We start from the raw sequence: 55,848 nt of genomic DNA, 5'->3' as shown, positions 1-55,848 counted from the left end.
TCGGTCGCCTGGCATGCCTTCGAATTGAACCCGGACCATGAAGGCCAGGGTGAACCCATTCTCCCGGCACTGGCCCGGAAGTATGGCCGCAGCGAGGAGGACATGCGGGCCAACCAGGATCAGATGATGACCATCGCCCGGGATCTGGGCCTGAACTTTGAGCAAATGCAGCAGCGATTTACCTGCAATACCTTCGACGCCCATCGGCTGGTGAAATGGGCTGACGAGCAGGGCCGGGCAACGGAAATGAAACAGGCGCTGTTCGAGGCGTATTTCGGCCGGGCGGAGGACGTGTCTGAGCACTCGGTGCTGCTGCGCTGTGTCGAACAAGTTGGCCTGGATACGGACCGGGCTGGCGAGATTCTCCGGGGTGATGAATACGCCGATGTGGTCCGCAAGGACGAAGCCACCTATCAGCAGGCTGGTGTCTCGGCGGTGCCCGCGTTCATCGTAAACGGGAAATATCTGATTTCCGGAGCCCAGGAGCCCGAGACGCTGGTGCAGGCGTTTGAGGAAATTGTCACCAACTCGTAATCGCGTTTGGCTGGGCATTTGGCGGCATAACGGTGACAATCACTGCACGGACGCCCCCGCATTGATAAGGAGCCGAGTCGAACATGCCACCGCACAGCCACACAGCCCCGGAAAACAAGCGCGCGCTCTGGTCCTGGGCAGTGTATGACTGGGCCAACAGCGCCTTCTTCACGATCATCCTCACGTTCGTGTTTGCCCAGTACTTCAGCACGTCGGTGGTACAGGACGAGGTGGCAGGCACCAACGCCTGGGGCAATATTGTTGGTATCTCCGGCGTGTTCATCGCCATTCTGGCGCCGATTCTCGGGGCCATTGCCGATCAGTCCGGGCGCCGCAAGCCCTGGCTGATCAGTTTTACACTGCTGTGTGTGCTGTCCTCGGCCATGCTCTGGACGGTAATGCCGGAGACCAACCAGTTCTGGAAGGCCGCATTCTGGGTGGGGCTTGGCACCCTGGGCGCCGAGTTCGCGTTTATCTTCTACAACGCCATGCTGCCGGATCTGGCCAGGCCGGAGCGCACCGGGCGCTGGTCCGGTTGGGCCTGGGGACTAGGCTACGTGGGCGGGATCGCCAGCCTGGTGATTGCCCTGTACGGCTTTATAGAAGCCGATACCGCGCTTTTTGGGCTGGATCGTGACACCGCGGAACACGTTCGTGCCACCTTTGTGCTGGTGGCCATCTGGTACCTGGTGTTCTCACTGCCCGCCTTCCTGTTCATACCGGACCGCCCGAAAACGGGACTGGGCCTGGCGGCTGCCACTCGTGCCGGTTTTGCCCAGCTCAAAGAGTCCATCGCCCACGTACGCCAGTACCGCGATATTGTGCGATTCCTGATTGCCCGAATGCTGTACACCGACGGGTTGGCGACCATTTTTACTTTTGGTGGCGTCTACGCGGCCGGCACCTTCAACATGAGCCCGACCGAGGTGCTGCAGTTCGCCATTGCCCTGAACGTTACGGCGGGCCTCGGGGCCCTGGGCTTCGCTTGGATTGATGACGCCCTGGGTGGACGCAACACCATCCTGCTAGCGCTGGTTGGCCTCGGCAGCAGTGCCCTGGCCATTCTCGTGGTAGAGAGCTCAACCGCCTTCTGGGTGTGGGGCATGATCCTGGGTATTTTCGTGGGTCCGCTGCAATCGGCCAGTCGTTCCCATCTGGCGCGCGTGGCGCCACCGCATCTGCAAACCCAGATGTTCGGCCTGTTTGCCTTCTCCGGCAAGGCCACGGCGTTTGCCGGTCCCTTGCTGGTGGGTTGGGTGACCGCAATGACCGACAGCCAGCGCTGGGGCATGAGCACCATTCTGGTGTTCCTGCTGATCGGCTTTGTGCTGATGCTCAAGGTGCCAGCAACGGAAGAGAAGACCCCGGATTAAGCACGTTCAGGGGATGGATTCAAACAGTCGCCCCATCCTGGCTTGTGGCGTGAGCTTGCCGCAGAAGCGCAGGGCTTCCCAGAAACTGACCTGATTGGCCGTCAACACCGGCATTCCGCACGCACGCTCGAGATCTTCAAGCCAGGCGGCCGAATGCAGGGCAGTATCCGGAATCAGCAGTGCCTCGGCCTCCGCCCTGGTATTGGCTACCGCAAAGTCGATCACGTCGGCCTTCCCCAGGTGACCGACCTCGGCCGCGGTTACAATACCCCGGCTTGCCATGTGCTCCACCTCAATATCGAAGTGCCGCAGAAAATCCCGGAATCGCTGGGCAACGTCCTCCGGGTAGGTGGTGGCAATGGCCACCCGGGTGGCGTCAAGCGACTTGGTAGCCCGGGCGAAGGCCATGGCCGTGGTCGATGCCGGCACGCCCAGGGTTTTCTCCAGGGTATCGATCTGCTGTCGAATGCCTTCAAGGCCGAGCACGAAACTGGCGCTGGTGGACGTCCACATCACCGATTCAATCCCGGAGCCTGCCAAGGCCGCCGCGCCTTCAGCCAGGCGACAGACGCTGCCCATCTCGCTCAGCGCCTCGACGGTATGGGCGTCTTCAACAAACTGCGTATGAACGAGGTTAATCTCGGCGGGCGGCTCTATCATGTTGGCCATCAGCGGATAGTCGTCCTCGGCCGCGTGGCCGGGATAGAGAAAGCCGAGTCTGGCGGGAGGTGCCGTGCGGTTCATCGTTCGCGCCCTCGCTGACATGGGTTGACCTGTCCCCACAATAGACAAAAACTGGGGGCAATGCAGTCTCTGGAGACCGCCGATGGATAACCAGTGGTTCCTGATTTTTGCCGATGCCCTGCTGGTACTTCACACCTTGCTGGTCGCGTTTGTCATTCTCGGTCTGGTAGCCACGTTCGTGGGTTATTTTCTAGGGTGGCACTGGGTGCGCAACGTCTGGTTCCGGTTGGCGCACCTCCTGGTGATTGGCGTGGTTGTTCTGCAATCCTGGCTCGGGGTGATCTGCCCGCTTACCTCCTGGGAAATGGCGCTGCGGGCAAAGGCCGGCCAGGCCGGCCAGGCCGGCTACGAGGGCTCGTTCATCCAGCACTGGCTGCAATCCATTCTGTATTACAGCGCGCCGGACTGGGTGTTTATCCTTGCCTACACCGTTTTCGGGGCCCTGGTGCTGGCCAGCTGGTTTGTGGTCAGGCCGGGGCGTCAAGATTAGTAAGGCGAGGGTAGTGCTCAGTAGGCTCGCACGCCGGAGAGGAAGAAGCCGCCGGATTTATCCGCGTTGGGCACCGCGAGGAAAATCTGATTCTGTTCTTCATCGTGGTATGCGATTCCCGCCAGTACTTCATTTCCCAGGAAGCAGCCTTCATTCGGGAAGTCGATGGTAACGTTGAACAGAGGGTCGTCAGTTCGTGTAGCGAGGGTGCCGGTAAAACCGCAGTTCGCTATAACGCTTCTGGTGCCCACGAACGAATTGTCGTTCCCGATGCTGATGTACGTGTACTCGGATTCTGCAGCAGCGTCCAATATCCCTTTGAAAAAGCCGCCGTAATAGTCGCCCGAGAGTTGCTCCAGGTCGGGCCGGACTTTACCGGAGATCCGGGAGGTGGCAGTGAATCCCACCGCTTCACCGGTGGCGTCGTCTGTGATGGTGCCGGTCAGGTATTCATCAGCAACGTAGGATGCTGACACACTGCGCGGTTGCCCCTGGCCGCCGTCCAGGTTCCTGAGCACCGCATCATCCGAGGTAAAGGTACCTTCATCGACGCTAGCCGTGCCGAAAATCACCGCCGACAAATCGTCTTTTGGACCTTCATTTTCCAGCGATTGGACCAGGATATAGAACTCGCCATCACTTTGAACCATGGCGGTCACACTCTCCCCTGTGTCCATCAGTCCCTGGTAGACGCCACGAGCGCCATTCAGCTCTGTCCCTGGATCCGTGGGTTCCACCGGGCCTGACGGCTTCGTAGGTTCGCTTGGCTTGGTGGGTTGTTGGCTGTTGGAGCCGCCGCCACAGGCGGAAAGCGCCAGAGCGGCCATCAGAAGCATAGCTTTTTTCATGGATTTTTCTCTTTTGGCTGGTTATTACGCGGGTTTGGTGGCAATAAGGAAGTAGACGCTTTTGGAGGTCTCGGGCGTCCAGCGATACTCGATCCTGAATCCGGCGCGCTCTAGAAAGGCGTCCAGGTCCCGGCGGGACAGAAAGTTCACATAGGGCGCCAGGCGAAGCATTCGGGCAGCGTGGGCGACCGGTTTGAGAACGGAGCAGGTGTCCTGCAGGCAGGCGGTGTTACTGATGAAAACGCCTCCTGGTTTCAGAAGGCTGTGGACCTGGAGGACGGTGTTTTCCGGATTGGTGAGTAGATGTAGAACGTTCAGCCCCAGAACGGCATCGAACTCGAGTTGCCGGCCGCTCAGGTCCTCAAGCGTTGCCACCGCCAGTTGCAGGTTGTTGGTCGGTTGTTTGGCAACCCGTTCCCTGGCGATGTCGATCATTTGCAGTGAGGCATCGGTTGCAAGGTAGCTTTTGACGCGCGGTGCGTGGATCAGCGCGGTCGAACCGGTACCGCAACCGAATTCCAGTACATCCATATCCGGGCGGAAGTATTCCTGAGTCAGCGCAATCTTCCTCTGGTAGGCGTCCTGATCGGCGATCGGGCGCCGAGCGTATCGCGCGGCACTCCGGTTCCAGAAGCTGACAGACGGGTCCATGGCATCCACTCTTTGTATGATTCGGGCTAGTTCAGTGGCAGCCATTCTATATCTGCATTTTCGTTGGTAATATTGCCAAAAATGAAACTCAGGTATGCATAAACGTATGAATTGGCAGTCGGTCAATTTTGATTGGAACCGGGCGAGGGCTTTCCTGGTGACCGCTGAGGAGGGCTCTTTGTCCGCTGCAGCCAAAGCCCTGGGTGTTTCGCAGCCGACCCTGGGCAGGCAGGTGGCAGCGTTGGAGGTGGAACTCTCCACGGCGCTCTTTGAGCGCAGTGGCCGTGGGCTCGAATTGACTCAAGCTGGTTTGGATCTGCTGGACTATGTGCGGGCCATGGGTGAGGCAGCAAGCAGCCTCTCGCTGGCCGCAACCGGTCGGTCGACGTCCATCGAGGGTGACATCGCCATTACGGCATCAGAGATCACGGCGGCCTGGATATTGCCGCCGATTCTGGTGAAACTTCGAACCCGGTACCCGGGCATTCGTATCAGCCTGGTAGCCTCCAACGAGGCCAGTGACCTCAGGCGTCAGGCAGCTGACATCGCTATCCGGAATTTCCGGCCCACCGAGCCTGATCTGATTGCCCGCAAAGTGGGTGAGTTCTCAGCGACTCATTACGCCACGCCCGATGTTGTCGCCACACTGCCATCGCCCATTCCCGACGCGCTTTCCGAGGGCCCTTTTATCGGTTTTCTGTCGAATAACCAGGCCTACGTTGCCGCGTTGGCGCACCGGGGAATTACGCTCAGTGACCACAACTTTGTCGCCCGCACCGACAGTCATCTGGTGCACTGGCAACTTGTGAAGGCAGGAATCGGCATCGGGATGATGCCGGTGGAGCTGGGCGATGCTGAACCTGGGGTACAGCGGCTATATGCGGATCGGGTTTTCGGGGGTGATGTCTGGCTGGTCGCCCACCGGGAACTCAGGATGAACCTGCGGCTTCGGCTTGTGTTCGATTTCCTGGCTACGGAGCTTGGTGATTATTTTCAGCCACGAATATGATCGATTGGGGGGATTCGCCCTGGGCTGACGGTTCCCTGATTTCAGTCAGTTTCATACCACCTGCGGTGAATGCTTTGATCCAGCCAGCCAGTGTCCGGAAATACCAGGGTGCTGGCGCTTCGAATTCGCCGGGCAGGCCTGCCCAGGTTCCAGGTTTCCAACCGTCACGGTAGTCCCCGCCTGTAAAGCAGGCCACGGGATGGAGCGTCTGGATCAGGCATCGACCCTCCTGCATCAGCAGCGCGGGCAGAGCGTCGAAAAAGTCGGAAACAGAGGTGTCGCCGAGCAGGGCAAAGTTGCTGACCACACAGTCGAAACGGCCTAGGCCTGCGGAGGCGAGCTGATCGTAGCTGAGGGTGTGAAACTGGCCGCTTCCCATTTTCCGGGCGTGATCGACCAGGGCCCGCACGGCATCGGTACCGGTTGCCCGGTAACCCTGCCGATCCAGTTCCCGGACCAGCCACCCTTCGCCACAGCCGGCGTCGAGAATGGCGCCGCCCGCCGGCGCGTGGTCCCTGATGGCAGCCAGAATTGCCTGGCTGGTGAGGCTGTTGGCGCCGCGAATGCCCGCCTGTTCCACCGCATGAATCCAGGGCTTGGCGTTGGTACGCCAGGCGGCCAGGATGTCTGCTTCTTTATCGGTGCTCATGGTGCGGCCAGTCTCCTGTGCAAGGCGTCCACGCAGGCGGTTATCTCTCGCTCGCTGGCGCTGGCAAACCCCATCACCAGACCGGTTCGGGCGTTCTCTCCAATAAAATGGGCGCTGAGGGGCGTGCTGCCGAATCCCTGTTTCCGAAGCCACTGGCTCAGAGCCATGTCGTCAAAATCTCCTTCCAGTACCAGATGCATGCCCGCGCTTTCGGCAATTGGTCGCACGCTGTCGCCAAGCCGGCCGGTAATGGCTTGCTGGAAGTGTTGCCACTTGCCCCGGTACAGCTGCCGCATCCGCCTCAGGTGGCGGGTGAACTGGCCACTGTCGATAAACTCGGCAATGGCGGCCTGCACAAGCAGGGGCGATTCGCCGCCGCTGATCTGCTTCGCCCAGAGCATCGGCTCAACCACTTCCTCCGGCACCACAAGATAACCTACGCGCAGGGCTGGCAGTAAGGTTTTGCTGAAGCTGCCCATGTACAGTACCGGGGCGTTTTCGAACAGGCCCTGAATCGCAGCGAAGGGTTTGTTGAAGAAGTGGAACTCGCTGTCGTAATCGTCCTCGATGATCCAGCAGTCGTTTTGCTGCGCCCACTGGACCAGCGCCATACGCTGGGAAAGATCGAGAATCCCGCCCATGGGGTACTGGTGCGTGGGCGTGCAGAACAGCAGCCGGGCGGCACCGAGGCCGGGTAGGGCGTCGACATCCAGCACCTGGTTCTTGAGGGGGATGGGACGCAGGGGATGGCCGAAGCGACCCAGCGCGTTGCGGGCCCCCCGGTAACCGGGGTTTTCACACAGGATATGGTCGCCGGGCCGCAGGAACACCTCGGCGATGAGCGACAGCGCCTGCTGGGCGCCCTGGGTGATCATCACCTGGTGCTCCTCGCAGCGCACGCCCCGGGAGGTACGCAGGTAGCTGGCAATGGCCCGCCTCAGGGGCTGGTAGCCCTGGATACTGTCGTAGCCGCGCAGTGAACGACGGCTTTCCTGATGGTGCAGGATGCGGTTCCAGCTGCGGATGGGGAAGGCATCAAGATCTGGCAGGCCCGGCTGGAAGGGCAGGTTGGCGTCTTCCTCCCGGGTCGAGCGCGCACGGGGTAGCTCCGGCAGTGAGGGCAGGGCCATACCCCGGTTCAGTGGTTGCGCAAGACCATCGCCGGCGGGTTTGATGGCGGCCCGTATGTCCCGGTGAACGAAAACTCCTTTGCCAGGCCGGCTCTGCAGGAAGCCTTCGGCTTTGAGCTGTTCGTACACCGCGTTCACGGTGTTGCGGCTGATCCCCAGATCCGCTGCCATCTGCCGGCTGGAGGGCAGTTGCCGCCCCGGCGGGTAACGCCGGTCGAGGATGCGCTCGGACAGCCTCTGGTAAAGCTGGTGCTGGAGTGGCTGTGAGCTGTCGAGCCGGAGGTCATCAATCACGGCAACTGGTCCTATTAAAAGTCAGAATCTGGATCTTTTGATGGTATCAGAAGTCGCCTTCAATAAGCAGGAGTTTTCTGTTTTCAGAAGAGTGTAGGAGTTGACGATGACCACGACGGATACCCCCAGGATGACTGATTCACCGCTAAGAACCTGCCCTCGCAGCCTGGTGCAGCGCGCCGCAAAACGGGCCCGCTACGACCGGCAAAGTGCCTACGCCCTGATTGACCGGTTGAAAACCGCCCACGTTGGTTTCGTGGAGGATGGCGAGCCACGAATTATCCCGATTACCGTGTGGCGTCTTGATGATGACCTCTATCTGCACACGCTGAATGGTGGGCGACTGTCCAGGCAACTGGCCTCTGGCGCGCTGCTGTGCATTTCGTTTGCGGTGACCAACGAGTGGGTGCTGACCAAGTCGGCCTTCCATCACAGTGCCAACTATGAATCGCTGGTGCTGTTTGGCCGGGCCTTCCCGGTAGCGGATGACGCCAGTTTCGACACCGCGTTCCGGGCCATCATCAATCAGATTGAACCGGGGCGGTGGGAGCAGGTACGGGCACCCAACGAGAAAGAGCGCAAGGCGACGGCTCTGTTTCGGGTGCCCATTGAGGAAGGGGCCTTCAAAAGCCGGACCGGTGGGCCCAACGACGATCCGGAGGATCTGGCGCTGCCGGTCTGGCATGGGACCGTGCCGGCAGCGCGCGAGACCTCAGTTTGAAGTCAGCTTGCTGTAGCTGTTCATCAGGTTCCGGTAATCCGGGATGTGGTTGGAGAACAGCTGGCCCAGGCCCTCGATGTCATTTCTCCAGTCTCGGTGCAGTTCGCAGGCAACGCCGAACCAGGTCATGAGCTGGGCGCCGGCCGCAGACATACGGTCCCAGGCGGAGTCCCGGGTGAGTTCGTTAAAGGTGCCGGAGGCGTCGGTCACAACGAACACATCGAAGTCTTCGGCGAGCGCCGAGAGAGTCGGAAAGGCAACGCAGACTTCGGTGACCACACCGGCCACGATCAGTTGCTTCTTGCCGGTGGCTTTGACGGCCTTCACGAAATCTTCATTGTCCCAGGCGTTGATCTGGCCGGGGCGGGCGATATAGGGGGCATCCGGGAAGGTTTCCTTCAGTTCAGGCACCAGGGGGCCGTTGGGGCCATCTTCAAAGCTGGTGGTGAGGATCGTCGGCAACTGGAAATACTTCGCCAGGTCAGCCAGGGCCAGCACGTTGTTCTTGAACCGGTCCGGATCAATATCGCGCACCAGTGACAGCAGGCCGGTCTGGTGGTCTACCAGCAGCACAGCGGCGTCGTTCTTGTCGAGGCGAATATAGGGTTTGCTCATATCAGTCTCCTTTTGAGTGGTCATGGCGGTCCACTGACGCGCTTGTCAGCGGGGGACAACCTGAGACTAAACCAGCGCCTGGTGGGCGATAAGACTGCTAAACTGACTCGCAGTGTTCCATTTTTAGAACAGTGGCTAGCCCATGCAGGATCTGAACGATCTGTTGTATTTCGTCAAGGTCGTCGAGGCTGGCGGCTTTGCGCCGGCGGAGCGGGCCATTGGCGTCGCCAAATCCAAACTGAGCCGGCGGATCGCCGGGCTGGAGGAGCGGCTTGGGGTAAGGCTGCTGCACCGCTCAACCCGGCGTTTCTCGGTGACCGACATTGGCCAGCGGTACTATGAACACTGCCGGGCCATGCTGATTGAGGCGGAAGCCGCCCAGGAGGCCGTGGACCAGGTGCGAGGAGAGCCCTGCGGGACCATCCGGGTGACCTGTCCGGTCGGTTTGCTGAACTTCCACGTGGGCGAAATGGTGGGTGAGTTCCTGAATCGGTATCCGAGGGTTTCAATGGAGCTGGAAGCCACCAACCGGCGGGTGGACCTGATGGCAGAGGGCGTGGATGTGGCTCTGCGCGTTCGGCCGCTGCCTCTCGAGAACAGCGATCTGGTATTGCGGGTGCTGTCTGATCGTGGCCAGTGCCTGGTGGCAAGCCCAGGGCTCGTGGAACGCATGGGTGGAGAGCCAAAGACGCCGGAGAGCCTGTCGCAGTGGCCGGCCATGACGCGTTCCCAGTCGCTCGCGGATCAGGTTTGGGTTCTTAACCATACGGACGGGGAGCGGAAAGACATCGCTTACAGCCCTCGATACGCCACCACCGATATGGAAGCCCTGAAAAAGGCGGCCCTGGCGGGCGCCGGCGTTGTGCAGCTACCCCTGCTCATGCTGGGCGATGAGCTGGCGAACGGTGCGCTCGTGTGGCTGTTACCGGACTGGGAGCCCAGGCGGGAAGTGATCCACCTGGTGTTCCCCTCCCGTCGCGGAATGTTGCCCGCGGTTCGGGCGTTTATTGATTTCCTCGCCGAGTGCTACGCTCAAATCCAAGAAAATTAGGATATTTATGCGTTTATCCCTCAGGTTGGTTGTTCTTCTGTTTTTGTGTGTTGCCGTAGCCGGGTGCAACCCCGGTGCCGATTCCTCGGGCGCCAATCCCGCCGGGCACAGTGCGCCAACGGCAAGCACTCGTGAGGCTAACCGGCAGGTGCTGCAAGAGCGACCATTTGGTAACCGGGAGGATTTCGAGAACGCCAGGCGTGGCCTGGTTGCCCAGGACCCGGATCTGGTGATTGCGCATCTCGGGGGCGGGGAGGTCTGGAACATGCCAGCCTACGACTTCATCGCCAGCGAGGGCGAGGATGCGCCGGGCTCGGTCAATCCCAGCCTCTGGCGGCAAGCCGCGCTGAACAATATCCACGGTCTGTTCAAGGTGACTAACGGCCTCTACCAGATCCGTGGCTATGATCTGGCCAATATGTCCATTATCGAGGGTGAGACCGGCTGGATTCTGGTGGACCCCCTCACCGCCCGCGAAACCGCCAGCGAAGCCTTCCTGTTCGCCCGGGAGCACCTGGGCGAAAAGCCAGTGCGGGCGATTGTGTTCACTCACAGCCACATTGACCATTTTGGAGGCGTGCAGGGCGTTCTCCAGCATCTGTCTGAAGACGAGAAAGCCAATCTGCGGATCATCGCACCGGCCGGGTTTGAGGAGGAGGCGACCAGCGAGAACATCATTGCCGGCCCGGCCATGACCCGCCGGGCCATGTTCATGTATGGCAAGCGTCTGGCACGGGATGAGCGCGGCCACGTTGGCACCGGCCTGGGCAAGGGGCCGGCCTTCGGGACCTTCGGATTTGCCCCGGCCACAGACCTGATTGGCGAGACTGGTACCGAGCTGGTGGTGGATGGCGTGCCCATGGTGTTTCAAGTGGTCTCCGGTTCCGAGGCGCCCGCCGAGTTCACCTTTTACCTGCCAGAGCACAGGGCGTTTTGCGGCGCCGAACTGGTGAGCCGAAACCTGCACAACCTCTATACTCTGAGGGGCGCCAAAGTGCGAGATGCCAGGCTCTGGAGCGGCTATATCGATGAGGCCAGGACCCTGTTTGCCGACGCCGAGGTCTATTTCGGCAGCCATCACTGGCCGCTGTGGGGGCAGGCCAACGTCCAGGATTTCCTGGCTGTGCAGCGGGACACCTACAAGTTCATTCACGACCAGACCGTGCGGCTGATGAACCAGGGCGCCACGCCCCGGGAAATCGCGAATCAGCTCACGCTGCCGCCGGCGTTGAGCCAAACCTTTCACAACCAGGGCTACTACGGCACTGTCTCCCACAACGCCAAGGCGGTGTACCAGTATTACCTGGGCTGGTTTAGTGGCAATCCGGCCCAGCTCAACCCGCTGCCGGAACCCGAGTCCGCCCGTCGCTACGTTGACATGATGGGCGGTGCGGACAAGGTGTTGGAGAGAGCCAGGGAGGACTATCAGGCCGCGGCCGAAATGGAGCCGGCCGAAGCCCATGACACCTACCGCTGGCTTGCCGAGTTGCTCAATCACGTGGTGTTCGCAGATCCAGAGAATGACCAGGGGAAGGCCCTGTTGGCGCACGTGTATGACCAGCTTGGCTACCAGGCCGAATCCGCACCCTGGCGGGATTTTTACCTGACCGGCGCCTACGAACTGCGCCATGGTGCACCGGAGCAGGGCATTCAGCCGGCGGTGATGCGGGAGGTGCTGCTCAATACGCCGGTGTCACGGTTCTTTGACAGCATGGCGGTGCGCCTGAAGGCCGAGGACGCGGAAGGTGAACACACCACCGTCAGGATTACCTTTACCGACCTTGGGGAAAGCTATCTGCTGACCTTGCAGAATTCGGTGTTGCATCATCGCCTGGCCAGTGCCGATACCCCGGCGGATGCCTCTCTCAGCGTTACTCGACCGCTTTTCGTGGACCTGCTGATTGGCCGCGCCGGCCTGAAGGAGCTGCTGTTCAGTGATGAGATCCAGTTTGGTGGCAGCAGACTGGATCTGATCGGATTCTTCAGTCTGCTGGATAAGCCCGAAGGCCGGTTTAATCTTGTCAGCCCCTGAGGGTTAACCCGTTGTTGCCCGGCGCCGCTGGCGGCGGGCTTCCTCGGCGTGCTTCGAGCGCTGCATCTCAATGTATTGCATGGCATCCGTGCTGATCGGCAGACGCAGGGCGCCTTCCAGGTCATGGCGGTCGTAGCCCAGATCCGACAGCGTGTCGTCCTTTTCCCTGAGCAGGTGCCTCGCCATGCGGCGGAACTGCTGGCGTCTCGAGTACCGCTCCCACATCGCTGCAAGGGGATGCATGGAAGCCGTTGCACGCTGTTCCGTGGTCTTGAGCATGGTAACGCCCCAACAGTTGGTGAATGGTTCGCGGTGCTGGCCGCGAAGCAGCCAGGCTCGACAGTGGCTGACTGCATCCTCCATTCTGGAAGTGACGTTACTTTCAATCAAACGAAAAGAATTTAAAGTCTCGTTCAACTATGCTTAAGGCACAGTATAGGGATACGTGGATACGGGGAGCGCTCGCGTGAAAATTCCATTGCTGGACAGCGATGTACTCAGAAGCTTCGTGGCTATCGCCGAGTGTGGCACCTTCACCAGCGCCGCGAAGGCGGTACACCGGACACCCTCTGCCCTGAGCATGCAGATCAAACAGCTTGAGAAAAACCTCGGAAAAACGCTGTTTATCCGGGAGCCCAGGCAGGTCACGTTGACAGCCGAGGGAGAGGTCCTGCTCGATTACGGGCGCCGCCTGTTGCGTTTGAACGAGGAGGCCGTCCAGCATTTCATCGCGCCAACCCTTGAGGGCAAGGTTGGCATCGGCACCTCCGATGACATCGGCACCCGCATATTGCCGGAAGTACTGGCGGAGTTTGCCAGGAGCTACCCCGCCGTTCAGGTGGACGTGGTTGTAGGCTCAAGTAAGCAGAATCTGGCACGGCTGGATGCCGGCGAACTGGATATGACTCTGGTAACGGTGGCGGACGAAGCCGGCATCAGCCGCGGCGAGATTGTGCATCAGGAACCACTGGTTTGGGCTGGTCGGGAGGGAGCTTCTGCGTTCCAGCGCTCGCCCTTGCCCCTGGCCATGGCCCACGAGGGCTGCGCCTGGCGCCGGATGACGCTGCGCGCTCTGGATCGTGCCGGCATAGCCTATCGGATCGCCTACACCTGTGAACACTGTTCTGGCCAGGAGGCGGCCATGCTGGCCGATCTTGCCATCGCCCCGTTCCCGAAGAGCCTGGTGAAACCGCCGCTTCGTGAGATTACAGGCGAGGCGCTGCCGTCGATTGGCTCCTATCAGCTGGCCTTGGTACGTCGCGGATCCGATCCGTTGAACGACGCTCTCGCCTCGCATGTAAAAGAGGCCCTGCAGAGTCTACGCTGAACTGAACTGTCCCCGGCCCGTCTTTGCTGCCAATTCCGGGCCCATTGCGAACCAGGATAACCCCTCATGACCGAGTATTTTGTTCACGCTTTTATTTACCTGATTGCCGCCGTGATCGCGGTGCCTCTGGCACAACGCTTCGGCCTGGGCTCGGTGCTGGGCTACCTGGTGGCCGGGGTGCTGATTGGACCCGTGGCGGGGCTGGTGGGGCAGGAGGCCACCACCATCCAGCATTTTGCCGAATTCGGGGTGGTGATGATGCTGTTTCTGGTGGGCATGGAGCTGGACCCCAAGGCACTCTGGGCCATGCGGGTTCGCCTGGTGGGTCTCGGTGGCCTGCAGGTGATACTGACCACCGGCGCCGGAATGGCGGTAGCTTCCTGGCTGGGCCTGCAGTGGCAAACGGCATTGGCGGTCGGGCTGATTTTTGCGCTGTCGTCCACCGCGATCGTGCTGCAAACCCTGAATGAGAAGGGCCTGGTGAAAACCGAAGGTGGCCGCAGCGCCTTCTCGGTTCTCCTGTTCCAGGATATTGCGGTCATTCCCATGCTGGCCCTGATTCCCCTTCTGGCCATCCCGGAACTGATGGACTCGACCGCCGCGTCTGCCAACCACGGCGGTCACATGAGCTTGGTCGCGTCATTGCCGGGTTGGGCCCATGGTCTTGTTGTCGTCGCAGCGATTGGTGCGGTGATCGTCGGGGGCCATTACCTGAGCCGCCCGTTGTTTCGTTATGTGGTCCAGTCAGGCTTGCGAGAGGTGTTCACCGCCACCGCCCTCATGCTGGTAATCGGTATTGCCGCCCTGATGAGCCTGGTGAACCTGTCGCCGGCCCTGGGTGCGTTTCTGGCCGGTGTGGTGCTGGCTAATAGTGAATTCCGGCACGAGCTGGAAGCCAACATCGAGCCGTTCAAGGGGCTCCTGCTGGGGCTGTTTTTCATTACCGTGGGTGCCGGGATCGACTTCGCGGTGCTGGGTGAACGGTGGGGCACGGTGGTTTCCCTGGCTATTGCCGTTATCCTGGTCAAGGCGGCCATCCTGCTGGTTCTGGCGCTGGTCTTCCGGGTGCGCGGCAGCAACGGTTGGCTGTTCACCCTTGGCCTGGCGCAGGCTGGTGAATTTGGCTTTGTGTTGCTCACCTACAGCGTTCAGAACCATGTGATTTCCACCGAGATCTCCCAACTCCTCTCACTGGTGGTGGCGCTGTCGATGTTCCTTACGCCTCTGTTGTTCATTGCCTACGACCGGGTGGTATTGCCCCGTTACCGGCGTTCCAAGAACGATGATCGTGATGCCGATGACATTAATGAGCAGGCGCCAGTGATTGTGGCCGGGGTAGGTCGGTTCGGCCAGATCGTCTGCCGCCTGTTGCGGGCCAACAACATTCCGATTGTGGCGCTGGACCACGAGATTGAGCAGATCGAGAACCTCAGGCAAATCAACATCAAGAGTTTCTTTGGTGATGCCAGCCGCCCGGACCTTCTGGAGACCGCCGGCATTGAACAGGCCCGGCTGCTGGTGGTGGCCATTGACGATCGCGACCGGTCTGTGCAGATGGTGGAGCATGTAAAACAGTTCTTCCCGGGCGTCTGGGTGCTGGCCCGGGCCTTCGACCGGGGCCACGGTTACCGGCTGCGCCAGGCCGGGGCGGACGATGTGGTGAGTGAAACCTATCATTCCGCCCTGGAACTGGGCGGCCACGCCCTGACCGCCATGGGCGTGCACCCCATGCGGGCCCGACAGATGACCTGGGCCTTCCTGGACAATGAAAAGGCCCATGAAGATGAGCTGTTTGAGGCGTGGAAAGACATTGAGGAAGGCATTCGTTTCAGTCCACGTTACGGTGAGCTGTTCATGAAGCTGGAGGAAGCTCTGAGCAGCGCCATGCAGCAGGACTGGGAAGAACCGAAGCAGGAGGACGTGCCGGTATGGCGGCCGCCCTCCCGTTGATGCTTGGCGTTGGGGGCGATGTGGTCAATTCGGCTTGAGAGGTCTGTATGGTATTCGGCAAAACCCTTGTTGTTTCCGGGTTGGCCCTGGCGGCCCTGGCGGTCCTGGCGGAGAGTTGTCTGGCCGCAGAGCCCGAGACCAATCGCGATAACTGCGTTGCCAGCGAGGTACAGCCAAAAGCCATTGATCTGGACAAACCCAGGGATCAACTCGCCCGCCAGAGCGATCTGGTGATACCCGAGGGCGCCCGTATCGGCGAGATCCGGATACTCCGGCGCCCGATCTTTGATACCAGCGATCCGGACCAGGACAACTTTCTGTACCGGACCCTGAATACACTGAATACGCCCACCTGGACATCGGCCTTGCGTTCGCAGCTGGTGTTTGAGGAAGGCGATCTTTACCAACCCGGGCTGATTTCCGAATCCGAGCGTGTGCTCCGGCAGCGGGAGTATCTGACGGCGGCCTGGGTGGGCGTTACCCGGGTCTGTGGTGACGAAGTGGAGGTTAGCGTACTTACCCGGGACACCTGGACCCTGCTGCCCAGTGTTGGACTATCCCGCTCGGGCGGTGAGAATACGTCCAATATCGGTCTCTCGGATCCGAATTTCATCGGGTCTGGCAAGAACGTCGGCATCTCCTACGAGAAGGATCCGGATCGTACCGAAACCAGCGTGTTTTTCGACGACCCAAACGTATTGGGCTCGCACTGGCAGTCCGGCTTCTCGTTTGAAGAGCGCAGCGATGGGCGGGGCCGGAGCCTTTACCTCGAGCGCCCGTTTTTCAGTGAGGCAACGCCCTGGCGCTTCGGCATCAGCGGCCTGGACGATACCCGGGAGGAATCCCGTTATGTCGGTGCCGAGGCCATTGCGGATTATCGCCGTAAGCAGGAGCACTTCAGTATCGACGGTGGCTGGCGCCTGGCGGAGCGTGGCAGCCGCCAACTCCGGCTGCTGGCCGGTTACCGGTACGATGCCCTGGAGTTCGAACGTCTGCCGGAGGAACCCAACCTGGATGTACTTCCGGAAGACCGCACCCTGAGCTACCCCTGGGTGGGGTTTGACTATCGCCAGAACCGGTTTCGGGAAATGACCAACCTGACCCGGTTACAACGGGTGGAAGACGTTCGGGACGGTTTTGTGTGGCGCACGGAACTGGGGTATTCCGGCTCCGGCCTGGGTGCTACCGAAGACCGGGTGGTGCTCAATATGGACTTCCAGGATGCCCTGCTGGCGACCGAAACCAATTACGCCCGTTATTCCCTTGCCCAGAGTGGCACCTACCGGATGGACGAGGATCGCGTGGAGAACTTGTCCGGAACCCTTGGGCTTGAGTATTTTCACGGGGGCTCCGAGCAATGGAACAGCTGGTACACCAATCTCACCTTCACCGCGGCCCACAACCTGACCGCCGATCAACAGTTGCTGATCGGCGGTGACAACGGCCTGCGCGGGTACCCGAGCGATTACCAGCAGGGCAATCGGCGCGTGCTCTGGACCCTGGAGCGGCGCTATTTTCCAGATTGGCACCCGTTCAAGCTGTTCCGGCTTGGTGGCCTGATCTTCACCGATGTCGGCCGCGCCTGGTTTACAGATGGCCGAAACAGCGGCCCGGACGAGGGCATACTCCGTGACGTGGGCTTCGGGTTAAGACTGGCCTCCAGCCGCATCGAGGTGCAACGGATGCTGCACCTGGATTTCGCCTTTCCACTCGATGGCGACGACAGCATTGATGAGGTGCAGATTCTGGTGCGCGGTCGTAGCCAGTTTTGAGTGGCGCGGCCGCGCCGGTTTGTTCAGGCCGGCGCCACACCAAACAACCACTGGTGCGCCCACATCACCATGACAACATAAACCGCAAGGCCCCCGGCAACGGCGATTATGTCGTTGGCCTTGCTGCTTGGCAGGGTGGGGATGTTGCGCTGGGTTCGGCGCTTCATGGAAATACGGTCGGCAACGGCCCAGGCCAGAAAGGAACCGAACAGCAGAAGATCGTGGAGCATGCCGTTCGCCAGCAGGTGTGCCAGTGCCCAGAGTTTCACCGCAGCCAGCATCGGGTGGCCCAGTTTTGCCTTGATCCTGCCCGGAAAGTAGGTGGCAAAGAGCAGAGGGAAGACAGGGAGCAGAAGCAGGAAGGCCAGATGCTTGAGCCAGCCCGGTGGCGTGTAGATCACGGTCGGATCCATGCGGGCGGCCCCATAGCCCCAGACGATCAGCACAAGGCCTGCCAGGGAGACGAGAGAATAGAGGCCCTTGAAGGGGCCTTCGCCCATGGCCACGCTGAGTCGGTTTCTGAAAGGTTCGTTGATAATCGACAGTGAGTGAACGCCAACAAACAGGATCAGACCGACAATCAATGTGGTCATGGGCAGAACTCCTTTGCCTGTGGGCCAGTATCAGTGAGCCCGGAACCCCGGGCTGTGTGAACGAAGGATAGTACAGGAAACCGGGACAGACGATGCCTGAACGTTTATGATCGGCGTCCTACTCATTGTATTCACAGGGCGCCATGAAGTTTCCGAAGGTCACCGTTGTACTGGTTACTGCCGCACTGCTGTATGTTCTTTGGGATCAGAGCGGTGAACAACCCGAACCGGTTGATGCCAGCCGCCTGGCTAACCTGCACGCCAACCCGGTTGAATTGGCGCAGGCGGTGGACTGGATTTTCAACCAAATTCCGGAGTTTTGCCGGGACGCGGGAGGCGCGGGTGAGCAGGCGAAACATCACCAGGCGTGTGTCAGCGCCGCTAAGGCCCGAACCTCCTCCTGCCGGCGGATGCTCTACGAACGTTTTCCGGACCCTGTTGCCACGGGAGCGGTATTGCGTGATATCACCCTGACGGCCATGGAATGCCTGGTGCCCCGTTCAGGCCTTGTTCAGTAACCACTGTCCTTCCTGCCCGCCGTGTCTGCTCCAACGTTAATAGCCGTCGTTAGCTTCTCTTCTGTAGGCTGATGGCGTGAGCCCGAACCTTGCTCGGAACGCCCGACTGAACTGGCTGGAATCATTGAATCCACAGGTGAGCGCGACAGCAGTGATTTTGAGTCGGCTGGTACGCAGCAAGTCACGGCTGCGCAGTAATCGCTGCTCCTGAACGTATTGGTACGGTGCACAACCGAACGTCGCCCTGAAAAGCCTGGCAAAGTGATAGGGACTCAAGTTCACCCAACTGGCCATGCCTGCAAGAGTCAGTGGCTCGCTGAGATGATCGTTTATGCGTTCTTGTAGCAGGCGCCGGTGTTGAAGTGCCAGCTGTCCCGTTACCTCTGGCAGTCTCTGTGGAACGTCAGAATGGCGGCTGACGATCTGAAGCAGAAGCCATTGCGCGAGATGGTCCATGGCCGGGGTTTGGCCGGCCATCTGCCAGTCGCTCAGCGCAAGGAGTTTGCCCGCCTGCGCGAGGACCGGATCCTCACCGTGGTAGAGCTCGGAGAGCTGACACTTGTCGGGGTCGACATCCAGCGTCTGCTCCGCGCACCGTGCAACATCGAGGTCACTGAAATAGAAATGGAAGAACTCGAAGTGACCATCGATTTTCCAGCGGGAGCGGCTGCCGGCGGGAAATAAGCAAACGGCCCCGGGAAATCCATGACTGACCACTTTGCCGTTCACTATCCGGCTGGCTTGTTGACCGTTGTCGGTGTAAATGCTCAGGGCGTGGTGCCGTGGCCGCTCGTAACGCACCTCGCCCTGATGGTTCTGCCATTGAGCCAGCGCACGCCCCTGGCCGAGTTCCAGAATCCGCTTGGGTGCGACGCCTGCGGTGCGCAAGGTGTCAACAATATCCCGGTTGGACGGGCGTTCTGTCAGGGGTTCGGGATCAGTCTGCATAAAGGGCCTCCGCAGGAATCATCCATGGTTCAGCAGGATCTGACAAGCTTCCGAGGTCACTCCAGTCATACTCTGATCAGCCGTTGGTGATGGTCACAAAGTGTGGAAGGACGCAGTGGTATGCCAATTTCTGTTCATTACGGGTTGACGGTACTGATCTGGGGCCTCACCTGGACCGCGATTCGTCTCCAGGTTGAAACAGCTCCGGTGGATCTCTCCGTTTTTTATCGGTTCGTCATGGCTTCTGCCGTGGCGTTGGTGGTTCTTGCTCTGGTGCGCAGGCTTGAGAAACTCACGCTCCAGCAGCACGGCTGGCTCGTTCTTCAGGGAGCAACCCTCTATAGCGTGAACTTCCTGCTGATCTACCGTGCCGCCGAGTCCATGACCAGCGGCCTGCTGGCGGTGGTGTTCTCACTGGCCGCTCTGTTCAATGCGTTGAATGGCTGGCTCTGGTTGCGCCTCAAGCCGACCGCGCGGTTGTATCCGGCGGTGGCTCTGGGTATCAGCGGGGTGGCCCTGCTGTTCTGGCACGATCTGCAGCTGGGTAATGCAACCGCTGCCAGCATTCTGTTCGCCATGGCTGGTACTTTCTGGTTCTCAATGGGTAACCTGGTCAGCATCAAGGTGAGGATGTCCAAGGTACCGTTATTTCTCGCAAACGCCTGGGCCATGGTTTACGGCGCCCTGATTCTGGGAGTCTGGTGCCTGATTCAGGGCGTGGAGTGGGTGGTGCCTACGGCAGCCACTTTCTGGGGGGCAACGGTGTTCCTTGCCGTGCCCGGCTCAATCATCGCGTTCTACAGCTACATCACGGTCATCCAGACCCTGGGCGCCGACAAGGCCGGTTACGCCACCGTACTGTTCCCTGTCGTTGCGCTGAGCGTATCAACCTGGCTCGAGGGTTTTGAGTGGACCGCGACTGCAGTACTTGGTGCCTTCCTCGCGCTGCTTGGCAATTACGTTCTATTCCGGTCGGCCCGGGCGTAGCGCCGGTGCAATTCGAAAATCGCTTCCGCAAGCGCCGGAAACGGGCCCTCCGTCGGAACGCCGGGCACCACCTGATGGATCGGAAGGGTGGCAACCGGTGGCGGCGTGACATGCAGCTCATCCAGCCACTGCGAAAGCTGTTCCGAAGAACTGGCGTAAACGATGCGACCCAGCCCGACCCAGCCGTGGGCGGCGGCGCACATGGGGCAGTGCTCGCCAGAGGTGTAGACGGTGGCCGCAGTGCGCTCGTCCGGAGTCATGTTCTCGGCCGCCCAGCGGGCAATCGCGAATTCCGGGTGGCGGGTCTCGTCGCCGTCGGCCGTTTCATTGTGTCCCTCGTACCGCACCGCGCCGGTGCCATCAACCAGCACTGAGCCAAACGGCGGGTTGTCGCTGTCTACGGCCATTCTCGCAAGCTCCACGCAGCGGCCGAGGTGTTTCATATCGGTTTCGTTGATCACAGGACCTCCTTCACAGCTGTCATGGTCAGGGTAGTACATTCAGAGGGTGCGGCCTTTTTGTGCTCCTCCAGCCCATTGATTATGATTTTGGTTGAAGAGTTCACAATTTAATACACGAAAACGTTTCGGTCAGAGGATGGCCAGACGCTAGGATTGGAATGGATAAATCATAAAAGAATAAGAGGCCTTTTCGATGACCAACGCCGTGGGTAGCTGGTCATGTTGACGTCCAGAGCTGTCGGTTGTGTTGTTTCGGTCCTGCTGATGCTGCTGGCATCTACTGCTGTTTCCGCAGAGCCTGTCACTATCCCGGTGACAGCCTCGTCTCCCGTGCCCTCCCAATTTGAGGCCTTGGAAGATGCCGCCGGTACAGCCACCCTGGATGAGGTAAGCCAGCTTGCCGGGGCGAACTGGCAGGCGTTGCCATCGGGCAGCGCCACCTTTGGTATCACCTCTTCGGTTTACTGGTTGCGGTTCGCCTTGCAGAACGAATCGGACGAAACCCTCAACCTCATTGCAGAGCTCGCCTACTCACAGCTGGACGACGTTGTTTTTTACGTTCTCGCGAACGGTCAGGTGGAACAGCAGTTCAAGACCGGGGACGGTCGCCCCTTCTATCCACGCCAGGTCGACCACCCGAACATGCTTTTGCGGTTCGATCTGTCGCCCGGTCAGCGCAAGACGGTTTACATCCGGGTTGAAACCGCAGGCTCAATGATCCTCCCGCTGAACCTCTGGCGTGCAGACGAATTCTTCGCCGCCGCCTCCAACGAGCAGAAGCTGCACTTTTTTTACTACGGTAGCCTTACGGTCATCATTCTGATCAACCTGGCCGTTTTCCTGACTCTGCGTGAGAAGCTGTACCTCTACTACGCGTTGGCGATCTCTGGCTATTTGCTGTTTTTCGCGTCCATCAAGGGGTACAGCTTCCAGCTCCTGTACCCGGATTCCCCGGATATTCATGCCCGGGCTCTGCTGGTGTCCATGCCTGTGCTTGCGCTGTTCTCGGTGCTGTTCTGCAGGCAGCTGCTGCGCATCCCCTCGCACAGCCCGAAACTGGATATCGCCATACGGGCCATGATTGGTTTTGAGATCATCAACTTTGTGGCCGCGCTGACCCTCGACTACAACTCCGCCATCGTGCTGTCGGCTATCTCGGCACTGTTTTTCTTCTCGCTTCTGTTCGTCGCCGGCCCCATTACCTGGGCCGCCGGTGTTCGCGCCGGGGCTTTTTTCACCATCGCCTGGACGCCTCTCACCATCGGCGTGCTGGCCACGGCCGGCAGGGCACTTGGCTTCTTCCCCGAGAACTTCATGACCGAGCATGCCATGCAGATTGGCTCCGGTCTGGAAGCGTTCATTCTTACCCTTGCCCTCGCAGATCGGCTCTACCGCGAGCGGGAAGAGAAGATCCGGGCGCAGGCCGAGGCGCTGCGTACCGAGAAAGCCCGTAACGAGGCTCAGAACAGCCTGAATGAGGCGCTCACCCACGACGCGGTAACCGGGCTGCCTAACCGGAACCGGTTTGAGCGGATGGTCAACGATCAGTTCCAGAGGGATCCGCACGGCCATTACATGGTGGGGGTTGCCCGCATCACCCGTCTGGATGAGATCAATCGTACCCTCGGCCTCAATCGCAGTGAGCGCCTGCTGCAACGCCTTGCCGGGCAAATGACCGAACTTGCCCGGAACCTGCCCTACATCCTGCGCGTGCACGATTCCCTTGGTCGCGAGGAGCTGGTTTATCAGTTGTCCGGAGACACCTTCGGGCTGCTGGTGGATGCCAGCCAGGTGAATGATAACTTCAGCCAGCTCAACGCCGTACTCAGGCAACTGTCCGAACCTGTGGTTCTGGACAGCCTCGCCATTGAGTTGCACCCCCGATTCGGGGCAGCCAGCTACCCCGCCCATGGCAGCAATGCGGCCTTGCTGATCCGCAATGCCCATGTGGGCATGGAGATCACCCCCCATGGGCCCTATGAAACCGGTTTCTATTCCCAGGAATACGACATCTACAGCGAGAGCCGGCTCACCCTGATGTCCGATCTGCGAGAGGCCTTGCTGGAGGACCGGGCAGAACTCTATTACCAGCCCAAGTTCTGTCTGAACAGCCGGAGTGTGACCGGGCTGGAAGCCCTCGTACGCTGGAATCACCCGCAGCGGGGCTGGGTCGGGCCCACGGATTTCATTCCACTCGCCGAAGAAACGGGCGTGGTCAATCAACTGACGCGCTGGGCGGTGGAGCGAGGGGTTCGGGAACTGGCGATGCTGCTGAATCGCCACCCCGAGCTTACCCTTTCCATCAACATTTCCGCCCGGGACCTCGGTTCCGTTGGCCTGAAAGGCTGGATTACCTGGGTTCTTGAGCAGTATCAGGTTGCTCCTGAAAAGCTCACGCTGGAGCTGACAGAGACCGCCGCCATGGACGATCCGGAGAAAGGCCTTGGCGCACTGAAAGCGCTGGCGGAAATTGGTCTCAGGATCTCCATCGACGACTTCGGCAGCGGCTATTCCTCGCTCTCCTACCTGAAGCAGTTGCCGGCAACCGAGCTCAAGCTGGATCGCTCTCTGCTCGAGGATATCCACATCAGCGAGAGCTCCCGCCTGATTGTCGGTACGGCGGTTACCATGGCTCACAACCTGGGCTACGAAGTTGTCGCCGAAGGGGTCGAGAGCGAGCAGACGGCCCAGGTGCTGGCGGATCTTGGATGCGACCGGCTCCAGGGATTCTGGATCGCCAGACCCATGCCGCTCCCGGAGCTCGCGTCCTGGCTCTCGGACCAGCCCGCAACCGCCGGACTGAGAGCCGAGTAGCAGCGGGCCTGGCCCGACGCCGGGCCCAGGCAATGGCATCGGCCCCTGGGCTGGACTAGGCTTTCAGGAAGGTGAGGGTAAGGGGCGAAGAACAGCACGTCCGATTGCCCGATTTTCTGACTGGGGGCGCCCGGAGGGCTGATGCTGGAGTCTTTTGAAGCCGGATTGACGGCCTGGTTGTGGCCGGGCTTTTCGGCGATTCTTGGAGTGTTGGCCACTTACGTTGTCTACCGGCTGGCGTTGGCCGTGTTCCGGCACTTTTCCGCGTCGAGAACCGTGCTGCGCCTTTTCCTGGATGCCGCCGCCCGGGCCCTGGGGGTGGTGTTCTGCCTGCTCACCCTGACCGGGATGTTGAAAGCCGCGCCCCCGGACCTGCCATTGATCGCCGCCATTCAACAGATAACCACCCTGCTTCTGGTGCTCGCCATTACCTGGGCAGCGGTGCGATTGACCTCAGCCATTGGCGAGGTGATTGTCGCCATGAACCCGGTGCTCGAGGGCCAGTGGAAGCGGGCCCGAAAGGTGGAGACCCAGACCCGCTTCCTGGTGCGCGCCCTCAATATCCTGATCGTCATCATTGGACTGGGCGCAGCCCTGATGACCTTCGAGTCGGTTCAACACATGGGGGCCAGCCTGCTGGCCTCTGCCGGCGTGGGCGGGTTGATCCTCGGTTTTGCCGCCCGCCCGGTGCTGAGCAACCTGCTGGCGGGCATGCAGATTGCCCTGACCCAACCGTTCCGCATCGACGATGTCCTGCACGTGCAGGGCGAGTGGTGCTGGGTGGAGGAGGTAACGGCCACCTACGTGGTGCTGCGGGTGTGGGACCTTCGCCGGCTGGTGGTGCCCCTGCAATGGTTTATCGAGAACCCGTTCCAGAACTGGTCCCGGAACACCTCCGACCTGCTCGGGGCGGTGTTTATCTGGGTGGATTACACCATGCCGGTGGAACCGCTCAGACAGGAATTCGACCGTGTGCTCAGCGAATCAAAACTTTGGGACGGTGGCTTTTCCTCGGTGCAGGTCACCGATTCGAGCGACCAGGCGATCCAGATCCGCTTTCTGATGAGTGCGTCCGATTCAAGCCGGAACTGGGACCTCAGGTGTGCGGTTCGGGAGGCCATGGTAACCTTCATCCAGCAACACTACCCGGCACAGCTCCCGAGACTGAGGGCACGGGTGGTGGAAAACTGAGACTTTGAAGGATCTTTCATGAGCCAGAAAACTGTCTGGATTACCGGCGCCTCCTCCGGCATCGGTGAAGCCCTTGCCCTCCAATACGCCAAAGACCATGCCCGCCTGGTACTGTCCGCCCGCCGGGAAGACGAGTTGCAGCGTGTGGCCAAGCGCTGTCACGATGCCGGCCTGGCCAAGGACGACGTGCTGGTGCTACCTCTGGATGTGACCGATTGGGCTGCCCTGCCCGGGAAGGTCCAGGCGGTGCTCGACACCTTCGGCCAGATCGACCTGCTGGTGAACAACGCCGGCGTGTCCCAGCGCTCCCTGTGCAAGGACACCGACATGGCGGTGTACCAGAAATTGATGGACGTCGACGTGATGGGCCAGATTGCCCTGACCAAGGCGGTGCTGCCGCATATGCTGGAACGGGGTGCGGGGCACCTGGCCATTACCTCCAGCGTGGCGGGCAAGGTTGGTGTGCCCATGCGTACCGGCTACTGCGCGGCCAAGCACGCGGTGATGGGCTTTTTCGACGCGCTGCGGGCCGAAGTGGAAGGGCAGGGCATCAGTGTCTCTACCATCACACCGGGTTTCATACGCACCGACATCTCACGCAACGCTCTCGCCGGTGACGGCTCCGCCTACGGCCGCGAGGACGAAGACATTGCCGGCGGCATGAACGTGGATGAGTGCGCCGAAGTGATGTTCAAGGGACTGACGGCGAAGAAGCGGGAGATCCCCGTGGGCAAGGGCAAGGAAATGGCAGCCCTCTGGCTCAAGCGCATTGCCCCCGAGGCTCTGTTTCGCATGACCAAGGCCAGGGCCTGATACAAGTTTAAGGCAAATACTATGAGTAACGACGAACTGAACCGGGTCAGCGACATGGATGGCGAGGACCGGTATGAGTACTTTCTGGACCAGGTGGCGGAGAGCCGGGAGGTCTGGATTCTGGTCAACGGCAACAGCCAGTTCCTGAAGATTGCCTCGGATGACGGCGATGTGGAATACCTGCCGGTATGGCCGGCCTCTGAGCTTGCCTCCGCGTATGCCAATGGCGAAGACTCGCTGACACCCCGCAGCATTACACTGCCGGATTTCTTCCGGAAGTGGGTGCCCGGTCTGACGGGAGACGGGCTGGAAGTAGGCGTGTTCCCTGGCGCAGATGGCACGGTCTGGCTGACCGAGCCGGAGGAGCTCAAGCGGGATCTCCAGGATGTGATGTCCGATTTCTGATCCACTTGAATTTCGGTTCGCTGCCCCGACGTTTCGGGGAACACTGAATCACAGGCCGACTTATCATGACTGACACTCGACACATCGTTTGTCCCCACTGCCACAAACTGAACCGGGTACCGGCCGAGAAGCTTTCCTCCGGCGGAAACTGCGGCGCCTGCAAGCAGCCCCTGTGGCCCGACAGAATTCTCGAACTGACCGACCAGACTTTCGCCACCCACACCGGACGCAGCGATGTCCCGGTGCTGGTGGATTTCTGGGCCAGCTGGTGCGGCCCCTGCAAGATGATGGCGCCCCAGTTTGAGCAGGCGGCCAGGGACTGGCGGGGCAAGGTGCGTTTTGCCAAGCTGAACACCGAACAGGCCCAGGGCACGGCAGGCCAGTACGGCATTCGCAGCATTCCCACACTGATTCTTTTCCAGAACGGCCGCGAAGTGGCCCGCCAGAGTGGCGCCATGAATCAGGCGCAGATCAGCCAATGGCTGCAGTCGAAGGGCTTTCGCTAGACTCACAGAGGTTTTGCGCGTCGGTCATTTAAACGCCACATTGGCTCAGGCCCTGTGGTTACAGGGCTGAGCGCAGCTATCCGAGCGGTTCCCACAAAGTTATCCACAGTTTTTGTGGGTAAAGGTCACCGTGGAGGTGGCAGTGATTGCTTTTGACACTGTGATTTCCTTACCCGCAAAGTGATACTATAGTGTCACTGTTAATCTGGATCAGGGGGGAGTCCATGAAAGTTGAGCTTGTTACGAATCTTAAGCGTCAAGCCACAAAGATCCTGGCAGATCTGCACGTGTCTAAAGAGCCGATACTGATCACGGAGCACGGCAAGCCATCCGCATACCTTGTCGATGTGCAAGATTACGAGTTTATGCAGCGCCGACTTGAGCTGCTTGAGGGGCTCTCACGAGGAGAGCGAGCTGTACTTGAGGGAAGAACGTACAGCCAAAGCGAGGCCAGGGAGAAAATGAGTAAATGGCTGAAGTAATCTGGACAGAGCCTGCCCTTCAAGAACTGGATGCCATCGCTGAGTACATTGCCCTGGATAACCCTGCCGCCGCAAGCGATCTGGTCCAGCAGATTTTCAATAAAACCGAGCGTTTAGAATATTTTCCTCAATCCGGGCGGATTCCTCCCGAACTCCCCAATTCGGTATACAGAGAAGTGGTGGTGCCGCCGTGTCGTATTTTTTATCGCGAGGCTGAGAAGCGGGTTCTCATTCTCTTTGTCATGCGAGAGGAGCGGCAGCTTCGTGCGTATATGCTCGGAAGCAGCTAATCAGGCGCGTCACTCGGATGCCTTTGCTTCGCTGCGCCAAAGTTAACGGCGCGCTTCAGTGTGATCTCCAAGTCCGAATGTCCGCTTTGCGACCTACCCGAAAATTCGTTGTTAATGTTCGGCTGCGGGATCACGACATCGCTAATTGATATTGAAACTCAGGCCCGCCTAACACACAATCAGGCTCAAGCAAGTAAACAAACGCTCACTTTAATTTCGCGAGAGAGGTAGTACAGGTGACCGAGCTGGTAAGTTACGAGTTGAACGACGGCGTTGCCACAATCACCATCCAGAACGGCAAGGCCAATGCCCTGAGCCATGAGGTGTTCGAGGGTTTGAACGCGGCGCTGGACCAAGCGGAGCAGGATAAGGCGGTGGTTATTCTGGCCGGTCAGCCGGGCGTATTCTCTGCTGGCTACGACCTGAAGGAAATGCAGAAGGGCCCGAAGGAAGCGGCCGCTCTGGTGAAAACCGGCTCCACCTTTACCCGTCGGCTGGCCGCCTTTCCGCTGCCGGTGATCGGTGCCTGCAGCGGCCACGCCATTGCCAAGGGCGCGTTCATTCTGCTGTCGGTGGACCACCGCATCGGTATCGAGGGTCCGTTCAAGCTGGGGCTGAACGAAGTGGCCATTGGCATGACCATGCACCACGCGGGAATCGAGATTGCCCGCCATCGGCTGGCGCCGGCGCATTTCTATCGGTCGGTGGTGAATGCCGAGATCTATAACCCAGAAGGCGCGGTCGAGGCCGGCTTCCTGGATGAGGTGGTCGCCCAGGACAAGCTGGTTGAGCGGGCTAATGAGCTGGCCCAGCATTTCAAGACCCTGAACATGCGCGCGCACCGGGAAACCAAGGTGAAGGCCAAGGCCGACTACCTGGCGCTGCTGGATCGCTGCATCGAGCAGGATGCCGAGCACCTGGGCCTGAACGGCTGAGTCAGCCCTCTTGGCGGAACTGGGGCGCCTCGGCGAACCGGAACAGCCTGGCCAGGATAAGGTCCGGGAACGACTGGATCCGGGTGTTGTAGATCCGGGCGCTCTCGGTGTAGCTGTCCCTCAGTAATGCCAGGTAGTTCTCGGTCTCTGCCATCATCGACATGAACGACTGAACCACCTCGTTGGTCTTCAGGTCCGGATACCCCTCTATCCGGGCCTGAAGCGCACCCGCCACTTTCTTCTCAAAGCCGATCAGTTTCTCCGTCTGGCCCTGGGCCCGCATCTCGGTCGGGTTGGCATTGCGCAGCTGGGCGATGGCTTTCAGCAACTGTTTTTCATGGGCCAGGGAGGCCTTCACCACCTTTTCGAGGTTGGGCCATAGATCGTGCCGCTGCTGCAGGATGGTGTCGATGTTGGCCGTGGCCCGGTCCACCCGGTTCTTCAGGAAGACGATGTCGTTATAGTGCAGTATGGCCAGGTAGCCCAGCAGTACGAAGGGCACTGCCACTGCCGACAGAACCAGGTTGTCGGGGCTGAAGCTTCCGTCGGCAGCAAACAGGCTGGTGGTGGCGAACAGGAACAGGCCCAGCACCAGCGCAATGCCAGCAAAGCCGCGGGCGCCGCGGTCCAGCACAATGTCCTCTTCATCGTTGCCGCTGATCAGAAACGGGGCATTGTCGTCCTGCTGGATGGTCAGCCGGTCTGGCTGCTCCCGATCGAGGCCGGCAAAGCCGAGGCAGTAGACGTTCACGAAGGTGTCCAGGAAGCGAACGGTGTAGCGCCGGTCGCCTCGGTGCTCCACGTGAGAGCGGGGGTATTCGATCTTTGCGCCGTCGGGGCGCACCAGGACCCGGCCGGCATTGTCGTCGAGCCAGAACGGCACCCGTTCCTCCCGGTGCTCGATCACGCGCCATTTCTCGTTCTTGCCCGAGCCGCGTTTCTCTTCCACCTTGTAGTCGTACGCCACGCACTTCTCGTGTTGCAGAGGGTCCCGCAGGGGCGGGTGGTCCTCGTCCACGTCCACCATGGCTTTCAGCTCCGAGAGGCCGAAGCTGAGCCCTCGGGTGCTGCTGGTGGGTACGGCCTCGATCAGGCGCTTGAACTTGACCGTGCGGATCGACAACCAGAGCAAGAGAAGCGCGCCCACGAGGGCAGCCGCAGACAGCGCGCGGCTGGTCCAGGCATGCGGGTATCGACCCTCGGGCTGGTGGGCGACAATGTCCCGGGCCAGGCTGGCGGTCTGGTCGTCCAGCTCCGCCATTGGCAGCCGGTGCTCGACCACACGGCTGAACATCCAGCGGTCCAGCAGGCCACTGGTGCTTTGCCGGATGAGCTGCTGCAGGGCCGCTACGTCCGCCAATACCAGTGGGCTCTCGGTCTCGGCCAGCTGTTGGTATCGGGCTTCGTAGAGGGCGGCAATGGCCGACCACTCCTGGCGGAGCTTGCCAATGCCCAGCACCGTGAGGGTACCGGACACCGCGATGGTCATCACCAGAACGTAAACCCAGAACCGATGAACTTTCACAGCCGGTAGCAGCAAGGCAACGCCCAGTGCCAGAAGCCCGGTCGCGAGGGAGATGCGGATACCGGCCTCGAAGAAGCTCTCGCCGCTGTCCGCGGCCAGGGTGTTCCGGGATACCAGGGCGGGCAGGCTATAGGAGTCAAGGCCGTTGAAGGTGATGATGTCAGAGCCCGGGTTGAACTGGCCGATCACCCGTGCGGTATGTCCCGGGGTGAGCGCCCACTCGGAGTAGATCCTGCGTCCGGATTGCCGGTGATAGGTGCGGGGCAGGTTCCACTGGGCTGCGTCAGGATCGACGGCGGCAGCCACCGTGACCGAACCGCTGGCATCCTTCAGTATAAAGTCGGTGGCACGGGTGCCGGATTCCAATGTTCGGGTTCTCAGGTCGCCGTCTGAATCCCGGTACTCCTCCTCCAGTTTGTAGCGGAAGTACACCGCCTGGGTGCTGGAGTAGGGCGTAGTGATCGTGCCCTCGGCCCCCGAGACTTCACCGCTGACGGCATAGGGCCCTGTGGTCAGGGCGGCCAGGGGTGTTTCCGGGAGGCGTTCGAGCTGGCGGGCCTCTGCCAACTGGGCAAGGCCGGTGGTCATGGCGTAATAGCTACCGGCCAGGCACGCCAGTGCGATGATTGCGAGTAAGGTTCTGCCAGGTAGACTGGCGATATTGAAGCGCCTCATGAGACGGGAAATTCCTGTTCCGCTTGCATGGAGTTGCGCCAGTATAGGGGATCCGGCAGTTTGATTCTGTGAGCCCATTGGAGCAGGCATAGGCGAATTGGCGAATAGGCACGGCGAGATGCCTGGTATAACGTTGGTCTGGTTTATCGATGAACCTTCAGGAGAGCCTTGTGTCCCGGTCCGAACAGTTTGCCAGTGACAACTACAGTGGGGTGTGTCCGGAAGCCTGGGACGCCATGGCAGCCGCGAACACGACCGACGAGCCGGCCTACGGCGAGGACAGCTGGACCCAGCGCGCTGCGGACGGCTTGCGCTCACTCTTCGATACTGACTGCGACGTCTATTTCGTGTTCAACGGTACCGCGGCCAATTCCCTGGCCCTGGCCTCCATTGGCCAGTCGTTTCACAGCGTGATCTGCCACGAGCTTGCCCATATCGAAACCGACGAGTGTGGCGGCCCGGAATACGCCTCCAACGGCGCCAAGCTGCTGTTGGGCGAGGGCGAGAACGGCAAGCTCACGCCCGAGAGCATCGAGCATCTGGTGACCAAGCGCACCGACATCCACTACCCCAAACCCAAGGCGTTGAGTGTGACCCAGGCGACCGAGGTAGGCACGGTATACACCCCCGAAGAACTTCATCGGATCCGGGCCGTGGCGGATCGTCACAAATTGCACATTCACATGGATGGCGCCCGGTTCGCCAACGCTGTGGCGGCCCTGGACGTACATCCCTCAGAGATTACCTGGAAGGCGGGCGTGGATGTGCTGTGCTTTTCCGGCACCAAGAATGGTCTGGCCCTGGGCGAGGCGGTGGTGTTCTTCAATCGCGCGCTGGCCGAGGATTTCGAGTGGCGCTGCAAGCAGGCGGGCCAGCTGGCCTCGAAAATGCGTTACATTTCCGCACCCTGGTGCGGTCTGCTTGAAAATAATGTCTGGCTCCAGAACGCCCGCCACGCCAACGCCTGTGCCGAACGGCTGGAAAAGGGGCTGGAGGGCCTGCCAGGCATCCGCCTGCGCTACCCACGCCAGGTAAACGGGGTGTTCGTAGAGTTGCCTGAGCCCATGCAGACCGAGCTGCGCAACCGGGGCTGGCGCTTCTACAATTTCATCGGCGGCAGCGCCCGGCTCATGTGTTCCTGGTCAACCAGCCACGATCAGATTGACCGCTTCCTCGCCGACGTTCGATCGCTGGCCGGTTAAGTCCGGCTTGCCGTCATCTTACGGATAAAGGCCTGGTGCTCTCGGCTGGCCCGTTCCATACCCGCGGGTCTCAGTCGCACCCTCTGGCCGGGCACGCACTGGGCCAGGCGCGAGGCCGAAAGCGGCGTCAGGTTGCCCAGGCGCGGATAACCGCCGATGGTCTGCCGATCATTGAGCAGGGCGATGGGCTGGCCATCCGGCGGTACCTGTACCGCACCGAGAGATATACCCTCCGATACCATGGACTCGATCCGGCAATGCAATGACGGCCCCAGCAGGCGCACGCCCATGCGGTCGGCGCGATCGTCTACCCGCCACTCAGCATTGAAGGCGTCGTAGAGGCTGCGCCCGAAAAAGTCGGAAATCTGGGCGCCCGGTAACAGGTCCAGCACGGCCGGCGTCGAGTAATCGGGTTGTTCTTCCGGCGGCGCTTCCACTATATCCGAATGCACGGGGTCGGGGGCAGCCACGGTGAGTCGATCATCGGCGGCCAGCCGACGACCCTGGCCATCGAAGCCCCCCAGATGTTCCCGGACCACACAGGCAACACTGCCCAGCGCCGGTTCCGCTGAAAATCCCCCTGCTACCGCCAGATAGGTTCTCAGGCCATTTGCGGGCGAACCGAAAACCAGGCGTTCGCCCTTGCCAACCCGGAACCGGCGCCACATTGGCAGCGGCTGGTTGTCATGCTTTGCGGACAGGTCGGCACCGGTGACGGCGATGGTCAGATCCGCCTCGGCCTGCAGCTCGAGGCCACCGAAGGTTATTTCCAGTACCGGGCTGCCCCAGCGGTTACCCGCCAGCCGGTTGGCCCAGGCCCAGGCATGGATGTCCGCGGGGCCGCCCTGGGTAACGCCCAGGTGCCGCACACCGAACCGGCCTGCATCCTGGAGCAGGGCCAGCGGTCCTGCGCGGGTAACCCGGAATCCGCTGGTGGTGGCGGGGTTCATGATGTTTTCTCCTTCCTGGCCGGTTCCGCAGGCGTCACATCGCCGCCCTCGCTTTCGAAGGTCTGGCGGTCAACCGATACAAAGCGCACCCGGTCTCCCACTTTCAGCAGGCTGAAGCCCTCGCGGTTGCGGTCAAACAGCCGGGCGGACGTGCGCCCGATCAGATTCCAGCCGCCGGGTGTAACCGCCGGGTAGGCGGCCGTTTGCTGGCCGGCGATTGCGACGCTGCCGGCCGGCACTTTCTGGCGCGGCGTGTCCATGCGGGGGCAGTTGAGGCTGTCATCCAGAAGCCCCATGAAGGCAAAGCCGGGGGAGAACCCCAGGGCGAATACCCGGTACTCCTGGAAGCTGTGGGTCTTGATGACATCATCAACCGACATCCCGGAGAGACTGGCCACGCGTTCAAGGTCCGGACCCACGGAAGGATCGTACCAGGTGGCAATCTCATGCTGCTCACCCTCGCCACCAGCGTCGTCCGGTACCAGATTAGTCAGTACCTGAATCAGTTTCTCCCGGGCGTGCCAGGCACTGATCCGCATCGGATCGAAGGTCACCAGCAGGGTGGTGTAGGAGGGCACCAGATCCACCAGTGCCTCGCCGAACGCCACCTCGCAGTCGTGGGTCAGTGACGCCAGCCACAGCAGATTGTTTTCCTCAATGGTGTCGAACAGGCGCACCATCCAGCTGTCGATACCGGCAGGCTCCAGTCTGGGTAACGCCATGTGGGTCACGAGGCTTGCTCCAGGGTGGTCAGCATCTCCCGAATGCGCCGGACGGCGGCGATGGATTCCTCGTTATCGCCGTGCACGCACAGAGTATCGGCCTGCAAAACCAGATCGCTGCCATCGCTGGCGGTCAAGGGTTGCCCGGTGGCAATCCGACGGGCCTGATCGATGATGGTTTCCGGATCATGGTGAACCGCGCCGGGTCTGGAGCGGGGGACCAGTCGGCCCTCGCTGTCGTAGGCCCGGTCGGCGAAGGCTTCAAACCACAGGGTCACGCCCTGCTGTTCGGCCTGCGCTTTGAGTGCGGAGTTGTCGCGCATGGCCAGCGTCATCAATGGCAGATCGGGATCGAAGGCCCGGACCGCCCTTGCGACGGCGGCAAAACGCTCCGGATCGCGGGCCATGTCGTTGTACAGGGCGCCGTGGGGTTTCACATAGCAAAGGCCGGTACCCTCGGCCCGACAGATGCCTTGCAGCGCTCCCAACTGGTACAGCACCAGATTTTCGATCTCCTCCGGGGAGCAGGCCATGGAGCGGCGGCCAAAGCCAACCAGGTCCGGGTAGGCGGGATGGGCGCCGATGCCCACGCCGTGGCGTTTGGCCAGGCGCACGGTCTTGCGCATCACGTCCGGATCGGAGGCGTGAAACCCGCAGGCGATGTTGGCCAGGTCGACATGGGGCATGACTTCATGGTCCAGCCCCATCACCCAGGGGCCGAAGCTCTCGCCCATATCGGCGTTCAGCTTCAAGGTTGCCATAGTTACCTCGTTGCCTCTGCGTGAGGCGTATGTGTTGGCTTAGAAAATGTTTGACCGCTCATACTGTTTGGGCCATTCCACGTTTTGTGCCTTGAGGGCAGCCGCCGCCCGCAGTGGCCAGGCCGGATCGGCCAGTAGCGCCCGGCCCAGAATCACCAGGTCGGCCTGGCCGTTGGCAATCACCGATTCGGCCAGATCCGGGCTGTGAATCAGTCCGACGGCGCCGGTGGCAATGTCGGCCTGGGTTCGCACCGCCTGCGCCAGTGGTATCTGGTATCCGGGATGGATAGGTATCTGCTGGCGAGGATCATTGCCGCCTGAGGAACAGTCTATCAGGTCAACATCGCCCTGGAAGCGCAGCAGTGTGGCCAGCCGAACCGTGTCTTCGAGGGTCCAGCCTCCTTCTACCCAGTCGGTACAGGACAGGCGGAGGAACAGGGGCAGGTCGTCTGGCCATTCCTGGCGCACCACCCGGATGGAGTCCTGAAGGAATCGGATCCGGTTCTCGAACGAGCCCCCGTATTCATCGGTGCGCTGATTGCTTAGCGGTGACAGGAACTGATGAATGAGATAGCCGTGGGCTCCGTGCAGTTCCAGGGCCCGGAACCCCGCTTCCCGGGCCCGCCGGGTGGCGGAGCAAAGCGACTCAAGTGAATCGGCAATCTGTTCCCGGGACATGGCCTGGGGCACCTGCCACTGGCTGGCGTAGGGCAGGGCCGAGGCCGATACCAGATCCTCCCACCCTCCGGTATCCGCCCGCAGCGGGTGCGAGCCCTCCCAGGGCCGACCCACCGAGGCTTTTCGACCGGCGTGGCCAAGCTGGATACCCGGCACGGCGCCCTGCTCGGAGACAAAGCGGGCGATGCGGGCCAGGCGATCGCGCTGCTCATCGTTCCAGAGACCCAGGCAGAAGGGCGTGATCCGCCCCCGTGGTTCTATATGCACCGCTTCGGTGAAAACCCAGCCGGCGCCCCCTGCCGCCCGTGCGCCGAGGTGCACGTAGTGCCAGTCGTTGGACAGGCCGTCCTGGCCGGAATACTGGCACATGGGTGAGAGCATGATCCGGTTTCGGGCCGTCACGGAACGAAACTGGATGGGCCGGAACATGTGCGGGTTAGGATCCCGCCTCAGGATCCGGCGGGCGTTTTCACCGCCGGAGCGTGAGTCGGTAATCGGGGGTGGTGATGCCTGTGTTTGGTCAGTCATCGCGTAGATTCCACGTTGTTGTTGGAGTAAGTGGTCAGCCGGGCGGTCAACACGGTGGTTACCTGGCGCTTTCGATGGCCAGTGCCAGGCGCAGCAGAGCGTCGTCCGAACCGTTCCGGCCGATCAGCATTAGCCCGCTGGGCAATTCGCCCGGGGCATGGTTCGGCAGGCTGATCGCGCACAGGTCCAGCATGTTGGCCACGGTCGGGTTGCGCAGAACCAGCAGGTTCAGGCGGGCGTAATCGTCGTCGGCGGCCAGTTCCTCAAAGGTGGGTGGCACGATGGGCACGGTTGGTGCCAGCAGGCCGTCGTAGTCCTGCAGCCACTGGTCCGCTTCCTGCTTTCTGGCCTGCCGTCGCCGGCAGAGCTCAAGGTAATCCGCGGCGCTGATGCTGGCACCCCGCTTGATCCGGCTGCTCACGCGGGGGTCGTACTGGTCTCCGTGCTGCTCCAGGGAATGCCTGTGGACAAAGTAGCTCTCGGCGGCGGTGAAGCCACCACCTTCCATTAACTCCGGTATGGCAGCGAGCACCGGTGCCGGCGCCTCAATAAGGGTTGCGCCGGCCTCGCGCAGGGTTTTCAGGCGCCGGGCGAAGGCGTAGGCAACGGTGTCGTCCATCCCATCCAGCATGTAGTCCCCGGGCACAACGAAGCGCAGACCTTTCAGCGAGAGGAACCGGATCGGCCGGTAGGCATGGCCGGAGAGCACCGCATCCAGACGTGCGCAGCAATCGACCGTCGGTGCGATTGGCCCGATGGAATCCAGGGTGTCAGACAGCGGGAAGGTGCCATCCCGTGGTACCCGGGACTGGCTTGGTTTGAATCCGGTCAGACCGCAAAACGCCGCAGGTATGCGCACCGAGCCACCGGTATCGCTGCCAATGGCGCCGGCGGCCATGCCCAGTGCCACCGCCACGGCCGCGCCGGAGGAGGAACCACCGGGAATCCGGCCCGGTGCCAATGGGTTTTCCGGCGTGCCGTAATGCGGGTTCAGGCCAAGGCCGGAATAGGCAAACTCGGTCATGTTGGTGTGGCCGGTGAGTACGGCCCCTTCGCAGCGCAACCGGGAAACGATCCGTGCGTCACGGCTGGCCGGAGGCTGCCAGCCCCGGGAGCCGGCGTGGGTGACCTCGCCGCGCACATCGAACAGTACTTTCAGTGCAATGGGCAGTCCCGCAAGCTGGCCTCCGGAAAGCCCGGCAGCGCGTAACCGATCGACGGCCTCCGCCTCGGCCCGGGCGGACTGCTCGAAACGCCGGGTGTAAATGCGGGCGTCGGCCTTGTCCTTGAGGTCCGCCTGGCTGTAACAGCTCGCCAGCAAATCGCGGGCGTTGTGTCTGCCGCTGGCCAGTTCATCCAGCAGGCTTGCGAGCGGCGTTATCGGGTTCATGCGATCACCGGCAGGGTCTGGATATCGTACCGGTGCTGAAGCTCCAGCCCGGTCACCGGGTCCTTCAGCACCATGCGGAAGGCATCCGCCGGGCGCAGTTCGCCGATCACCGGCAAGGTGCCACAGAGCATGGCCTGGCCTGGCGCCAGCTCGGGTTTGTCGAGACCGAAACGTTTCAACAGTTCGGCCGGGTGCAGCAAACCGGTCACCGGCCCTTCCTGGTAGAGTGCCTCCTGGCCGTCAATGGTCGCATAGGAGGCCATCTGTAGCTCGTCCCAGTGGTCGATCACCTGGTCCAGGCGCCAGACCTGCGCGCCAACGGGCTTGGCGCAGACCTGCTTGGAGTGCGCCACCGACCAGGCTTCCGCTTCGCGATCGGTATGATCCGAGCCGATACCCACAAGGGTTCCCTCGGTGCTGCCAATCAGCACCACTTCCACTTCGCCACTGGTCTGCCCACCCAGCACCTGAATGGTCGGCGCGGTGGCCAACTGGTTGGCTGCTACCCGGTAGAACAGCGGCGTTGCCGAGGGCGGGGTAACGCCGATGGCTTTCAGTTCTTCAATATGCTCATCAATGGCGGCCTGCACCCGGCCCGCCCAGCCCGCGATGACCAGCTGGCGGATGTCGATATCCAGGCTCTCTCCGGTGTTGGCAAGGTAAAACGTTGTCATCGGGTGACTCCACTGGTTTTATGCATCAGCTCTCTTGATCAAACCTTTATTAATTCTTCATCAGTTCGGGAAGGAAGGTGGCCAGCTGCGGGAACAGGACAAGCACAATGGCCATCAGGAACATGATGCCCACGTAGGGCATGGCGCCCTTCATCACGTCGCTGAACGGACCGCCTTCGCGAACGCCCTGCACCACGTACAGGTTCAGACCGACCGGCGGGGTGATCAGGGCCATCTCGATCAGCAGGATGATCAGGATGCCCAGCCACACCGGGTCGAAGCCCATGCCGATGATGATCGGGGCGACAATCGGGATGGTAATCACCATCAGCGACAGCGTTTCAATGAAGAAACCCAGAATAATGTATAGCAGTATGGCGAGCATGAGGGTTGAATAGGGGCCCATGCCGGCGCCTTCCAGGAAGCTGGTCAGCTCCCGGGTGATGCCTGCCGACGCCAGCACGAAGTTCAGGAAGTAGGAGGCGATGATGATCAGGATGATCATGCCAGTGGTCTTCATGGTGCCGTCGAGGGCCTCGACAATGATGCCGACGGACAGCTTCTTCATGAATGCGGCGATGGCCAGGGCACCGAGCACCCCAAGGGAGGCGGCTTCGGTTGGCGTTGCCAGGCCGGTATAGATGGAGCCTACCACGATCCCGAACAGCGCCAGTACCGGCACGAGGTGCCGCAGGCCGGAGATCCGCTCGCCCCAGCTATGTGAGACGCTGGGCCCGCCCAGGCTGGGTTTCCAGATGCAGATCAGCGCGGTGCCCACGATGAACATCAGGGCCAGCAGGAGACCGGGGATCAGGCCGGCGGCAAACAGCTGCGGGATCGACGTCTCTGTGAGAAAACCATAGACAATCAGGTTGATGGACGGCGGAATCATGATGCCCAGGGTGCCACCGGCAGCAATTGAGCCGGTAAACAGCTTCGGGTCGTAGCCCATGTCCCGGCCCTGGGGCAGCGCGACCGTGCCGATGGTCGCGGCGGTGGCAACGCTGGACCCGGAGGTGGCGGAAAACAGGGTAGCGGTGCCTATATTGGCGTGCAAAAGCCCGCCCGGCAGCCAGGACAACCAGCTTTCCAGGGCCCGGTAAGTACCGCGGGCAATGCCGGTGCGCACCAGGATCTCCCCCAGCAGAATGAACAGGGGAATGGCAATCAGCAGGTATTTGTCCGAGGCCGACCAGAGAACATCCCCCATGGCGTTGATCAGGGGGAACGGCGAAAAGAGCTCGGCCAGCAGCAGCGCCAGGGCAATCAGCGTGGCGGCAACGGGCACACTCAGCAGCAACAGTGCCAGCAGAATTAGCAGCGCAGTAATAATCATGAGTGTGCCTCTCTGTTTTCTTCTTTGATCTGCTCGTCCATGGTCGGGCTGCCCGCCAGTTCCTGCACCCGGTCAGACTGACCGCTGAGCAGGGCGAACAGGACTCTCAGAGACATCACGCAAACCGCGAAACCAAACCAGACCAGGCCAATCATCCACAGGGCCTGGGGCATCCAGAGCGGTGTGCCCAGGGGGGTATTGGCGGTGGAGCCGCCGCTGTAGGAAGCACTGATCACTTCGTAAACCGCATCCACTACCAGAATGGAGAACATTGCCATGGCCAGGAGTGCCACCAGATCAAGGGCTCCGCGCACCTTCATTGGAAAGTTCAGGTACAGGGCATCAATGCGAATGTGCGCCTTGCACATCAGGGTGTAGGCGAAGGACCAGCTGGCGCTGATCGCCATGATGTAACCGGTCAGTTCCGTGGCATGGACCGCCGAACGTCCTATGAACTGTCGGGACATCACCTCGATGGTTACCAGGACCACCGTGAGCAGGATCAGCACCCCGCCGGCGCGGGCCAGCCAGAGTGAGCCGGTCTGGACGCCTGCCAGTACCCGGTCAAGAAAGGAATTCACCTGGTGAAACATATCGTTCTCCAGGGTGTCCGGGCATGGAGAGACGCCCGGGCACCAGGTCGGTTGTACGATGACTTACTTGGAGGCTTCGAGGCCGGTAACGGCGCCAATGGTCTCGTTCCAGCGGTCCACCCACTGCTGGTCAACCCGCTGTGCCCAGTTCGGCAGCAGGGTTTCTTCCAGGTGGCGTGAGGCTTCCGAGAAGTCGTTGTCCGTGGCCTTCACCAGAACCATGTCGCCGGGCTCGCCGCGGGAACAGTCGCCGTTGCCGGTCAGGCAGGCGATGCCTTCGCGGGTTTCCTCAACCGCCGACGCCCACACCGGGTCCTCGTAGTTCTCCTTGATCTCTGCCATCAGCCATTGCCGGGTTTGTTCCGACAGCGAGTTCCACTTCTTGCCGTTCATGGCGGTGACTACGTGGTCCCAGCCGCCCACAGGCAGCGGGTAAAGGTGGGTCGATACTTCGTGCCAGCCGGAGCTGTAACCAGACAGCGAGCCAGTCACGGCGCAGTCAATAACGCCGCGCTGGAGGGCACCGGGAACCTCGCTGAAGTTCAGGGTGATGCCCTCGGCACCCAGGGCCTGCAAGAACTCGGCGGTGGTTCGGCCACTGGCGCGCACTTTCTTGCCCTTGAGGTCCTGCAGGCCGTCAATCTCGGCGTTACAGAACACCATCTGCGACGGATAGGGCACCACGGCCAGCAGCTGGGCACCCTTGTAACGCTGCCTGAAGGCATCGGCCAGTACCGGGCGATAGGCCTCGGCCACTTTGCGTGCGGTCTCGACATCGGGTGCAATCATCGGCATGTCCAGGCCTTCCAGCTCCGGCGCATCCTCAACCGCATAGTCGGCCACCGTGGAGCCCACTTCCAGAACATTACGAGCCATCAGTCGGAAGACTTCGCCGCCGCCCAGGCCCATCTGGTCAAAGGTGGTTACCTCGGTGCTGATCTGGCCGTCGGAGGCTTCGGGCACATGTTCCTGCCAGAACGGGCGTTCGAAGTTCTGATACAGCGACAGGCTGCTCCAGCTTCCTACGTAATTGATGCTGGTGTCGTCGAGCTCCTGGGCATGGACGCTGGTGCCTGCCATGGCAAGAGCAATGACGGTAGCGGTGGCGAGGGGATTTCTTGTCGTCATGGTTGTTTCCTCTTTCTTCGATGGTCTTGCTCGGTTTGTTTAGAAAAGGGCCAGGTCGCGGTCCGGGATGTCCGTTACCAGCATGTGGCCCGGGCTGTGGGTGATGGCGAAGGACACACCCGAATCAATCAGAACCTGCTGCGGGGTGACGCCGCAGGCCCAGAACACCGGAATTTCATCGTCCTGTACTGAAACAGGATCGCCGTAGTCGGGCGCGTGCAGCTCGGAAATGCCAATGAGCCCGGGGTTGCCCAGATGCACCGGCGCACCGTGCACCTGGGGGTAGCGGGTGGTGATCTGGATGGCGCGAATCACGTCGGCGGCGTTGAACGGCCGCATGGACACCACGAGGTTGCCCGAGAAGCCGCCGGCGGGAGTCAGCGCCACCGATGTCTGGTACATGGGCACGTTCCGGCCCTGGTCGATGTGCCGGACGCGCAGGCCTGACTGGATCAGAGCGTGCTCGAAGGTAAACGAGCAGCCTAGAGCAAAGGTCACCAGATCGTCCCGCCAGTAATCGGCTACGTCTGCGACCGTGTCGGTGGCGGTGCCATCGCGGTAGATGCGGTAGGCGGGCACATCGCGGGCAATGTCGAGATCGTTGGCCAGCGCATGGCAGGTACGGGCGCCGGGCTCGCTAACAGCCAGCAGGGGGCATGGCTTGGGGTTCGCCTGGCAGAAACGCAGGAACCCGGCCGCTTCCGATTCGGGCAGGATCACCAGGTTGACCTGCACATAGCCGCTGGCCAGTCCGGAGGTGGGTCCTTTGAGCAGCCCGTCACGCGCCGCCTGGCGCACCGCGGTGGGTGTGGATTGCGCGTTGAGAGAAGATGACGCTGACATGGTGCTGCCTCAAAAATGGATGATTTTTACATTTAAGTCAGAGGCGCTGATAAATACAATTCGAAAGATAGGATCGGTTTTGATCGAAAAACCTGATCAGTCAGCAGTGTCGGGCGTTGGCGGGACTTTCTGGCCGGAGGGTGCCCGGGTTTCGGCGATGGCCAGTGCCAATTCCGCAATGGCCTGAACCACATTGCCACCGGGCCCGGAACGGAACGCGGCGCTGAACGCCAGGTCCGGCACCCTGGCCGCAACCTCAAACCGCCTGAGAGTGCCTGCGCTGAGTTCCCGTTGCAGGATTTCCCGTGGCAGTGCGCTGACGCCCAGGCCGTCGACGGTCATGCGGATGATGGTCGAAAGCGAGGAGCTGGAATGGATGCGGGTGGAGTGGTTCATCGGGTCCACCAGCGAGCGGATCGCCATGTAGGGTTCGCTTTTTCTGGGGTAGGTCACGATGGGCCAGGTGGAAAGCTCCTCCAGAGACAAGGGGCGCTTTGGGAGATCGAGTTTCGGGCTGGCCACCCAGATCAGCGAATAGCGGCAAAGTTTCCGGTTGATGATACCCGGCTGGTTGACGCCGCCCATCAGAAAGGCGATGTCGATTTCATGATTCACCAGTTTCTCGGCAAGATTGACGGAGATGTCGACATCAAGCTCCAGATTGATGGCAGGATACGCCTCGCTGACCCGTTCAATCAGTTGCGGCAGCCAGGTGTGGGCAATGGTCTCCGACACCGCCAGACGGATAGTGCCCTGAATGGAGGAAGGCTTGGCCACCGCCTGCAGCATCTCCCCGTGCAGGCTGAGCATCTTTTCCGCGTAGATCAGGAATTCGCGGCCCTTGGCGGTGAGCGTGATCTGCCGGCCCGAACGATCGAACAGCTCCACACCCAGCTGGTCCTCCAGCCCGGCGATTCGCGCGGAAACCGAAGGCTGTGACGCGTAAACGCGACTTGCTGCTGCCCGGAAACTGCCCAGTCGCGCAATCCAGATGAAAGTTTCCAGGGTTCGAATGTTCATGAGTCTACCGGGCAGCCAGGGGTTTATACGGAGGATAGGGCAGGCAGCGCCGCCCTGCCAAAACAGCGTATCGCAAGTGGACCGAGTTCATGGTATACCAGCGTTCGGAAAGTTTTGTTCCTAACGATCACTTTGTAACAGCCCCAATCAGTCCGGAAGTTGTCAACATGCCAAGAGCCAGTGAAATCAAGAAAAACTCTGCGGTCGAGTACGATGGCCGCGTTTACTTTGTGAAGGATATCGAGCGTTCCGTGCCCCAGGGTCGCGCCGGCGGCAGCCTATACCGCATGCGCATGTACGACGTGGTCACCGGCTACAAGCTCGATGAGACCTTCAAGGATTCGGACATGCTCAACCTGGCGGACCTGACCCGACGGGAAGTGACCTTCTCGTACGCCGACGGCGACGAGTATGTGTTCATGGACACCGAGGATTTCACCCAGTACAGCCTGAACCGCGAAGCCATCGCCGAGGAGCTTCTTTTTATCAGCGAAGACACTCAGGGCGTCATGGTGATCCTGCTCAAGGACTCGCCGGTTGCGCTCGCGCTCCCGCCGACGGTTGAACTGGTCATCGATGAGACAGATCCTTCTGTGAAAGGCGGCTCGGCGACGGCGAGAACCAAACCCGCGCGCTTTAACACCGGTCTGGTGGTGCAGGTGCCGGAGCACATTTCCACCGGCGACCGCATCCGCATCAACGTGGAGGAGCGCAAGTTCCTGGGTCGTGCCTGACCCTGTATCGCACCAGAACCACATCGCACCAGAACAGGGATATCCCTTGAAAGCTGTAGACACTGTAAAGGTACTGGTGGCCAGCGTCATTTCCGTGGTGGTGATGGTCGGGATAGCGCGGTTTGCCTACACCCCGATGATCCCGGAAATGGTCGCGGCCCTGGGCCTGAGTAAATCGGTGGTCGGGCTGCTCGCTACCGTGAACTACGCCGGCTATCTCACCGGCGCGGTTCTGATAACCCGCATCAGCGATCTCGCCCTGAAATATCGGCTATACCAGCTGGGGCTTGTGGTCGCGGTGGTGTCCACTGCGCTCATGGGGTACACCACAAACGTCTGGTTGTGGAGTGCGCTGCGCTTTATCTCCGGGCTGAGCACCTCCGCTGGTATGTTGCTGGGCGCCGGCTTGCTGATGAGCTGGTTGATCAAACACAACCAGAAATCGGAGCTTGGCGTTTTCTTCTCGGGCATTGGCCTTGGCATTGTGCTCACCGCCGTGGTGGCCGAGCTGATCAAGGAACCTTACGCCTGGGACCAGCAGTGGGTGATCTATGGGCTGGTGGCGCTGGCGCTTCTGGTGCCGGCCTGGCGCTGGATGCCGGATTACCGCACCTGCGCCCTGCCACGAACCGGCGCCGCCGGTTCCGCCAACGAACGCAGCCGGTTCATAAGGTTGTTGCAGCTGGCCTATTTCTGCGCGGGCGTGGGCTATGTGGTAACGGCCACCTTTCTCGTGGCGATTGCCGAATCCATGCCCCGGCTGGAAGGTCAGGGCTGGCTGGTGTGGCTGATTGCCGGAGTGGCCGCCACCCCCGCCTGCTGGCTATGGGATGTGTTCTCCCGACGCTGGGGCCAGTGGCTGGCGCTGTATCTGGCCTATGCCCTGAATTCGGTCAGTATCCTGATGCTGATCGTGAATACCAGCCTTGCCAGCGTGATGCTCAGTTCGGTGATCTATGGCGCCAGCTTTATTGGCATTGTCAGCATGATGCTGGCGATGGTGGGGCGGGTGTTCCCGGAAAATCCGTCCCGGCCCATGAGTCGGCTGACCTTCAGCTACGGCATCGCCCAGATGCTGGCGCCAGCCGTGGTGGGTTACCTGGCCGATGTGGAGGGTAATTACACCAGCGGGCTGTGGCTCACACTGGTGGTGATGGCGCTTGGCGTGGTGGTGCTGCACCTGGCCCGCCGGGCCAAAGACGCAGAGGCGGCCCTCGCCGTCTGATTACATGCCGGCGTCCTTCACGTTCTCCATGACCACGAAAGTGCTGGTCTGGAGCACATGGGGCAGGGCCGAGATTTCCTCCCCCAGCACCTGTCGGTATTCGTGCATGTTGCGGGTGCGTACTTTCAACAGGTAATCAAAGTTGCCGGCAATCATGTGGCACTGTTCCACCGCTGCCAGGTCCTTGACCGCATGGTTGAAGGCGGTGAGGGCGGCGCTGCTGGTGTCGTTCAGGGTGACCTGGGCGAACGCGATGTGGCTCAGGCCCAGTTTGGTCTGGTTGACCAGCGCCGTGTACCCGGTGATGAATCCCTGCTCCTCGAGCCGGCGCATTCGCACCTGGCAGGGCGTCTTGGAGAGCCCGACCCGGGAGGCAAGCTCGGTTACCGTAATCCGGGAGTTCTTCTGCAGTTCGCGGATGATTGATTGATCAATTCTATCCAAATCGGCCATGGTTCGGGCTCCGGGCTGGATTAACGGCTAAATCCTTCTGCAAATATAATCGAAACTCCTTCCTGGCGAAACTTTATGGTCAAAGCGACTTTGGGCGCTTGCGTATACTGGATGTGGAATCCGCCCACGTGTCACGCCTGCAGCCCGGAGAAGATTGATGACCGATTCCCGCCCATTACAACAACAAACACTGCTTGAACAACTGGCCGATGTGCTCGAAAACCAGAGCGACGGCGATGCCGGCTCCCTGGAATTGCGGGAACTTGTCGCCCGGATGGTGGAGGAGTCCCGCTCTTGGGATGACGACCTGCACGCGGCACTGATTCGACGCTTTGGTGAAACCCACGGTGGTCGCTACGGACAGGTGTTCAGCGGCAGTTTTCCCTCGGCCTACCGGGCCCGGTTCAACGTCGCAGAAGCCCTGGCCGACATCGAACAGATCCAGTCCATCGCCGTCAGCACCGACGTGCCCATGCGCTTCTACCAGCCCAGGGATCCGGCCGAGGGCGGTTTTCATTTCAAGCTCTATAGTGGTGGTCAGCCGGCGGTACTATCGGATGTGATTCCGATCGTCGAGAATCTGGGCATGCGGGTGCTGGGCGAGCACCCCTACAGGATTCGACGGCGAGATGGCGAAACCTTCGGGATCAGTGATTTTTCCGTGGAATTGCACGAGCGCTGCCGGGGCGGCGATCTCGAAGCGGCCCGGGATCGCATCCAGGCGGCCTTCCGGGAAATCTGGAACGGCTTTGCCGAGAACGATGACTTCAACCAGCTGATCCTGTTGTGCAACATGGGCTGGCGGGAAGTGGCTCTGCTGCGGGCCTACTCACGCTACATCAAACAGCTGCGTTTTGGGTTCAGTCAGCCCTTTATTGCCGAAACCCTGGCCCGCTACCCGGACCTGACCGGCCGTCTGGTGGCCCTGTTCCATGCCCGTTTTGATCCCGATATCGATGACCCTGATCATCGCGCCGAGCGTTGCCGGGAAATCGAGGTGGGTATCCAGCAGGCCCTGGAATCGGTTGAAACCCTGGACGACGACCGCATCCTGCAGCGCGTTTTTGTGCTGATCAGGGCCACCCTGCGCACCAACTATTTCCAGCGCGGGGTGCATGGCGAGCCTCTGGCATACCTGTCCCTGAAGCTGGCGCCCGCCGATATACCGGACATTCCGCAGCCGCGCCCCAGGTTCGAGGTGTTTGTCTATTCACCCCGGGTGGAGGGCGTGCACCTGAGGGCCGGGCCGGTGGCGCGGGGCGGTATCCGCTGGTCGGACCGGGTCGAGGATTACCGAACCGAAGTGCTCGGGCTGGTAAAGGCCCAGCAGGTCAAGAACTCGGTGATCGTGCCAGCCGGCGCCAAGGGCGGGTTCGTGGTGAAGCAGCAAGCACCGGAGGCTACGCCCGATCAGCTCCGTGCCGAGGGTGTGGCCTGTTACCAGACGTTTATCCGGGGGCTGCTGGACATCACCGACAACCTCGAGGAAGGCCGGGTCATTGCCCCGCACCAGGTGGTTCGCCACGACGCCGACGACCCCTACCTGGTGGTTGCGGCCGACAAGGGCACGGCGACGTTTTCCGACATCGCCAACCTGCTGTCTGCAGAATACGGTTTCTGGCTGGGGGATGCCTTCGCCTCCGGGGGCAGCGAAGGCTACGACCACAAGAAGATGGGCATTACCGCCCGGGGCGCCTGGGAATCGGTCCGGCGGCATTTTCTGGAACTGGGCGTGGATACCCAGAACGATGAATTCACGGTGGTCGGCATTGGTGACATGGCCGGCGATGTGTTCGGCAATGGCATGCTGCTGTCGGATCGCATCCGGCTGGTGGCCGCCTTCAACCACCGGCATATTTTTATCGACCCCGATCCGCAAGCCGGGTCGTCGTTCCGGGAACGCCAGCGGCTGTTCAATCTGCCCGGTTCCAGCTGGGCTGATTACGACCGCAGCCTGATCAGCGAGGGCGGTGGCGTGTTTGCCCGCTCCATGAAGTCCATTCCTGTCTCGGACGCCATGGCCCGGGTTTTGGGAATCCGGGACCGGGCGGTTACGCCCAACGAATTGATCCGGGCTGTCCTTCAGGCGCCGGTCGACCTGCTGTGGAATGGTGGCATCGGTACGTACGTCAAGGCCGCCTCGGAAACCCACGAACAGGTTGGCGACAAGGCCAACGACGGGCTTCGCATCGACAGCTCGGAATTGCGCTGCAAGGTGCTGGGGGAGGGAGGCAACCTCGGGGTCACCCAGCGTGGGCGTATCGAGTTTGCTCGCCGGGGTGGCGCTGCCAACAGCGATTTCATCGACAACGCCGGCGGCGTGGACTGCTCTGACCACGAAGTGAACATCAAGATCCTGATGAACGACCTGGTGCACCAGCAGCGGATGACGCTGGCCGAGCGCAATCACATGCTCCGCGCCATGACCGACGAGGTCGCCGCGCTGGTCCTGGCCAACAATTACCGCCAGGCCATGGCCCTGAGTCTGGCGGTCAATCCCGCGGTTGCCCATCTGGACCAGTATGAACGCCTGATGCGGCGCCTCGAGAACGAAGGACGCCTGGACCGCAGCCTGGAGTTCCTGCCCTCGGACGAAGAACTGGAAGCCCGACGCGAACGGGGAGAGGGGCTGACCCGGCCGGAACTGGCGGTGTTGGTGTCCTACGCCAAGATTGAACTCAAGCAGGCGCTGGCCGTGTCCGACATTGTGCGGGAGCCAGGGTTCAGTGGCGCGCTGCATTCGGCGTTTCCGCCATCCCTGCTTGCGGCCTTCCCGGATGAGATCAACAGCCATCCGTTGAGGGCCGAGGTATCGGCCACACAGATTGCCAACGACATCGTCAATCGCATGGGTATCACCTGGTTTGATCGAATGCGCAGCACCACCGGTGCCGACGCTGGCCGGATTGCCGCCGCCTACCTGATCTCCCTGCGGATCCACGACGTAGACGCCCAGTGGGAGGCCATTGAAGCGCTTGATGGACAGGTTGACGCCAGCGTGCAGGCGGATCTCTACGCCGATGCCATCCGCCTGGTCACCCGCAGTGCCAGCTGGCTGCTGCAGAACCGGAAACAGGCCCTGGACCCGGTGGATTGTGTTGCCGCCTACCAGGGCGCCCTGGCCGATGTACTGACTTCAAAAAGCCAACTGGAATCGGTGATTCCTGCAAGTCGCTGGCAGGAACGCTATGCTGAATATGGTAAGCGGCAGGTTCCGGACGCTCTGTCGCTCTGGTGTGCCTCCGCTGAAAGCCGCTACTGGCTGATGGACATGGTGGAAATTGCCCGGCAGCTGAACGAGGAGCTGGCATCCGTGGCCTGGGTCTACTTCACGCTCGGGGAGAGCCTGAACCTGACCTGGCTGGATCGCCAGATGCGAAGCTTCCGGGCCAGTGGCCACTGGCAGGTTCTGGCAACCATCCATTTCCGGGATGAGCTGGACCACCAGTTACGGAACCTGACATTCAGTGTGTTTTCCGAGCCGGTGTCGGGTGAGGGTGCGCCACAGGACAGGCTGGAGGCCTGGCGTCAGGACAAGCGCATGGCCCTGAGCCGGTGGCAACGCATGTTGAGTGACATGCAGGCTGCCAACGAAGTGGATTGTGCTGTTTTCTCGGTGGCCCACGGGGTGTTGAGGGAGCTGGCAGCCAAAGCCGGGTAGAGGCCTGGAAGCCAAATTGCCCAAATATTAAATTCAGGAAATAAACTTGGGTTGTAGTGAGTCGTCAAAAAAGACGTAAAGAGGTGCCAGGCCAAAATTTATAGACAAATAGTCTTTGTTGATCTGGGTAGAATGCCGGAGAGACAAACAACTAAGAGGGTACAACTATGAGACCGCAGCAATCAGTGACGCCTGAGCTTGTCGATAGCCGGCAGGCGATTCGTGATTATTACCTCGCGGACGAGCACAAGGTCATCCACGAGATGATTGCCGGTGCGCAGTTGACCCAGGCCGAGCGTGATGCCATTTCCGCCCGGGCGGCCGAGCTGGTTCGCAACGTTCGCAAGAACGCCAAGTCCACCATCATGGAAAAGTTTCTTGCGGAATACGGCCTGACCACCAAGGAGGGGGTTGCCCTCATGTGCCTCGCCGAGGCACTCCTGCGCGTGCCCGACAACACCACCATCCACGCGCTGATCGAAGACAAGATTACCTCGGGCGCCTGGGGCACCCACGTGGGCAAGGCGTCCTCCTCGCTGATCAACACCGCCACCGTGGCGTTGCTGATGACCAGCAACCTGCTCAAGGATTCCGAGCGCCACACCGTGGGCGATACCCTGCGCAAGCTGCTCAAGCGCTTTGGTGAGCCGGTGATCCGCACCGTGGCCAACCAGGCCATGAAGGAAATGGGGCGTCAGTTCGTTCTGGGTCGTGACATTGAGGAAGCCCAGGATGAGGCCAAGGAATACATGGCCAAGGGCTACACCTACTCCTACGACATGCTCGGCGAGGCCGCCCGTACCGACGATGACGCCAAGCGCTACTACGAGGCCTATTCCAACGCCATCGACAGCATTGCCAAGGCCAACGAAGGCGACGTTCGCAAGAACCCCGGCATCTCGGTAAAGCTCTCGGCGCTGCTGGCCCGCTACGAGTATGGCAACAAGGAGCGGGTGATGAACGAGCTGCTGCCCAGGGCCCGTACCCTGGTGAAAAAGGCAGCCGCCGCCAATATGGGCTTCAACATTGACGCCGAGGAGCAGGACCGTCTGGACCTGTCGCTGGATGTCATCGAAGCGCTGGTGTCCGATCCCGAGCTGGCGAACTGGGAAGGCTTTGGCGTTGTGGTCCAGGCCTACGGCAAGCGGTCGTCGTTCGTGATCGACTGGCTCTATGGGCTGGCCGAGAAATACGACCGCAAATTCATGGTCCGGCTGGTGAAAGGCGCCTACTGGGATGCCGAGATCAAGCGGGCCCAGGTGATGGGGCTCAGTGGCTTCCCTGTGTTTACCCGCAAGGCCTGCAGCGACGTGTCGTTCCTGTCCTGCGCCACCAAGCTGTTGAACATGACCAACCGCATCTACCCGCAGTTTGCCACCCACAACGCGCATTCGGTGTCGGCCATTCTGGAAATGGCCAAGACCAAGGGCGTGGACAACTACGAATTCCAGCGGCTGCACGGCATGGGCGAGTCCCTGCACAACGAGGTGCTGCGAGTCAGTGGTGTGCCCTGCCGGATCTATGCGCCGGTGGGCCCGCACAAGGACCTGCTGGCTTACCTGGTGCGTCGACTGCTGGAGAATGGTGCCAACAGCTCCTTCGTGAACCAGATTGTCGACAAGCGCATTACCCCCGAGGAAATCGCCAAGGATCCGATCCTCAGCGTGGAGGAAATGGGCAACAACATTTCCAGCAAGGCCATTGTGCATCCGTTCAAGCTGTTCGGTGACGAGCGCCGCAACTCCAAGGGCTGGGACATTACCGATCCGGTGACCGTCAACACCATCGAAGAGGGCCGGGGCGCCTACAAGGAGTATCGCTGGAAGGGCGGCCCCGTGATCGTGGGCGAGGTGGCCGGCTCGGAAGTTCAGGTGGTGCGCAACCCCGCCGATCCAGACGACCTGGTGGGCCACGTGACCCAGGCCTCCGATGCCGATGTTGATACTGCGATCGGCGCCGCGGTGAAGGGCTTCGAGAACTGGTCCCGGAAATCAGCTGAAGAGCGCGCCGAACTGGTGCGCAAGATCGGCGATATCTACGAGGAGCATGCCCACGAGCTGTTCGCGCTGACCACCCGCGAGGCTGGCAAATCCCTGCTGGATGCCGTGGCGGAAATCCGCGAGGCGGTGGACTTTACCCAGTACTACGCCAACGAGGCGATCCGCTACAAGGACAGCGGCGAGGCCCGCGGCGTGATGTGTTGTATCTCGCCCTGGAACTTCCCGCTGGCCATCTTCACCGGCCAGATCGCGGCCAACCTGGCAGCGGGCAATACCGTGGTCGCCAAACCGGCCGAACAGACCTCGCTGCTGGCGGTGCGTGCGGTGGAACTGATGCATGAGGCGGGAATTCCCAAAGACGCCATCCAGTTGCTGCCAGGCACCGGTGCCACCGTGGGCGCCGCACTGACCTCGGACTCCCGGGTCACCGGCGTATGTTTCACAGGCTCCACCGCAACCGCCCAGCGGATCAACAAGGTGATGACCGAGAACATGGCGCCGGATGCGCCGCTGGTGGCCGAAACCGGTGGCCTGAACGCCATGATCGTGGATTCCACCGCGTTGCCGGAGCAGGTGGTGCGGGATGTGCTGGCGTCCTCGTTCCAGAGCGCCGGCCAGCGCTGCTCCGCCCTGCGGATGCTTTACGTGCAGAAGGACATTGCTGACGGTCTGCTGGAAATGCTGTACGGGGCAATGGAAGAGCTGGGCATCGGCGATCCCTGGCTGCTGTCGACCGATGTCGGCCCGGTCATCGATGAAAATGCCCGCAAGAAGATTGTTGACCATTGCGACAAGTTCGAGCGTAACGGCAAGCTGCTCAAGAAGCTGCCGATACCCGACAAAGGACTGTTTGTCTCGCCGGTGGTTCTGAGCGTGAACGGCATCGAGGACCTGGAGGAGGAGATCTTCGGGCCGGTGCTGCACGTGGCCACCTTCGAGGCCAAGAACATCGACAAGGTGGTGGATTCGATCAATGCCAAGGGCTATGGCCTGACCTTCGGCCTGCACAGCCGTGTGGACCGCCGGGTGGAGCGCATTACCAGCCGCATCAAGGTGGGCAACAGTTACGTCAATCGCAACCAGATCGGCGCCATTGTCGGCTCCCAGCCGTTCGGCGGCGAGGGACTCTCCGGCACCGGGCCCAAGGCTGGCGGCCCGCAGTATGTGCGTCGATTCCTGAAAGGCGAGACGGTAGAGCGCCCCGCGGACTCCGGCGCGAAAAAGGTCGATGCGAAACAGCTGCAGAAGTTGATTGGTCAGCTCGACAAGCTCACTGCGCCGAAACCCGATGTGCGTGTTGAGGCCCTCAAACCGGTCTTCGGCAATGTGCCGGAGCCGCTGGACGCTCATGTGGAGGCGCTCCCGGGGCCGACCGGTGAAACCAACCGTCTGTCCAATCACGCCCGGGGTGTGGTGCTGTGTCTGGGGCCGGATCGTGAAACCGCGCTGGCCCAGGCCGGCACGGCACTGTCCCAGGGTAACAAGGTGGTGGTGATTGCACCGGGCGTGCAGGACATCGTCGACCAGGGTGCCAAGGCGGGTCTGCCAATTTCCGGCGCTGAAGGCCTGCTTGAGCCGGACGCCCTGGCTACGGTGGACGGGTTTGAAGCGGTTGTGAGCTGTGCCGAGCAGGCTCTGCTGAAGCAGTACCGTGAGGCGTTGGCGAAGCGCGATGGTGCGTTGCTGCCGCTGATTACCGAGCACACGCTGGACCAGCGCTTTGTGATCGAGCGCCATCTGTGCGTGGACACCACCGCTGCGGGTGGTAACGCGAGCCTGATCGCCGCTTCTGAATAGCGGTTATCGGGCCGCGTAGCGCTCGTGGAGAATGCCGACCCTGTGCACGTAGGCTTTGGTCTCGGCATAGGGCGGCACGCCCCGGTAGCGGCTGACGGCGCCGGGGCCTGCATTATAGGCGGCGGTTGCCAGGCGGATGTCGCCGCCGAAACGGTCCAGCATCTGGGCCAGGTAGTTTACGCCGCCGCGAATGTTCTCGGCTGCCGCCAGAGAGTCTGTTACACCCAGCTCTGCGGCTGTTGCCGGCATTAGCTGCATCAGGCCCTGGGCACCGACCGGTGACAGGGCCTTTTCATTGAACGCTGACTCGGCATGAATCACAGCTCTCACCAGGGCTGGATCAACCCCGAACTCGGCGGCGGCGTTCTGGATTTCAGTCCGGAAGGGCTGGGTAAACAGAGGCGTTGTGCGCCAGTCTACCCGGGAGTCCGGATCGCAGGCGTAGCAGTGGAAACGGATCACGTCGAACTCGGCCCCGGCCGGTTCGCTGCTGCTGTAGGCCACCACGCCGTTCTCGTCCCGGTAACGGTAAACGGTATCGTTGCCTGTGGAAGCCCTCGGTTGGCCAGCGTCCTTCACATTGGTGAATTCCACCGTGCCGTCCGGGTGGACGATGCGTTTGATGCCGTCGGCCATCGCCGGTGATGCGAGCGTGAGCGCCGTCGCCAGGAGGGTGGAGGTCCAATGTGATCTGCCGATTGTCATTGCTTGCTCATGCAGTTGACGGTCGTTTCCCGAAAGGGCGCGCAGGCGCCTTCGACCAGATTATACGGTGTCAGTTACCTTAATAAAGCGCGTGCTTTGTCGGAAAAATGTTACTTTCTGCGTAATGCCAGCCCGTTCTCATTTCCAGGAGCGACCATGACCGACCCCGCTACGCCCGCCCATTCCGACGAAGTCTCCAACGTCATTCTCATTGGTATGCCAGGCAGCGGCAAGAGCACTGTCGGGGTTTTGCTGGCAAAACATCTGGGCCTGGGTTTTGTCGACACCGACCTGCTGATCCAGGAACACGCCGGTCGCACCCTGCAACACATTGTGGACCACGACGGCTACCAGGCCCTGCGAAGGATCGAGGAACAGGTGCTGCTGGAGCTGGATAGCGATCACAAAGTCATCAGTACCGGAGGCAGCGCTGTCTACAGTGCCGCCGCCATGGACCACCTCAAAGCCAAGGGCGTTGTGGTGTTTCTGGATATCCCTCTGCCGTTGGTGATTGAGCGCATCGGCGATCACAGTATGCGCGGCATCTCTCGCCGCCCTGACCAGTCTCTCGAGGATCTGTTTGAGGAGCGCCACCGCCTTTACCAGCGCTACGCGGACCTGACCGTGGCAGGGCAGGGTAAGACTCAGGACGAAGTTTGCCAGGCGGTGGTCAGCCAGTTACCGACCCGCACCGGGCTGTTCCGCGCTCCCTAGCCGGCGTAGTCCTTCCCCTACTCCACAGGCGGCTCCGGCCCTAGACGAATACCGGCATTGACCTGATTGTTGACTCGCCCCGCCGCGAGCACGATGGCCCTATCAGAATTGGAGCCACTCGTGACCAAAAATCCTCGCTTACCTGTATCGATGTTGATGGCTGTCAGCGCAGCACCCGCGCTGGTGAGCGCCACCGCGTTTCTTCTCGCCATACCCGGGCCGGGCGGGTTTGCTCTCGCAGTGGCGCTATTGGCCGTCGGGCTTGGCGCCGCCCTGGTGGCCAGAACACTCTGCACGCGCGGGTCGGCAGCGTTTGCCGCCGCCATGGAAAGTCAGGCTTCGGAGCTGTACGTATCGGATCGGCCCCACCGGCAGACCTTCGAGAAGCTTGGCTCTGAGCTGCTGCCTATCTGGTCCCAGCAGATCGAAACCGCCCGCACCCAGACCGAAAACGCCATTACCGATCTGACCACCTGTTTCAGTCACCTGTCCGGTGAGTTGCGCAATGCCACAACCATGTCATCGGAGGTGGCCGACTCACTGGAAGGCGGCCTCGGCAGTGTTTTCGGCAAGGCGGAGAAAGAGCTTCAGTCGGTGGTCAATACCCTGCAGAGAGCCCTAGAGGACCGGGATGGCCTGCTTAGGCAGATCAATGGCCTCGATACGTTTGTGGATGAACTCGACGCCATGGCCCAGGACGTTGCCACCATCGCCGGGCAGACCAATCTGCTGGCGTTGAATGCAGCCATTGAGGCGGCCCGGGCCGGCGAGCACGGCCGCGGTTTTGCGGTGGTGGCCGATGAGGTGCGCAAGCTTTCCAGGCTGTCCGCCGAAACCGGTGAACGGATCAGCACCAAAGTGGGATACATCGGTGATTCCATTCGCTCCGCCGTTAGTGCCGCCCAGGCGTCCCGGGGCCGTGACAGCGAAGCGGTGTCCGCCTCCGAGCACACCATTGAGCAGGTGCTCACGAGCTTCCGGGGCTTCGGTACCCGGCTGGTGGAGTCCTCCGAGGCCCTTCGTCGCACCAACGTTGGCATCCAGTCGGAAGTGGAACAGGCGCTGGTGCAGCTCCAGTTCCAGGACCGCACCAGCCAGATGCTGATTCACGTCCGCGCCAACATCGGCGCCGTGAGCGACACGCTGGGTGCCGGAGATCTGCCGGATGTGGACGCGGTGATGCGGCAGATGGAGGCCTCCTATGCCATGGCCGAAGAGCGCAGCAATCATCGCAGCAACGTTCGCGGCAAAGGCCAAAGCAAGGGGCCATCAACGGCCGTAACCGGCGGCGACATTACGTTTTTCTGAACACAGTGGGGCCGGCTGGAACCGGCAAAGACAGACAGCTAACGGGTCAAATGTATGGCTAAAAGTATTCTGATTGTGGATGACTCGGCGTCCATCCGGCAGGTGGTGTCACTCACCCTGAAGGGCGCGGGCTTTGATGTGATTGAAGCAAGCGACGGCAGGGACGCCCTCGCAAAGCTTAATGGGCAACGGGTTCATCTGATGATCTCGGACGTGAACATGCCGAACATGGATGGACTGACATTCCTGCGGGAGGTCAAGGCACGTCCGGAGTACAAGTTCACGCCCGTGATCATGCTCACGACCGAATCTGCCGAAGACAAGAAAATGCAGGGTCAGGCCGGCGGCGCCAAGGCCTGGATGGTCAAGCCGTTTCAGCCCCAGCAGATGCTGGCGGCGGTCAACAAGCTGGTGGGACCATGAACTCGGTTGCCGATTTCGACAACGATACCGGCTGTCTGTCGTTCCGGGGGGAGCTCACTATCTACGAGGCCAATGCTGCCTCGGAACATCTCTGCCAGGCCTTCGCCAGTGGCGGGCTTCGCAGTGTTGATCTGGGCGGTGTGACCGAGCTGGATACGGCCGGGTTGCAAATCCTGTTGCTGGCCAGACGCCTGGAAGTGTCGGGCAGTCAGACGGTTGCCCTCGTCAACCACAGCGAAGCTGTTCGAGAGGTCTTCGAGCTGGCCGAGCTGGAGGGACAGCCATGAACATGGAACAGGCGCTGCAAACCTTCCTGGATGAGAGTCGGGAGCTTTTGTTCGACATGGAGAACATTCTGCTCGAACTGGAAACCCGGCCAGGAGAAGCGGAGCTTCAGAATGCGCTCTTTCGTTGTGTCCATACCGTCAAGGGCTCGGCCGGGATGTTCGGCCTGGACCACGTGGTGGCATTCACTCACGTGGTCGAGAATGTTCTCGATCGCCTGAGAGCCCACGAAATCTCCCTCAGCCGGGAGCTGGCAAACCTGCTTCTGCGCTGCCGGGACCACATCAGTCTTCTGGTGGAGGTGCCTGAGCCATCCGACGCTTCCGGGCTGCAGCCGGCGGGGCAGGCCTTGCTGGCGGAGCTTGAACCCTTCCAATCCCTGTCC

The 55,848-nt window shown here is 61.2% G+C and carries 54 protein-coding genes (2 of these 54 running past the window's edge); 30 read left to right on the top strand and 24 right to left on the bottom strand.

Annotated elements, in window-relative coordinates; genetic code table 11:
• Together BM344_RS06265 and BM344_RS06260 are read left to right on the top strand one after the other, a co-directional pair.
• A protein-coding gene (locus tag BM344_RS06265; protein ID WP_091987291.1) for a DsbA family oxidoreductase crosses the window boundary here: on the top strand, positions 1-534 show its 3' portion. It extends 111 nt beyond the left edge of the window; only the last 534 of its 645 coding nucleotides appear in the window; the start codon falls outside the window, past its left edge; it ends in the stop codon at positions 532-534.
• An 83-nt stretch (positions 535-617) separates the two neighbouring features.
• Positions 618-1,907 (top strand): MFS transporter, encoded by a 1,290-nt coding sequence (locus tag BM344_RS06260; RefSeq protein WP_091987289.1) that lies wholly within the window; start codon positions 618-620, stop codon positions 1,905-1,907.
• A 6-nt stretch (positions 1,908-1,913) separates the two neighbouring features.
• Here the strand turns inward: BM344_RS06260 and BM344_RS06255 are convergent, their stop codons facing one another.
• On the bottom strand, positions 1,914-2,651 hold the full coding sequence (locus BM344_RS06255) for a maleate cis-trans isomerase family protein (RefSeq protein WP_091987287.1): 738 nt from the start codon (positions 2,649-2,651) through the stop codon (positions 1,914-1,916).
• Positions 2,652-2,733: 82 nt separating this feature from the next.
• Between BM344_RS06255 and BM344_RS06250 the strand changes: the two genes are divergently transcribed.
• Positions 2,734-3,141, top strand: coding sequence for a DUF2784 domain-containing protein (locus BM344_RS06250; protein ID WP_091987284.1), 408 nt, complete (start codon positions 2,734-2,736; stop codon positions 3,139-3,141).
• 17 nt (positions 3,142-3,158) lie between these two features.
• Here BM344_RS06250 and BM344_RS06245 read toward each other — a convergent pair whose 3' ends face one another.
• Together BM344_RS06245 and BM344_RS06240 are read right to left on the bottom strand one after the other, a co-directional pair.
• Positions 3,159-3,989 (bottom strand): hypothetical protein, encoded by an 831-nt coding sequence (locus BM344_RS06245; RefSeq protein WP_091987281.1) that lies wholly within the window; start codon positions 3,987-3,989, stop codon positions 3,159-3,161.
• Between the two features lie 24 nt (positions 3,990-4,013).
• Positions 4,014-4,640: a class I SAM-dependent methyltransferase gene (locus tag BM344_RS06240; RefSeq protein ID WP_091987279.1), complete on the bottom strand. Its 627-nt coding sequence runs from the start codon at positions 4,638-4,640 to the stop codon at positions 4,014-4,016.
• 94 nt (positions 4,641-4,734) lie between these two features.
• Between BM344_RS06240 and BM344_RS06235 the strand changes: the two genes are divergently transcribed.
• A complete protein-coding gene (locus BM344_RS06235) occupies positions 4,735-5,649 on the top strand; it encodes a LysR family transcriptional regulator (RefSeq protein WP_322853413.1) in 915 nt (304 codons plus the stop codon).
• On the opposite strand, the gene BM344_RS06230 is transcribed toward BM344_RS06235, so the two are convergent.
• A complete protein-coding gene (locus BM344_RS06230; RefSeq protein ID WP_091987274.1) occupies positions 5,612-6,298 on the bottom strand; it encodes a class I SAM-dependent methyltransferase in 687 nt (228 codons plus the stop codon). The two genes, BM344_RS06235 and BM344_RS06230, sit on opposite strands and share 38 nt — an antisense overlap.
• On the bottom strand, positions 6,295-7,722 hold the full coding sequence (gene pdxR / locus BM344_RS06225) for a MocR-like pyridoxine biosynthesis transcription factor PdxR (RefSeq protein WP_091987273.1): 1,428 nt from the start codon (positions 7,720-7,722) through the stop codon (positions 6,295-6,297). Before pdxR ends, BM344_RS06230 begins: the two co-directional genes overlap by 4 nt.
• Positions 7,723-7,828: 106 nt before the next feature.
• Between pdxR and BM344_RS06220 the strand changes: the two genes are divergently transcribed.
• Complete coding sequence (locus tag BM344_RS06220) at positions 7,829-8,443, top strand: pyridoxamine 5'-phosphate oxidase family protein (protein ID WP_091987270.1); 615 nt, start codon at positions 7,829-7,831, stop codon at positions 8,441-8,443.
• Here BM344_RS06220 and ycaC read toward each other — a convergent pair.
• Positions 8,435-9,058, bottom strand: coding sequence for an isochorismate family cysteine hydrolase YcaC (ycaC, locus tag BM344_RS06215; RefSeq protein WP_091987269.1), 624 nt, complete (start codon positions 9,056-9,058; stop codon positions 8,435-8,437). The two genes, BM344_RS06220 and ycaC, sit on opposite strands and share 9 nt — an antisense overlap.
• 142 nt (positions 9,059-9,200) lie before the next feature.
• On the opposite strand from ycaC, the gene BM344_RS06210 reads away from it, so the two are divergent.
• Positions 9,201-10,109 (top strand): LysR family transcriptional regulator, encoded by a 909-nt coding sequence (locus BM344_RS06210; RefSeq protein ID WP_091987266.1) that lies wholly within the window; start codon positions 9,201-9,203, stop codon positions 10,107-10,109.
• A gap of 7 nt (positions 10,110-10,116) precedes the next feature.
• On the top strand, positions 10,117-12,141 hold the full coding sequence (locus BM344_RS06205; RefSeq protein ID WP_091987265.1) for an alkyl/aryl-sulfatase: 2,025 nt from the start codon (positions 10,117-10,119) through the stop codon (positions 12,139-12,141).
• Positions 12,142-12,144: 3 nt separating this feature from the next.
• Here BM344_RS06205 and BM344_RS06200 read toward each other — a convergent pair whose 3' ends face one another.
• Positions 12,145-12,504 (bottom strand): hypothetical protein, encoded by a 360-nt coding sequence (locus tag BM344_RS06200; RefSeq protein ID WP_228143559.1) that lies wholly within the window; start codon positions 12,502-12,504, stop codon positions 12,145-12,147.
• Positions 12,505-12,607: 103 nt separating this feature from the next.
• Between BM344_RS06200 and BM344_RS06195 the strand changes: the two genes are divergently transcribed.
• From BM344_RS06195 to BM344_RS06185, 3 genes are all read left to right on the top strand, one after another.
• Entirely contained in the window at positions 12,608-13,468 is an 861-nt protein-coding gene (locus tag BM344_RS06195) for a LysR substrate-binding domain-containing protein (RefSeq protein ID WP_091987262.1), read from the top strand.
• Between the two features lie 66 nt (positions 13,469-13,534).
• Complete coding sequence (locus tag BM344_RS06190) at positions 13,535-15,418, top strand: monovalent cation:proton antiporter-2 (CPA2) family protein (protein ID WP_091987261.1); 1,884 nt, start codon at positions 13,535-13,537, stop codon at positions 15,416-15,418.
• A gap of 47 nt (positions 15,419-15,465) precedes the next feature.
• The gene (locus tag BM344_RS06185) at positions 15,466-17,190 is read left to right on the top strand and encodes a BamA/TamA family outer membrane protein (RefSeq protein ID WP_091987258.1); all 1,725 of its coding nucleotides are present in this window, start codon (positions 15,466-15,468) and stop codon (positions 17,188-17,190) included.
• A gap of 23 nt (positions 17,191-17,213) precedes the next feature.
• Here the strand turns inward: BM344_RS06185 and BM344_RS06180 are convergent, their stop codons facing one another.
• On the bottom strand, positions 17,214-17,783 hold the full coding sequence (locus tag BM344_RS06180) for an NnrU family protein (protein WP_091987257.1): 570 nt from the start codon (positions 17,781-17,783) through the stop codon (positions 17,214-17,216).
• 143 nt (positions 17,784-17,926) lie between these two features.
• On the opposite strand from BM344_RS06180, the gene BM344_RS06175 reads away from it, so the two are divergent.
• Positions 17,927-18,301: a hypothetical protein gene (locus BM344_RS06175; protein ID WP_091987254.1), complete on the top strand. Its 375-nt coding sequence runs from the start codon at positions 17,927-17,929 to the stop codon at positions 18,299-18,301.
• Positions 18,302-18,337: 36 nt separating this feature from the next.
• On the opposite strand, the gene BM344_RS06170 is transcribed toward BM344_RS06175, so the two are convergent.
• Entirely contained in the window at positions 18,338-19,249 is a 912-nt protein-coding gene (locus BM344_RS06170; RefSeq protein ID WP_091987252.1) for a helix-turn-helix domain-containing protein, read from the bottom strand.
• A gap of 120 nt (positions 19,250-19,369) precedes the next feature.
• On the opposite strand from BM344_RS06170, the gene BM344_RS06165 reads away from it, so the two are divergent.
• Positions 19,370-20,236, top strand: a complete 867-nt coding sequence (locus tag BM344_RS06165; protein WP_091987250.1) for a DMT family transporter — start codon at positions 19,370-19,372, stop codon at positions 20,234-20,236.
• Here the strand turns inward: BM344_RS06165 and BM344_RS06160 are convergent.
• On the bottom strand, positions 20,206-20,697 hold the full coding sequence (locus BM344_RS06160) for a nucleoside deaminase (RefSeq protein ID WP_228143558.1): 492 nt from the start codon (positions 20,695-20,697) through the stop codon (positions 20,206-20,208). The genes BM344_RS06165 and BM344_RS06160 overlap by 31 nt on opposite strands.
• A 219-nt stretch (positions 20,698-20,916) precedes the next feature.
• Between BM344_RS06160 and BM344_RS06155 the strand changes: the two genes are divergently transcribed.
• The 8 genes from BM344_RS06155 to BM344_RS06120 all read left to right on the top strand — a co-directional run bounded on the left by BM344_RS06155 (position 20,917) and on the right by BM344_RS06120 (position 28,133).
• Positions 20,917-23,511 (top strand): EAL domain-containing protein, encoded by a 2,595-nt coding sequence (locus tag BM344_RS06155; protein ID WP_091987248.1) that lies wholly within the window; start codon positions 20,917-20,919, stop codon positions 23,509-23,511.
• Positions 23,512-23,652: 141 nt separating this feature from the next.
• Entirely contained in the window at positions 23,653-24,702 is a 1,050-nt protein-coding gene (locus BM344_RS06150; protein WP_091987246.1) for a mechanosensitive ion channel family protein, read from the top strand.
• Positions 24,703-24,720: 18 nt separating this feature from the next.
• The gene (locus BM344_RS06145; RefSeq protein WP_091987243.1) at positions 24,721-25,515 is read left to right on the top strand and encodes an SDR family oxidoreductase; all 795 of its coding nucleotides are present in this window, start codon (positions 24,721-24,723) and stop codon (positions 25,513-25,515) included.
• Positions 25,516-25,536: 21 nt separating this feature from the next.
• Positions 25,537-25,920 carry a DUF2750 domain-containing protein gene (locus BM344_RS06140; RefSeq protein WP_091987242.1) on the top strand — a complete coding sequence of 128 codons (384 nt, stop codon included), beginning with the start codon at positions 25,537-25,539 and terminating at the stop codon, positions 25,918-25,920.
• A 65-nt stretch (positions 25,921-25,985) separates the two neighbouring features.
• Positions 25,986-26,426 (top strand): thioredoxin TrxC, encoded by a 441-nt coding sequence (gene trxC / locus BM344_RS06135; RefSeq protein ID WP_091987239.1) that lies wholly within the window; start codon positions 25,986-25,988, stop codon positions 26,424-26,426.
• Positions 26,427-26,650: 224 nt separating this feature from the next.
• Positions 26,651-26,908, top strand: a complete 258-nt coding sequence (locus BM344_RS06130; protein WP_091987238.1) for a type II toxin-antitoxin system Phd/YefM family antitoxin — start codon at positions 26,651-26,653, stop codon at positions 26,906-26,908.
• The gene (locus BM344_RS06125) at positions 26,896-27,198 is read left to right on the top strand and encodes a type II toxin-antitoxin system RelE/ParE family toxin (protein ID WP_091987235.1); all 303 of its coding nucleotides are present in this window, start codon (positions 26,896-26,898) and stop codon (positions 27,196-27,198) included. Before BM344_RS06130 ends, BM344_RS06125 begins: the two co-directional genes overlap by 13 nt.
• Before the next feature lie 236 nt (positions 27,199-27,434).
• On the top strand, positions 27,435-28,133 hold the full coding sequence (locus BM344_RS06120; RefSeq protein WP_091987233.1) for a crotonase/enoyl-CoA hydratase family protein: 699 nt from the start codon (positions 27,435-27,437) through the stop codon (positions 28,131-28,133).
• A 1-nt stretch (position 28,134) separates the two neighbouring features.
• On the opposite strand, the gene BM344_RS06115 is transcribed toward BM344_RS06120, so the two are convergent.
• The gene (locus BM344_RS06115; protein ID WP_091987231.1) at positions 28,135-30,333 is read right to left on the bottom strand and encodes a LemA family protein; all 2,199 of its coding nucleotides are present in this window, start codon (positions 30,331-30,333) and stop codon (positions 28,135-28,137) included.
• Between the two features lie 149 nt (positions 30,334-30,482).
• On the opposite strand from BM344_RS06115, the gene BM344_RS06110 reads away from it, so the two are divergent.
• Positions 30,483-31,535: a threonine aldolase family protein gene (locus BM344_RS06110; RefSeq protein WP_091987229.1), complete on the top strand. Its 1,053-nt coding sequence runs from the start codon at positions 30,483-30,485 to the stop codon at positions 31,533-31,535.
• Here the strand turns inward: BM344_RS06110 and BM344_RS06105 are convergent.
• From BM344_RS06105 to BM344_RS06055, 11 genes are all read right to left on the bottom strand, one after another.
• Positions 31,532-32,485, bottom strand: coding sequence for a 5-oxoprolinase subunit C family protein (locus BM344_RS06105; RefSeq protein ID WP_091987227.1), 954 nt, complete (start codon positions 32,483-32,485; stop codon positions 31,532-31,534). The two genes, BM344_RS06110 and BM344_RS06105, sit on opposite strands and share 4 nt — an antisense overlap.
• The gene (gene pxpB, locus BM344_RS06100; protein WP_091990840.1) at positions 32,482-33,207 is read right to left on the bottom strand and encodes a 5-oxoprolinase subunit PxpB; all 726 of its coding nucleotides are present in this window, start codon (positions 33,205-33,207) and stop codon (positions 32,482-32,484) included. The genes BM344_RS06105 and pxpB overlap by 4 nt, the downstream gene beginning before the upstream one ends.
• A 5-nt stretch (positions 33,208-33,212) precedes the next feature.
• Positions 33,213-33,968, bottom strand: a complete 756-nt coding sequence (locus BM344_RS06095; protein WP_091987225.1) for a 5-oxoprolinase subunit PxpA — start codon at positions 33,966-33,968, stop codon at positions 33,213-33,215.
• Between the two features lie 39 nt (positions 33,969-34,007).
• A complete protein-coding gene (locus tag BM344_RS06090; RefSeq protein WP_167363244.1) occupies positions 34,008-35,075 on the bottom strand; it encodes an NADH:flavin oxidoreductase/NADH oxidase in 1,068 nt (355 codons plus the stop codon).
• 157 nt (positions 35,076-35,232) lie between these two features.
• Positions 35,233-36,564 (bottom strand): amidase, encoded by a 1,332-nt coding sequence (locus tag BM344_RS06085; protein ID WP_091987221.1) that lies wholly within the window; start codon positions 36,562-36,564, stop codon positions 35,233-35,235.
• Positions 36,561-37,238: a DUF2848 domain-containing protein gene (locus BM344_RS06080; protein WP_091987219.1), complete on the bottom strand. Its 678-nt coding sequence runs from the start codon at positions 37,236-37,238 to the stop codon at positions 36,561-36,563. The genes BM344_RS06085 and BM344_RS06080 overlap by 4 nt, the downstream gene beginning before the upstream one ends.
• 49 nt (positions 37,239-37,287) lie before the next feature.
• Positions 37,288-38,574, bottom strand: a complete 1,287-nt coding sequence (locus tag BM344_RS06075) for a TRAP transporter large permease (RefSeq protein WP_091987217.1) — start codon at positions 38,572-38,574, stop codon at positions 37,288-37,290.
• Positions 38,571-39,167 (bottom strand): TRAP transporter small permease subunit, encoded by a 597-nt coding sequence (locus BM344_RS06070; RefSeq protein ID WP_091987215.1) that lies wholly within the window; start codon positions 39,165-39,167, stop codon positions 38,571-38,573. The genes BM344_RS06075 and BM344_RS06070 overlap by 4 nt, the downstream gene beginning before the upstream one ends.
• Positions 39,168-39,230: 63 nt before the next feature.
• On the bottom strand, positions 39,231-40,295 hold the full coding sequence (locus BM344_RS06065) for a TRAP transporter substrate-binding protein (protein ID WP_091987213.1): 1,065 nt from the start codon (positions 40,293-40,295) through the stop codon (positions 39,231-39,233).
• Between the two features lie 39 nt (positions 40,296-40,334).
• Positions 40,335-41,138 (bottom strand): putative hydro-lyase, encoded by an 804-nt coding sequence (locus tag BM344_RS06060; RefSeq protein WP_091987211.1) that lies wholly within the window; start codon positions 41,136-41,138, stop codon positions 40,335-40,337.
• A 96-nt stretch (positions 41,139-41,234) separates the two neighbouring features.
• Positions 41,235-42,158, bottom strand: coding sequence for a LysR family transcriptional regulator (locus tag BM344_RS06055; RefSeq protein WP_091987209.1), 924 nt, complete (start codon positions 42,156-42,158; stop codon positions 41,235-41,237).
• A gap of 167 nt (positions 42,159-42,325) precedes the next feature.
• On the opposite strand from BM344_RS06055, the gene efpL reads away from it, so the two are divergent.
• Both efpL and BM344_RS06045 read left to right on the top strand, forming a co-directional pair.
• On the top strand, positions 42,326-42,892 hold the full coding sequence (gene efpL / locus BM344_RS06050) for an elongation factor P-like protein EfpL (RefSeq protein ID WP_091987207.1): 567 nt from the start codon (positions 42,326-42,328) through the stop codon (positions 42,890-42,892).
• Between the two features lie 46 nt (positions 42,893-42,938).
• Positions 42,939-44,117, top strand: a complete 1,179-nt coding sequence (locus tag BM344_RS06045) for a YbfB/YjiJ family MFS transporter (protein ID WP_091987205.1) — start codon at positions 42,939-42,941, stop codon at positions 44,115-44,117.
• Here the strand turns inward: BM344_RS06045 and BM344_RS06040 are convergent, their stop codons facing one another.
• On the bottom strand, positions 44,118-44,570 hold the full coding sequence (locus BM344_RS06040; RefSeq protein ID WP_091987203.1) for an Lrp/AsnC ligand binding domain-containing protein: 453 nt from the start codon (positions 44,568-44,570) through the stop codon (positions 44,118-44,120).
• Positions 44,571-44,727: 157 nt separating this feature from the next.
• Here BM344_RS06040 and BM344_RS06035 point away from each other — a divergent pair, with 157 nt between their 5' ends.
• Positions 44,728-48,231 (top strand): NAD-glutamate dehydrogenase, encoded by a 3,504-nt coding sequence (locus BM344_RS06035; RefSeq protein ID WP_091987200.1) that lies wholly within the window; start codon positions 44,728-44,730, stop codon positions 48,229-48,231.
• A 167-nt stretch (positions 48,232-48,398) separates the two neighbouring features.
• A complete protein-coding gene (gene putA, locus BM344_RS06030) occupies positions 48,399-52,028 on the top strand; it encodes a bifunctional proline dehydrogenase/L-glutamate gamma-semialdehyde dehydrogenase PutA (protein WP_091987198.1) in 3,630 nt (1,209 codons plus the stop codon).
• 3 nt (positions 52,029-52,031) lie between these two features.
• Here putA and BM344_RS06025 read toward each other — a convergent pair whose 3' ends face one another.
• The gene (locus BM344_RS06025; protein WP_091987195.1) at positions 52,032-52,733 is read right to left on the bottom strand and encodes a lytic transglycosylase domain-containing protein; all 702 of its coding nucleotides are present in this window, start codon (positions 52,731-52,733) and stop codon (positions 52,032-52,034) included.
• A gap of 156 nt (positions 52,734-52,889) precedes the next feature.
• On the opposite strand from BM344_RS06025, the gene BM344_RS06020 reads away from it, so the two are divergent.
• From BM344_RS06020 to BM344_RS17655, 5 genes are all read left to right on the top strand, one after another.
• Positions 52,890-53,447 (top strand): shikimate kinase, encoded by a 558-nt coding sequence (locus BM344_RS06020; protein WP_091987193.1) that lies wholly within the window; start codon positions 52,890-52,892, stop codon positions 53,445-53,447.
• A 93-nt stretch (positions 53,448-53,540) separates the two neighbouring features.
• A complete protein-coding gene (locus BM344_RS17660; RefSeq protein WP_091987190.1) occupies positions 53,541-54,755 on the top strand; it encodes a methyl-accepting chemotaxis protein in 1,215 nt (404 codons plus the stop codon).
• A gap of 54 nt (positions 54,756-54,809) precedes the next feature.
• On the top strand, positions 54,810-55,178 hold the full coding sequence (locus BM344_RS06010) for a response regulator (protein WP_091987189.1): 369 nt from the start codon (positions 54,810-54,812) through the stop codon (positions 55,176-55,178).
• Positions 55,175-55,465 carry an STAS domain-containing protein gene (locus BM344_RS06005; protein WP_091987186.1) on the top strand — a complete coding sequence of 97 codons (291 nt, stop codon included), beginning with the start codon at positions 55,175-55,177 and terminating at the stop codon, positions 55,463-55,465. The genes BM344_RS06010 and BM344_RS06005 overlap by 4 nt, the downstream gene beginning before the upstream one ends.
• A protein-coding gene (locus tag BM344_RS17655; protein ID WP_091987185.1) for a chemotaxis protein CheA crosses the window boundary here: on the top strand, positions 55,462-55,848 show its 5' portion. The gene runs 1,692 nt beyond the window's last position; the window shows 387 of its 2,079 coding nt (coding positions 1-387); its start codon is at positions 55,462-55,464; the stop codon falls past the right edge of the window. Before BM344_RS06005 ends, BM344_RS17655 begins: the two co-directional genes overlap by 4 nt.

Origin of the sequence: Marinobacter gudaonensis, from assembly GCF_900115175.1 — a bacterium.
GTDB classification, from domain to species: domain Bacteria; phylum Pseudomonadota; class Gammaproteobacteria; order Pseudomonadales; family Oleiphilaceae; genus Marinobacter; species Marinobacter gudaonensis.
Note: the sequence above shows the minus strand (reverse complement) of the source record. Positions and strands in the feature narration are given on the sequence as shown.

Bases quoted from the DNA above. Each gene is read 5' to 3' on its own strand.
- ycaC (WP_091987269.1), bottom strand. From the start codon at position 9,058: ATGAGCAAACCCTATATTCGCCTCGACAAGAACGACGCCGCTGTGCTG.
- BM344_RS06085 (WP_091987221.1), bottom strand. From the start codon at position 36,564: ATGAACCCGATAACGCCGCTCGCAAGCCTGCTGGATGAACTGGCCAGC.
- BM344_RS06090 (WP_167363244.1), bottom strand. From the start codon at position 35,075: ATGTTCCGGCCCATCCAGTTTCGTTCCGTGACGGCCCGAAACCGGATC.
- BM344_RS06115 (WP_091987231.1), bottom strand. From the start codon at position 30,333: ATGAGGCGCTTCAATATCGCCAGTCTACCTGGCAGAACCTTACTCGCA.
- BM344_RS06200 (WP_228143559.1), bottom strand. From the start codon at position 12,504: ATGGAGGATGCAGTCAGCCACTGTCGAGCCTGGCTGCTTCGCGGCCAG.
- BM344_RS06260 (WP_091987289.1), top strand. From the start codon at position 618: ATGCCACCGCACAGCCACACAGCCCCGGAAAACAAGCGCGCGCTCTGG.
- BM344_RS06025 (WP_091987195.1), bottom strand. From the start codon at position 52,733: ATGACAATCGGCAGATCACATTGGACCTCCACCCTCCTGGCGACGGCG.
- BM344_RS06105 (WP_091987227.1), bottom strand. From the start codon at position 32,485: ATGAACCCCGCCACCACCAGCGGATTCCGGGTTACCCGCGCAGGACCG.
- BM344_RS06255 (WP_091987287.1), bottom strand. From the start codon at position 2,651: ATGAACCGCACGGCACCTCCCGCCAGACTCGGCTTTCTCTATCCCGGC.
- BM344_RS06155 (WP_091987248.1), top strand. From the start codon at position 20,917: ATGTTGACGTCCAGAGCTGTCGGTTGTGTTGTTTCGGTCCTGCTGATG.
- BM344_RS06210 (WP_091987266.1), top strand. From the start codon at position 9,201: ATGCAGGATCTGAACGATCTGTTGTATTTCGTCAAGGTCGTCGAGGCT.
- BM344_RS06060 (WP_091987211.1), bottom strand. From the start codon at position 41,138: ATGTCAGCGTCATCTTCTCTCAACGCGCAATCCACACCCACCGCGGTG.
- BM344_RS06005 (WP_091987186.1), top strand. From the start codon at position 55,175: ATGAACTCGGTTGCCGATTTCGACAACGATACCGGCTGTCTGTCGTTC.
- BM344_RS06235 (WP_322853413.1), top strand. From the start codon at position 4,735: ATGCATAAACGTATGAATTGGCAGTCGGTCAATTTTGATTGGAACCGG.
- BM344_RS06185 (WP_091987258.1), top strand. From the start codon at position 15,466: ATGGTATTCGGCAAAACCCTTGTTGTTTCCGGGTTGGCCCTGGCGGCC.
- trxC (WP_091987239.1), top strand. From the start codon at position 25,986: ATGACTGACACTCGACACATCGTTTGTCCCCACTGCCACAAACTGAAC.
- BM344_RS06180 (WP_091987257.1), bottom strand. From the start codon at position 17,783: ATGACCACATTGATTGTCGGTCTGATCCTGTTTGTTGGCGTTCACTCA.
- BM344_RS06110 (WP_091987229.1), top strand. From the start codon at position 30,483: ATGAACCTTCAGGAGAGCCTTGTGTCCCGGTCCGAACAGTTTGCCAGT.
- BM344_RS06095 (WP_091987225.1), bottom strand. From the start codon at position 33,968: ATGGCAACCTTGAAGCTGAACGCCGATATGGGCGAGAGCTTCGGCCCC.
- efpL (WP_091987207.1), top strand. From the start codon at position 42,326: ATGCCAAGAGCCAGTGAAATCAAGAAAAACTCTGCGGTCGAGTACGAT.
- BM344_RS06240 (WP_091987279.1), bottom strand. From the start codon at position 4,640: ATGGACCCGTCTGTCAGCTTCTGGAACCGGAGTGCCGCGCGATACGCT.
- BM344_RS06230 (WP_091987274.1), bottom strand. From the start codon at position 6,298: ATGAGCACCGATAAAGAAGCAGACATCCTGGCCGCCTGGCGTACCAAC.
- BM344_RS06040 (WP_091987203.1), bottom strand. From the start codon at position 44,570: ATGGCCGATTTGGATAGAATTGATCAATCAATCATCCGCGAACTGCAG.
- BM344_RS06145 (WP_091987243.1), top strand. From the start codon at position 24,721: ATGAGCCAGAAAACTGTCTGGATTACCGGCGCCTCCTCCGGCATCGGT.
- BM344_RS06070 (WP_091987215.1), bottom strand. From the start codon at position 39,167: ATGTTTCACCAGGTGAATTCCTTTCTTGACCGGGTACTGGCAGGCGTC.
- BM344_RS06170 (WP_091987252.1), bottom strand. From the start codon at position 19,249: ATGCAGACTGATCCCGAACCCCTGACAGAACGCCCGTCCAACCGGGAT.
- BM344_RS06140 (WP_091987242.1), top strand. From the start codon at position 25,537: ATGAGTAACGACGAACTGAACCGGGTCAGCGACATGGATGGCGAGGAC.
- BM344_RS06125 (WP_091987235.1), top strand. From the start codon at position 26,896: ATGGCTGAAGTAATCTGGACAGAGCCTGCCCTTCAAGAACTGGATGCC.
- BM344_RS06055 (WP_091987209.1), bottom strand. From the start codon at position 42,158: ATGAACATTCGAACCCTGGAAACTTTCATCTGGATTGCGCGACTGGGC.
- BM344_RS06205 (WP_091987265.1), top strand. From the start codon at position 10,117: ATGCGTTTATCCCTCAGGTTGGTTGTTCTTCTGTTTTTGTGTGTTGCC.
- BM344_RS06075 (WP_091987217.1), bottom strand. From the start codon at position 38,574: ATGATTATTACTGCGCTGCTAATTCTGCTGGCACTGTTGCTGCTGAGT.
- pxpB (WP_091990840.1), bottom strand. From the start codon at position 33,207: ATGGCGTTACCCAGACTGGAGCCTGCCGGTATCGACAGCTGGATGGTG.
- BM344_RS06130 (WP_091987238.1), top strand. From the start codon at position 26,651: ATGAAAGTTGAGCTTGTTACGAATCTTAAGCGTCAAGCCACAAAGATC.
- BM344_RS17660 (WP_091987190.1), top strand. From the start codon at position 53,541: ATGGCCCTATCAGAATTGGAGCCACTCGTGACCAAAAATCCTCGCTTA.
- BM344_RS06220 (WP_091987270.1), top strand. From the start codon at position 7,829: ATGACCACGACGGATACCCCCAGGATGACTGATTCACCGCTAAGAACC.
- BM344_RS06150 (WP_091987246.1), top strand. From the start codon at position 23,653: ATGCTGGAGTCTTTTGAAGCCGGATTGACGGCCTGGTTGTGGCCGGGC.
- BM344_RS06250 (WP_091987284.1), top strand. From the start codon at position 2,734: ATGGATAACCAGTGGTTCCTGATTTTTGCCGATGCCCTGCTGGTACTT.
- BM344_RS06190 (WP_091987261.1), top strand. From the start codon at position 13,535: ATGACCGAGTATTTTGTTCACGCTTTTATTTACCTGATTGCCGCCGTG.
- BM344_RS06065 (WP_091987213.1), bottom strand. From the start codon at position 40,295: ATGACGACAAGAAATCCCCTCGCCACCGCTACCGTCATTGCTCTTGCC.
- BM344_RS06010 (WP_091987189.1), top strand. From the start codon at position 54,810: ATGGCTAAAAGTATTCTGATTGTGGATGACTCGGCGTCCATCCGGCAG.
- BM344_RS06020 (WP_091987193.1), top strand. From the start codon at position 52,890: ATGACCGACCCCGCTACGCCCGCCCATTCCGACGAAGTCTCCAACGTC.
- BM344_RS06165 (WP_091987250.1), top strand. From the start codon at position 19,370: ATGCCAATTTCTGTTCATTACGGGTTGACGGTACTGATCTGGGGCCTC.
- putA (WP_091987198.1), top strand. From the start codon at position 48,399: ATGAGACCGCAGCAATCAGTGACGCCTGAGCTTGTCGATAGCCGGCAG.
- BM344_RS06035 (WP_091987200.1), top strand. From the start codon at position 44,728: ATGACCGATTCCCGCCCATTACAACAACAAACACTGCTTGAACAACTG.
- BM344_RS06245 (WP_091987281.1), bottom strand. From the start codon at position 3,989: ATGAAAAAAGCTATGCTTCTGATGGCCGCTCTGGCGCTTTCCGCCTGT.
- BM344_RS06080 (WP_091987219.1), bottom strand. From the start codon at position 37,238: ATGACAACGTTTTACCTTGCCAACACCGGAGAGAGCCTGGATATCGAC.
- BM344_RS06175 (WP_091987254.1), top strand. From the start codon at position 17,927: ATGAAGTTTCCGAAGGTCACCGTTGTACTGGTTACTGCCGCACTGCTG.